Source organism: Sphingopyxis sp. Root1497 (assembly GCF_001427085.1).
In the GTDB taxonomy this organism is placed as follows: Bacteria; Pseudomonadota; Alphaproteobacteria; order Sphingomonadales; family Sphingomonadaceae; genus Sphingopyxis.
The window spans coordinates 452590-510260 of the sequence record NZ_LMGF01000003.1; the positions used below are offsets into that span (position 1 = coordinate 452590).

Below are 57671 nucleotides of genomic sequence, written 5' to 3' on the forward strand. Positions count from 1 at the left end.
CGACGGTCCCCCTCCCCATCGCTGCGCGACGGGGAGGATTATGACCTCACAACCCCAGCACCGCCTTCGCCAATATATTCCGCTGGATTTCGTTCGACCCGGCATAGATCGACCCGGCGCGCTCGTTGAAATAGCGCAGCGGCGCCACCGCCTGCCACGCCGCACCGGTCACATGGCCGTCCCCGGGCACGACATGCGCCGGCACCGCAGCGCCCGGCATGCCCGCGTGCGGCTGGAACGCCAGCCCCGCCGGTCCCGCCGCCTCGCAGGCGAGTTCGGTGATATGCTGCGCCAGCTCGGTCGCCAGGATCTTGAGCATCGACGCCATGACGCCGACGCTTTCGCCCTGCCCCGCCCCCGACAGCAGTTTGAGCTCGATCATCTCCAATATGTCGACCCGGATGCGCGCCCTGGCGAGCTTGTGCGCGAACACCGCATCGCCCTCCATCGTCCCCTGCGCCTGCTTCGCCAGCGCATCGACGCGCATCGCCAGTGCCGGGGCATGCGCCGATCCGCCGCGTTCGAATTCGAGCAGATATTTGGCGACGCTCCAACCGCGATCGACTTCGCCGATGACATTCGCCCGCGCCGAGCGCGCATCGTCGAAAAACACTTCGGCCTGGATCTGCTCGCCCGAAATCATCGTCAGCGGGCGCACCGTCACCCCCGGCTGGTCCATCGGCACGAGCAGGAAGGTGATCCCCTGCTGCGGCCGCTCATGCTTCGATGTGCGCACGAGGCAGAAGATCCAGTTCGCCTCGCCCGCATGCGTCGTCCAGATTTTCGACCCGTTGAGCACGAAATCATCGCCATCCGCCACCGCCCTCATCTGCAGCGAAGCAAGATCGGACCCCGCCCCCGGTTCCGAATAGCCCTGACAGAAAAACACCTCGCCGGTCAGGATGCGCGGCAGGAACCAGTCCTTCTGCTCCGCCGTGCCGAACGCCGCAATAACATGCGCGACCATGTGGATGCCCATCGGCGAAACCGACGGCGCCCCGGCGCGCGCGCGTTCGCGGGCGTAGAGATAAAATTGCGCCGGGGTCCAGTCGCGCCCGCCATGTTCGGGCAGCCAGTGCGGCGCCGCCAGCCCCTCGGCGTGCAACCGCGCCTGCCAGTCCATCGACACATGATGGTCGGGATAGACGCTCGTCGCGCCCTCGGCACCGGCGCGCAGCTCGGGGGTCAGCGCGCGCGCCAGCAGCGCGCGCATCTCGGCCGCGAAAGCCTCTTCGTCGGCGCTCCAGTTCAGGTCCATCGTCTCGTCCGTTGCATATAGTTATCACATCTGATAACAACTTTTCCGACGGGGTCAATCGCGACCGGGGGATAAGCATGAACCGCATGACCAATATGGCGCCCGGCATGGCGATCGACTTCACCAAACCGGCGGGCGAAGCCGCGCTGCTCGCCCCCGATTCGCTGCAATGGCGTATCTTCAAAAACCCCGTCGCGATGGCGGTCGGCGGGGTCGCGGCGGTGCTGCTCGAATTCGCCGACGCGCGCATCCGCTCGGGGGTGTGGGACCATTCGATCTACAAGGTCGATCCGATCGGCCGCTCGCAGCGCACCGGCATGGCGGCGATGGTCGGCGTCTATGGCCCCGCCAGCGCCGCGCGCCGCGTGATCGGCGGGGTCAACCGCATGCATGCCAAGGTGTCGGGCGAGACGCCGAAGGGCGAGGCCTATACCGCGCTCGATCCCGAGCTTTTGAACTGGGTCTATGCCACCGCCCAATATGGCTTCCTCACTGCGTATCACCGCTTCGTCCGACCGCTGTCGGCTGCCGAGCAGGCGCGCTTCTGGGCCGACGGCCAGCCCGTCGCCGAGCTGTACGGCGTGACCTATACGCCGAAGTCCGAAGCCGAATTCCTTACCATGATGAACGAGCTGCTCCCGCGCTTCGAGCCGCACCCGATCAACGGCGAGTTCCTCGACATCATCCGCTCGGGCCGCGCCGCGCCTTCGGTGCCGCGCTTCCTGCACAAGGCGCTTGCGCGCGCCGCGGTGTCGCTGCTCCCGCCCGTGGTACGCGAACGACTAGCCCTCGGCCCCGAACATGACCTCGGCACCCGCGACCGGATCATGGTCAAGGCGATGGGCAAGCTCGCCGACCGGCGCAAGGACCCGTCCTCGCCCGCATGGCAGGCCGCCTTGCGCCTCGGCCTTCCGGGCGATACCGCCTGGCGGTGAACCCAATCGGATAATGGATCGTCATTGCGAGCGAAGCGAAGCAATCCAGAGCGGGTTACGCACGCTCTGGATTACCGCGTCGCTTCGCTCCTCGCAATGACGAAGCCTTTAGGGCAATGATCCACGCGATGAATCAGAGACCGCAGCTTTTCACCGCCCCCGACGGCGTCCGCATCGCCGCCGAGGTCGCGGGCTCCGGACCGCTCGTCCTGTTCGTCCACGGCTTCCCCGAACTGCGCCAGTCGTGGCACCGGCTCGCCCCGGCGGTCGCCGCCGCCGGTTATCGCACCGCCGCGATCGACGTCCGCGGCTATGGCGACAGCGACCGCCCCGAAGCGATCGATGCGTATCGCATGGAGGCGATCGTCGCCGATCTCGTCGCGGTCGCCGATGCCCTCTCGCCCGAGGCGCCGGCGACGCTCGTCGGCCACGACTGGGGCGCCTCGATCGTCTGGAACAGCGTCATGGCGCGCCCCGACCGCTTCGGCGCGGTCGCCGCGCTGTCGATCCCCTGGCTCGGCCGCGCCGCCGCGCCGTTCGACGCGATGTTCAAGCGCCGCTTCACCGACAAGGGCCGCTTTTTCTACCAGGCCTATTTTCAGGAGCCCGGCGTCGCCGAGGCCGAGCTCGAGGCCGATCCGGCGCGTTTCCTCCACGCCTTCTATCACAGCATCTCCGGCGACGCCGCGCCCGGCGACTGGCCGAACGACAAGCCGCATGGCGCGAAACTGCTCGACGGCATACGCTTCCCCGACACGCTCCCGGCATGGCTCGACCCCGGCTATTTCGCGCATGCCTCCGCGACCTTCGCGCGCACCGGCTTCGCGGGAGCGCTGGGTCGCTATCGCAACCATGGCCGCGATTTCGACTGGGCGGGTGGGTTCGACCCCGTGATCCGCCGCCCCGCTTTGTTCATCGGCGGCAGCAGCGATCCCGCGCTGGTGCTCGGCACTGCCGACCCGGTCCCGCTGATGCGCGCGGTCGTGCCCGACCTCGAGGCGCATATGCTCGCGGGTTGCGGCCACTGGACGCAGGCCGAACGCGCCGCCGAGGTCGAGGCCTTGCTCATTCCCTGGCTCCGGCGCACCGTCCCCGCCTGACCTGCCTAAGCTCGTCTAAGCGCTCAGATGCTCCGCCCCGCCGCGGCCCAATAGGGATCGCGCAACAGCCTTTTGCGGATCTTCCCCGTCTCCTCGCGCGGCAGCGCGTCGGTGAGCTCGATATGCCTGGGCACCTTGTACGACGCGATCCGGCTGCGCAGCGCGGCGCCGATGCCTTCCGCCGTCAGCACCGCGCCCGCTACCGGCTCGACCACCGCGAGCAACGCCTCGCCGTTGATTTCGTCGGGAATGCCGAACACCGCGCAGTCGGCGACCCCCTCGACCGTCTGCAGCGCCGCCTCGATCTCGGCGGGATAGATGTTGACGCCTCCCGAGATCACCAGGTCGCGCTTGCGGTCGCACAGGAACAGCCGCCCGTCGGCGTCGAGATAACCAAGATCGCCCGACGCCAGATAGCCGCCGCGGTCAAGCGCGGCGCGGTCGGCCTCGCGCCCCAGATAGGTGAAATCGGGATAGCCGGCGTTGCGCGACTGCACCTCGCCGACCTCACCCGTCGGCACCGGCTCGCCCGCATCGTCGACGATACGGATTTCCACTCCCGGAATCGCCTTGCCGACCGTGCCCGGATAGGCACGCCATTCGCCGCTCGACACATGGGTGATCGGCCCCGCCTCGGTCGATCCATAATATTCCTCGATCACCGGCCCCAGCCAGTCGATCATCCGCGCCTTGACGTCGGGCCCGCACGGCCCGCCCGCGTGCAGCACGAATTGCAGCGACGACAGGTCGTGCGCGCCGCGCTGCTTGTCGGTCAGCGCGAGCAACCGGCTGAACATCGCGGGGACCGCATAAAGATGGGTAATGCCATAAGTCTCAATATCGGCGAGCAGCCGCAGCGGGTCGAAACGCGGCGGCAGCAGGAGCAGGTCGGCGAGCGCGGCGGCGCGGTGCGCGAACAGGTTCGGCGCGGTGTGATAGAGCGGCGCGGGCACCATCACCCGCGCCCCCGGCCCGATGCCATAGATGCGCGACCGCATCGCCTCGCTCGCCGCGACCTGTTCGGGCTTCGGCGGCTGGCGCTTCACGCCCTTGGGATGACCGCTGGTGCCCGAGGTATAGATCAAGGATTCGGCGGCGGGCGGCGACGCCAGTGTCCAGGGCTCGGCCGCCGCGAGCGCCGCGTCCCAATCCGCGCCCACCACGGCGGGAGGGGTCAGCCGATAGGCGGCGGCAATCGCCGGCGGCACCGGCACCACGATCGCCGGGCAGGGCAGGGCATCGGCGACACGCGCGAGCAGGTCGGCATGCGCGACCAGCAGCCGCGCCCCGCAATCCGCGACGACATACAGGATTTCCTCGGCCGAAAAATGCCAGTTCACCGGAACGCAATAAGCCCCGAGGCGCCGGCACGCGAGGCACGCCTCGATGAAGGCGATGTCGTTGCGCAGCAGGATCGCGACGCAATCGCCCGCCCCGACCCCGCGCGCGGCGAGCGCTCCCGCGGCGCGGTCGATGCGCTCGCCCAGCACCGCGCCGTCGATGGCCCGGTCGTCGGTAATGATCTGCAAAGGCCCGCTCCCACAAACAATCGCGCGCCGTATCGGTGATACGGCGCGCGACCATGGAACAAGCGGGTTCAGTCCACAATAGTTCGTATACTAATTATATTCAAAAGCCGAACGCCACCCCGACCCGCCCGCCGGTCGATCCCTTGACCGTCGACCCGGCGATGCCGCCGCTGACATAGACGCGCGGGGCAAGCCGGACCACCGCGGCGCCCGAGAAGCCCTGTTCGCCGCGATAGGTCGCGAGGTTGAACGAGACCGAGACGTCGCTGTCGGGCACGATCATCGTGCCCCCCATCGCCATCGCGGTCGCGATGCCGCCGTTCGCCTGCACCGCATGGCGTTCGAGCACCAGCGTGCGCTGGTCGAGCGCCGCGGTCTGCTGTTCGAGCAGGTTGACCCGGTTCGGCAGCCCGCCGAGCGTCGCGATGTCGAGCGCCGAGGTGCCGAGATTGCCCGCCGCATCGGTGGTCAGCAGCCTGAGCGTGCCGCTCTGCGCCGCATTGCTTGCCGCCGACCCGACGCCCGAGAGGGTGTAAGTGCTCGCCGAATTGCCGAGCGCGACCTGCCCCGCGCGGCTCGCGACCGCGCCATTGCCGATCGCCACCGACCCGTCGCCGGTCGCGCTGCTGGCATTGCCCAGCGCCACCGCCCCGGTGCCGATCGCGCTGTTGTTCGCGCCGAGCGCGACCGCGCCGGTCCCGGTCGCGATGTTCGGATCGCCGATCGCCACCGCGCCATTGCCCGATGCGACATTGCCCGCGCCGATCGCCACCGCCTGGCCGTTGATCGCGCGGGCATTGGCGCCCATCGCGACCGACTGGTTGCCGCTGGCGACCGAACCCGGCCCGACCGCGATCGCGTCGACCCCCGTCGCCTGCGGCCCCGGTCCGGTGCTGTTGGCGCGGAAATAGGCGCCGTTGGCGAGCGCGGTGTTCGCGGTGCTCTGCGCTGCCGCCGCTTCCGAACGCGCCGTCGTCGCGGTCAGCTGCGCCGCCGCGGCTTCGGTGCGCGCGGTGGTGGCGGTCGCCTGCGCTACCCCGGCATTGGCGAAGGCGGCATCGGCGCGGTCCTGCGCCGTCGCGGCATTGGCGCGCGCCGTGTCGGCCTGTGCCTGCGCCGCGGCCGCCTCGGTTCGCGCGGTATCGGCGGTCGCCTGCGCCGCCGCGGCGGCCGCGGCATTGGTCTGGCCCGCCGCGAGCGCCTGATCGGCGGTCGCCTGCGCCGCATCGGCATTGGCGAACGCCGCATCGGCGCGGGTCTGCGCTGCGGCCGCTTCGAGGCGGGCGGTATCGGCCGTCCCCTGCGCCGCCGCCGCTTCGAGCCGTGCCGTATTCGCCGTGCCCTGCGCCGTGGCGGCATTGACCAGCGCCGTGTTGGCGGTGCCCTGCGCCGCGATCGCCGCATTTTGCGCGGTGGCGGCATTGGCGAGCGCGGTGTTCGCGGTGCCTTGCGCGGCGTTCGCGCTCGATTGGGCGGTCGCCGCATTGGCGAGAGCGCTGTTGGCCGTGCCCTGTGCAGCGGCCGCCGCGCCCTGTGCCGTGGCCGCATTCGCCAGCGCCGTATCGGCGGTGCTCTGCGCCGCCGCCGCCGAGGCCGCGTTGGTCGCATTGCCGGCCAGCGCCGCATCGGCCGTCGCCTGCGCGGTCGCCGCATTGGCCAGCGCCGTGTTTGCGCTGCCCTGCGCGGTAGCGGCATTGGCGAGCGCGCTGTTCGCGGTCCCCTGCGCTGTCGCGGCATTGGCGAGTGCCGTGTCGGCGGTCGACTGCGCCGTGCCGATCGCGACCGATTGCGCCGCAATCGCGCCGTTCAGCTGATCGAGATTGACGGCGTCGGTGCCCATCGTGCCGGCGGCGACATTGGTGATGACGCGCTCCGCCCCGGGGTTTCCGATCGACACGCTATTGGCGCGTCCCGCGACGGAACCCCTGCCAAGGGCAACCGAATTTTCGCCGATCGCAACCGCATCGGCGCCCAGCGCGGTGCTGTTGATGCCATTCGCCCACGCCGACTTGCCGACGGCGGTCGCGCGTTGCGCAATGGCCCGGCTGTCTTCACCGGTCGCGGTCGCGAACAGGCCGCTGGCCCGCGCGCCATAGCCGGTCGCGGTCGACTGACCGCCGGTCGCCCGGCTGTCCTGGCCCGTCGCAGTGGAAAATTCGCCCGTGGCGCGGCTGGCCTGCCCGGTCGCCGTCGAGCTGCTCCCTGTTGCCATGCTGTCCTGCCCGGTCGCCGTCGCGGCGTTGCCGGTGGCCATGCTGCCTTGCCCCGTCGCCGTGGAAAAGTCGGCGCTGGCCTGACTGGCTTGGCCGGTCGCAGTGGACTGATCGCCGGTCGCCGCGCTTTCCTGTCCCGTCGCGGTGGACTGGGCGCCGCTCGCTTCGCTGGCCTGTCCGGTTGCGGTGGACCCAGCGGTCGCGCGGGCGCGGGCCCCGGTTGCCGTCGAATATTCGCCCGAGGCCAGGCTGTTCATTCCGATGGCCGTGCCGAGCAGCCCCGTCGCCTCGGCCCCCGCACCGATCGCGATGCTATCGTCCTGCGTTGCTTTCGCCGCTTCGCCGATCGCAATGCTGCCGGTGGCCGATGCGCGCGCCTCGCCACCCAGCGCGATGGCACTTCGTCCGTTGGCCATGCTGAGATTGCCGATCGCGACCGCGCCGTTGCCCGACGCGATATTGCCGGTGCCGACGGCGGTCGACTTGCCGTTATTGGCAAGGGCACCGGCCCCGATGGCGGTCGCGCCATCGGTGATCGCCTGCGCGGCGGGGCCGCTGCTGTTGAACGCCACATAGGGGTTCGCCCCCGCCGCCACGCCGGCCAGCCCGGCGTTCAGCTGGCCGAGGTTCACCGCGTCGGTCGCCGCCGTCCCGGCGCCGACATTGGCGATGATGCGCTCGCCCCCAGCCACGCCCACCGACACCGTATTGGCGCGATCGGCAATCGAGAAGCTGCCCAGCGCCACGCTGTTCAGCGCGATGGCCTGGGCATCGCTGCCCAATGCGGTCGACAAATCGGTGCTCGCCAGGCTGTCGCGGCCCAGTGCCGTGCTTTGGAACCCCTGGGCGCGGGCGAAGGTGCCCGTGGCGGTCGCGCCCTCCGCGCTGGCTTGGGAGATGAAGCCGGTTGCCGTGGCGTCCATCGCCGATGCCGTGCTGCCGGCTCCGGTTGCGGTCGATTGCAGGCCGGTCGCGTGCGCGAAGTCGCCGGTGGCGGTGCTGCGTCCGCCTGCTGCGTCGGTGAAACTGCCCGTTGCCGTCGAAAAGACGCCGCTGGCCAGCGAACCGACGCCGGTGGCGCTGCTGTTGTCGCCATTGGCCTGCGCGCCGACGCCGGTCGCGGTGCTGTTCAGCCCGGTCGCGCGGCTGAGATTGCCCGTCGTCGTCGACCCGATCCCGCTGGCGATGCTGTCGCGGCCCGTCGCGGTGGCACGCTCGGCGGTCGCCTGCGCGAAGGTGCCGGTGGCGGTCGCGCCGACCCCCGACGCGACGCTGACGAAGCCGGTGGCGGTGGCATCCATCATCGTTGCCTGGCTGCCCGCACCGCTCGCGGTCGATTGCAGCGCCGTCGCGTGCGCAAAATCGCCGGTGGCGGTGCTGCGGCCTCCCGAAGCCTCGGTAAAGCTGCCCGTCGCGGTCGAAAATGCTCCGCTGGCCAGCGCGCCCGAACCCGTGGCGCTGCTGCTCTCCGCCGTCGCCTGCGCTCCGATGCCGGTCGCGGTGCTGTTCAGGCCGGTCGCGCGGCTGAGGTTGCCCGTCGTCGTCGACCCCACCCCGCTCGCGATGCTGTCGCGCCCGGTCGCGGTGCTGCGCTCGCCGCTCGCCTCGGCAAAAGTACCCGTCGCGGTCGCGCCGATCCCCGTCGCGCGGGCACCCCAGCCGAGCGCGACCGCATCCATGGCGGCGGCGCGGCTGAAGGCGCCGATCGCGATGGCATGCGCGGCGGTCGCGCGGCTGTCGGGGCCGATCGCGATCGTGTCGGCCGCCGTCGCCTGCGAAAGCCCGCCGATCGCGACATTGCCGTCCGACGAAGCCGCCGCCTGGTCACCCATCGCGATCGCCGAATTGCCGGTCGCGCTGCTCAGATTGCCGAGCGCGATAGCGGCGGTGCCGGTCGCTATGTTGTCCGCGCCGATCGCCACCGCGCCGGTGCCAGTCGCCGTGTTCGGATCGCCGATTGCCACCGCGCCGTCGCCCGAGGCGACATTTTCAAAGCCGATCGAAGTCGCCTTGCCGTCCTTGGCCACCGCGCCCGATCCGATCGCGGTCGACCCGTCGGCCTGCGCCTGCGCGCCGCCGCCGGCGGCGAAGCTGTCGTCGCCCATCGCCTGCGCCGCCGATCCGCCGCCGCCCACACCGACATAGGGATTGCTGCCCGCCACGACACCCGCGATGGCGGCGTCGAGCTGCGCCACATTGACCCCATCGGTCGCGGCGGTCCCGGCAGCAAGATTGGTCAGCTGGCGTTCGCCGCCCGCCGTGCCGATCGACACGCTGTTGGTCCGATCGGCGAGCGACCCGCGGCCAAGCGCGACGCTGTTGGCGCCGGTGGCATTGGCAAAGACGCCCACCGCCGTCGCATCGTCGGCGCTGGCGACCGAATAGGCGCCCAGCGCGCTCGATTCCTCGGCGGTCGCCTGTGCGCCCGTCCCGATGGCGGTCGCGTTGAGATTGCCGGTGGCGCGCGCGCTGGTGCCGAGGGCGGTGCCCTGATTGCCCGCCCCCGCGCCGCTGCCGACTGCCACCGCGTTCAAAAAGGCGAGCGAATCATAGCCCGTCGCCACCGAGTTGAAGCCCGACAGCGCATTGGCGCCGACCGACGTCGATTGCTGCCGCGTCTTGGTGTTGAACCCGATCGCGGTGGCGTTTTCGCCCTCCGCCGACGCGATGGCGCCCAGCGACGTGGCATTTTCCGAGATCGCCTGCGCGCCGGTCCCCACCGCCGTGGCGTTGAGATTGCCGGTAGCGCGCGCGTTGGTGCCGATGGCCGTGCCCTGGTTGCCCGCCCCCGCGCCGCTGCCGACCGCCACCGCGTTCAGGAAGGCCAGCGAATCATAGCCCGTCGCGACCGAGTTGAAGCCCGACAGCGCATTGGCGCCGACCGATGTCGATTGCTGGCGCGTCTTGGTGTTGAACCCGATCGCGGTCGAATTTTCGCCCTCGGCCGATGCGATCCCGCCCAGCGCGGTGGCATTTTCCGACACGGCCTGCGCGCCGGTCCCCACCGCGGTGGCGTTGAGATTGCCGGTGGCGCGCGCGTTGGTGCCGATGGCGGTGCCCTGGTTGCCCGCTCCCGCGCCGGCGCCGATCGCCACGGCATTCAGGAAGGCCAGCGAATTATAGCCCGTCGCGACCGAGTTGAAGCCCGAGAGCGCGCCGCTGCCGATCGAGGTCGATTGCTGGCGGGTCGCGGTATTGGCACCGACTGCGGTCGAATCCTCGCCATCGGCTTCCGCATTGATGCCGCATTCGGTCGCGTTGAGCGCGGACCCGCTGTTGCACTCGGGCGTCGGGTCGGCATGCGCCGGCATCGCCAGCGACAGAGCGAGCGCCGCGGGTGCGGCGGTGAAAAGCAGCTTGGTGGTCTTGCGCATCGGTAATCCCCTAATCCTCGCCGCGCGGGGGCGGCTGCGATGAAAAACGCGACCTGGGGCTTCGCTCGTGCGGCGCAGATGTCCCCGCGTCAGCCGCCGGCGCACCCGCATCGGTCCGCCGCGCATGCTGTCATGGGGTAAGACGGGAAACGCCGGCCGAACCGGACACGGCGCCCGCAGAAAAATTGCCGGCACCTGCCGGCGCCGCCCGATGGGTTCGCAAACGCCGGGCGCAGCGGTTGATAAAAGGACCAAAGCCGGACCGGTTGGCATGGCCACCCGGCGGCGGCATCGCCCCGAAGATTATTCGGGTTGCGGCCGGCCGCCGCCGTGGGGCATGCGCGTTCGATGCGCTTTGGAATGGACGCCGCAATGACCGCCAAGCATCAAATCCTGATCGTCGACGATCACGGCATCACGCGAAGCGGGCTGAAACTGCTGTTTGCGGCGCACGAACGTTATGCGGTGGTCGGCGCGCTCGATCGCGGCGCGCTGGTCAACGCCTTTGTCCAGTCGCAGCCCGTCGACCTCGTCATCCTCGACCTCAACCTGCCCGACGTCCGCGGCGTCAACGTGCTGGCCGAGATCGTCGGATCGCGCGACATGACGGTGATCGTCCTGACCGGCGAAACCCTGCTGGGCGAGATCGATTATGCGCTGAAGCTCGGCGCGCGCGCGGTGGTGAGCAAGGCCGATCCGCCCGACCAGATCGTCGCGGCGTGCGACGCGGCGCTCGCCGGCGACATTTTCATATCGGACCATATGCGCGAAGCGCTCGGCAAGTATCAGCAGCCGCCGGTCGCGCTGTCGTCGCGCCAGATGGCGATCCTCCACTATCTGGGACAGGGCGAGAGCAACAAGGAAATCGCCTACCGCCTGTCGATCGCGCAGCCGACCGTGTCGTTCCATATCGCCGAAGTGCGGCGCAAGCTCGACGTGCCGAACAACCGCAAGATCGTCGAGCGGGCGCTGGAACTAGGCCTGCTCTGACGCCCCGAACGCCGGGTGCGCGAGGAGTTCGCGGCACGGCGGCTTGATGATCGCCAGCCCGACCATGTCGCCAAGGCGGCCGCGGGTCACCGTCGTGTCGTCATAGGTCAGCGCGGCGATCCTGTTGCGCGGCATCGCGGCGGCCGCCAGCCCGGCGTCGAAGGCCTGGCGCTGGTCGAAATCGAGGATGAGCCAATCGCGCAGCCCGGCCTGCAACGTGGCGGTCGAACAGGGGCTGACCTCGGCGAAGGCGCAGGGCAGGACGATGCGAAGCGCGGTCCCGGCCTCCGACGAGGCGACGATTTCGAGCGAGCCGCCCAAGCCGCCGATCAGCCGCTTTGCCGCGCGAAAGCCCGAACCGGTGCCGTGCATGCTCTCGTCGGCGCGCAGCCGGGCGGCGCCGTCGCCGTTCAGCGCCGCGACGATCGCGGCGGGCATTCCCCGGCCGCTGTCGGTGATCGCGATGACCGCGGCCGTATCGCGGCGTTCGACGACGACATGCGCGCCGCCCGTCTCGGTATATTGATACGCGTTGCCCAGGAGGTTGGCGAGCGCGCGCATCAACAGCGGCTTGTCCGAGATCAGCTGGATGTCGCCGACGACGCGCGTTTCGAGCGACAGCCCCTTGTCGGCGAAGGGCGCCTTGAACATCATCTGCAGCGGTTCGACCAGCGCCCGCGCCTCGAAGGCGCCGAGCGCGAGGAATCCCGTGTCGCTGCCGATGATGTTGGCGCCCGACATCGTCGTCGAGACGATCTCGCCCAGATAGGTCGCCGAACTTTCGAGCATGTCGGTGAGTTCGCGATGAACCCCGGCCTCGTCGCCGCGCCGCAGCACCTCGACCGCGCTGTTGAGCGCCAGGATCACCTGCCGGCTGTCGTGCCCCGACGCGTGCAGCAAGGCGTTCTGGCTGTTCACCGTCGCAAGCGCGAAGGCCTTTTCCTCGGCCAGCCGCGCCGCGCGTTCGCTGATTTCGACCCGCTCGGCCAGCGAGCTGGCATAGTTGCGGTCGGCGGCGAGCTTGTCGTTCTGGATCTTCTTGAGATTGAGGCCGAGCGCGAGCGTGACCATGATCGATTCGAACAGCCCGACCGGTCCGGCGAGATGCCAGTTGATCGGCAGCCAGGCGAAGAGCCCCATCGAAGCGACGGCGCCATAGATGATGAAGACCGCGAGGCTGCCCCAGCCGACGAACAGCGGCCAGAGCTGGCGGCCGAGCTGCTGCATCGCGGCAAAGCCGACGAAGGGGAGGAACAGCGCGACCGAAATCGCGACCAGCCAGCCGCCGACGTGCAGCGACTGGCGAAACCCGGGTGGGTAGTACGCCAGCGCGGGCTGCAGCGCCATGATCAGCAGCGCCGCGCCGATCAGGATGCGCAGCGCGATGTCGCGGCGCGGGAAAAGCTGCGGCGTCCGGATAAAGCTGCGGCAGAACTGGGCCATCGCGGCGGCGAAGCCGCATTTGAAGAGATCCTCGATCGCGACCCCGGCCAGCGGACGATCGGCGAGGAAGAAGATGGTGATATAGCCTTCCGAATGCACGGTGTTGAGCGCGAAGAAGCCCTGCGCGACCGCGAGCCAGATGAACTCGCGATGCCCGGTGATCGAGAAGAAGAGGAAGTTCAGCAGGACCAGCGCGACGACACCGGACACCACGCCCGAAACCATCGCAACGTTCGCGCGCCGCTCATCGAAGAAGGTCCCGTAGCTGCTGATCTTGAGCGGAAGATAGGTCGAATTTTCCGACAGGAAATCGATGACGAGAAGCTTTTCCTGCCCCGGATCGAGCACGAATTCGGTGCTGAACGCCTGATAGGTTCGCAGATTTTCGCTCGCCGCCTCGGCATTCGATCCGTCCACGAGGAGCGTGAGCCGGTCGCCCGTCATTTCGTACAGGCGGAAATAGGTGAGCGACCCGCGTCCGGTGCTGAAAATCCAGCTGCCCTGATGGTCGCCGACGTTGCGGACTTTGACCATCACCATCGTCTTGCGGCCGGGCGGTCCGAAATGGATCGTCGATCCGGTGATACGCGCGAGCGGTTCGGCGAGCACGCTCGCCGCATCGATCGTGGCGGGATGCGCGGTCCCGGTCTTGTAGCGAACATAGCGCGCGAGCGCGGGCGCCTCCTCGCCGGTGCGAAGCTCCACCGTCGGCATGGCCCCCGCCGCAGCCGCCGCCCGGGTGGGCGACAGCCAGGCCAACAGCACAAGCGCGATGATCGCGATCCAGTGTTTCGTCGGCATGTCGCAAGACCAGTCGCGCGCTGACCGGGTAAAGTCAATTTTCACGGCGGACGAAGGCCGCGGCCCCGGTGCCGCGCGGCGGGTGAAGGCCCCTCTTGCCGCCGCGCGGTTCGGAAGACCGGCTGGTCGAGCCGAACATATCCTAGGCGCTGACCACCTCGACCAGCGTCGCCCCGTCCTCGCACGAACGGAACCGGAAACCGCGTCCGACAAAGTGCGCGACGAGCGCCGCCGCGGTCAGCGTGTGCTGACTCACTTTCACCGTCGAAAACACGCCGTCCCCCGCCAGCGCGAACGGGAGCAGAAGCTGGTCCTGCAGATAGGGTCCCGCAAAGGCGTCGCAGGCGAGATAGCCGCCCATCCGCCGCGCGGCGGTCTTGGCAAGCCGCTCGGCCGGAACCCCGATCTTTCCGAATGCCGACATCACTTCGGTCACATGCTCGAACGCCGCCTCGAGGATCAGGGCATTCCCCGGCCCCTGCTCGGCGGGAAGCTGCCGGGTGGCGAAGGCGTCCTCCGGCCAGTCGGCCAGCGTCTTGGCCGCGGTCTTGAGTTCGCGGTCGCCGACGTCGAACGGAATGCCCGCCAGGATCGCGGTCGCGCCGACGCGGCGCAGGCCGCCACGCGCCAGGCACGCGATCGGGCGCAGCGGCGCCGGCACGATGTCGACCTCGATCCGCCCCCCGCCGCGCGGGAAAAAGCCATGCCGCACCAGCCGCGCCGACACCGTCGGGCCCATGCGGTTGATGACCGGCAGCAACGTGCGCTCGAGAAATTCGAACGGCGGCGCCGCCATCGCATGCGTTCCGCCCTCGATCACGAGGCGCGACGGCGCATCGGCGAGCATCAGCGGCACCAGGATCGTCTGGAGGACCAGCCCGGTGCTGCCCGCGGTGCCCACCGCGAAATGATAGTCGCCCGGCGTCACCCGGCCGGGACGAAAGGACAGGCTGTTCGATCCCACGGCCAGCCCGGTGCATTCGGCGCCGCCGATCACGCACGCGGCCTCGATCGCGGTCACATGCTGGCGCATCAACCCCGGCTTCTCGCGCCCGCCGCGAATATTCTCGATCGTGAAGGGCGTGCCCGTGAGCAACGCGAGCGCACACGCATAGCGCAGCACCTGCCCCCCGCCTTCGCCTTCCGATCCGTCGATGATGATCATGTGTCTTCTACCAATTCCAGAAACAGGTCGTTCGCCTCCGCCGCGAAGGCTTCGCTTGTCGGGCGCGCCGGCACTTCGTCCGCACGCCCCAGTTCGTCGGCGATCAGCGCGTCGATCTCGGGCAAGCGCGCGATAGGTCCGGCCTCGCGCGTATCCGCCTTCATCGCCACCAGCCGCTCGATCTCGCCCGCCAGCGAAGCGGAAAGGTCGGCCTCGGCCATCAATTGCTGCAATTGCATCGGCGGCCGGCGCGACGGATCGCGCCGCAGCACACGGATCGCCAGCGCCGGGCGCAGCGCATAGAAATAACGCTTCACCGCGACCTCGCTCTCGTCCTGCAGCCAGCGCGCGATCGCCGTACGCCCGAGTTTCGCATAGTGCAGCGCGAAGCCGTTGGGATCGAAATGCCGATCTTTCAGTTCCGCCATGCGCGCGACGAAGGGGTCGGGGTCGCGATATTCGATCGGCGATCCGATCCATTCGGACAGCACCGAATTGTTGCGCAGCATCAACCCCAGCGCCTTGCGGATATCCCAGCCGTTGAGGTCGATCTCGTCGACGATCGGCCGTTCGATCACGTCGCGCACCGGGCTGAGCGCCAGATAGTCGCGGCGCGGCCGGACATAGAGGAAGCGCACGTCATAATCGCTGTCGGGCGACGGGAAACCCCACGCCCGCGACCCCGATTCGATCGCGAGCAGCAGGCGCACGCCATCTTCCGCCTCGACGGCGGACAGGCGGGTTTCGATTTCTTGCCGGATGGCGGGTTCGATACTCATCTTTTTCCAACTATTGTTCATAACGCCCGGCGGACCGAGGCATCCACCAGAACCACCAGCCCTTTTCCTTGCGATCGTCGGACGTCGCTATGCCGAAATCGCCGATCCCGACTTCCACTTCGGCAAAAGCCGCTCGCAGGTCGCAAAGCCGGCTGTTCCCAACGGTTAGGATCAGCCTGTCGCCGTCCTCCTCCATCGCAAGATCGCCAGCATCGGGTTCGAATGCGATCCGCATCGAAGCGAAGCGATCCGCCTTAAGCTCGCCGAAGTTGGGAGCGGAAGAGATCGCATCCGTCACCTGCACGAGCTTCAAAGTCCGATGACAGGCCTCACCGCCAGCCATCCGGTCGATGAGGTCGCAGATCGAACGGCACCCCGCCGGATCGCCGGTGAAATGCCATTCGCCCGCATGCTTGTTGCGTTTCGGATAGCGCCAGACGAAAATCTGGCCGTCCTGTCGCCATTCGGCCACCCGGTCGTGCATCGCAGCCCCCGATGATAGCGGCGTGAAGGGGATCACCCCTTCACGCACACCACCTGCTTCAGCGTATGGACGATCTCGACGAGGTCGGCCTGAGCCGCCATCACCGCCTCGATCGGCTTGTACGCCTTCGGCGTCTCGTCGATGACGCCTTCGTCCTTGCGGCATTCGACCCCCGCGGTGTCGGCGATATGCTCGTCGAGGGTGACGAGCTTCTTCGCCGCGGTGCGGCTCATGACACGACCCGCGCCATGGCTGCAGCTATCGAAGCTTTCCGGGTTGCCCAGCCCGCGCACGATGAACGATTTCGCGCCCATCGATCCCGGGATGATCCCCATCGTGCCTTTCGCCGCGCGCACGGCACCTTTTCTGGTGACGAGGACATTCTCGCCGAAGTGATTCTCGCGCGTCACATAATTGTGATGGCAGTTCACCGCTTCGGCTTCGGCCTCGAAGGGCTTGGCGATCTGGCGCCGCAGCGCCGCGATCACATTCGCCATCATCATCCGCCGGTTCAGCGCCGCAAAGTCCTGCGCCCAGCCCACCGCCTCGACATAATCGTCGAAATGGTCGGTCCCTTCCGGGAAGTACGCCAGATCTTCGTCGGGCAGGTTGATGAACCACTTGCGCATATCCTTCTTCGCCAGTTCGATGAAGTAGGTGCCGATCGCATTGCCGACGCCGCGCGACCCCGAATGGAGCATCACCCACACCCGCGCCTCGGTATCGAGGCACAGCTCGATGAAATGGTTTCCCGTCCCGAGCGTCCCCAGATGCGTGAGGTTGTTGGTGTTCTTCAGCCGCGGATGCTTGGCGACGATATGGCCGAAACGCTCGGCGAGCGTCGCCCAGGCGTCGACGATCGCCGCCGGCGGATCGCCCCACGAACCGGTGTCGCGCTTGCCGCGCCCGACCGACCGGCCGTGCGGCACCGCCGCCTCGATCGCGCTGCGGATGCCCTCGAGCGTGTCGGGCAGGTCGTGCGCCATCAGCGTGGTGCGCGCCGCCATCATGCCGCAGCCGATGTCGACCCCGACCGCCGCCGGAATGACCGCGCCCTTGGTCGGGATCACCGATCCGACGGTCGCGCCGATGCCGACGTGGACGTCGGGCATCGCCGCGACATGCTTGAACACGAACGGCATCTGCGCCGCCTTGCGAAGCTGCGCGCGCGCCATGTCCTCGACGGGCACGCCGCGGGTCCACATCTTGACCGGGCGTCCGCCCTCGACGTTCAGCACTTCATAAGTCGTCTGGGTCATGGCTGACCTCCTTCTTTCATCATCTTCATGGTGCCGGCGACGAGGCGTGGCGAGACATTTTTCCTGAGCTACTCCGGCAAGCCGGGGGCGGACTTGAACCGCCGACCTTCCACCCGGGGGTGGACGCTCTGACCCTGTAGTCCCGCCGGCATTCGCCGACTGTTGTCCGGGTACTGGCAACGAGAGTTGATGAGACATTCAAGCCAGCGCGTAGGCGGAGCCCGCCACTGGCACCTTTGGAATGTAGTCCCACCGGCATTTGCCAGCCTATGTCGGTTCCGGCGACGAAAGATCAGGGACGAGACGGCCCAAAGCCCATCGTGACAGGATGTAGTCCCGTCCCGCATTCGCCGGAGTTTGGGTCGCCGTGGCGACGAGTTTTGGTGAGACGGCGGTCCTTAAGCTACGTTCCAGCGGCGGGATTCGAACCCGCATCTCCCCAGTCCGTTTCCGGGGCTGGGGCGCTTTACTCGTTGGACCTCGTTTGGGATGTAGTCCCACCGGCATTCGCCACGGCAATCCTGAAATTCATTGGCGTCACGGCGACGAGGGATGGAAAAGACATGCCCTAGGGCTGGTGCTCTATCCGCTGAGCTACTGTCCGTTTCCGGACAAGCGGGATTCGAACCCGCGACCCCCACATTCGAAGTGTAGTCCTTTCCGGCATTCGCCGTGACGCTTTTCTTCAAACCTCCGTTTCGTTGACGATCTCGACCCAGTCGCGCGTTTCGCCGGAAGCGAAGCGGGCCATGGCGTCGAAGACCGCGTCGGTGAAGCCACCGACATTCATGATGTCCTTGCGATCTTTCGCCTGCGTGGTGCCATAGGGCTGGATGTCGATGCAGATCAGCTTCGCGCCCGGGTTGCGGGCCTTCAGCTTGTTCCACTCGTTCATCGTCGCCGTGGCGCCGCGCCGGGTCGGGTCGATCCAGCTTTCGTTGTCGGACACGATCACCACCGTATCGACCTTCGCCCGCTCGGCATTCAGCCGGGCAAGCGGGGCCGACACATTGGTGCCGCCGCCGCCGATCGCCGCCAGCCGTGCCGCGTTGACCGCGACCCGCGCCTTGGGATCGAGCGCCACGCCGACGACGTCGACATCGAACGGCATCACCCGCGCCTGGCGGTTGGTACGCAGCACCGCCGCCGCGACCAGCGCCGCGATGTCGATGCAGCGGACGACCGAGGTCGCCCCCTTGCGGTACCCCGTCGCCGCCGAGCTCATCGAGCCCGAGACGTCCGGACAGACCACGACATGGCCCGCCAGCACCGGAACCGTCGCGAGCGACAGTTCGAGCGCCTCTTCGAGCGCCGCCTGGACACGCAGCGGAACCGCCTCGCCGACCTGGCCCATCGCCACCATCAGCTGATACGGCGCCGGGCGAACCCGGGCGATCGTATCGGCATCGGCTAGCCGCGCTGCGACCTTGGCGGTCGCCCACTTCACGTCGAACGCGCCGTTGCGCGCCAGCGTGTTGAGGTTCATGCGCAGCGCCTGCCAGCCCATGCGGCCCGCAAGCTCGGCCCACTGACCGGCAGTCAGCGGAAAGGCGGTGAGCCATTCGAACGGCACCGGCGGCAACGCCCCCTTGGGGTCGCGCTTCCAGGCCTCGAACGCCGCGATCTCCGCCGGCAGCGCCGCGACATCATAGGGCTTGCCGATCAGCCAGCCGTAAAAGGCGCGGCGGTCGGCCGAAGCCGGCGCCGGGTGGACCATGCGGACGATGTCGGCGAGGCTCGGGTCGTTGCCCGTCGCCGCCGCCATCAATTGCGGCATCGAAGCCTTTTCCAGCCATTCGCGGACGAGCCGCTTCGGACGCGACCCGAGCGAACGGCGGCCGACCTGGCCCGAACGCATGATCTGCACGAAGTTGCGCAGCATGCGGCCATTGTCGATGACGCGGCCGACCACCGGGACCGCGAGGTCCGGATCGGCGACGGTCAGGTATGCGGCGAGCAGCGCCGGCATATCCTTCATCGCCCCCGACTTGCGGGCATAGACCGCGGCCTTGGCGACGAAATCGGGCGACACCGCGCGCGCCGCCGACAGGACGTCGGCGAGCTGCGCGTCGGCGCCCGAATAGAAACCGTCCGACAGCGTGCCCGTTGCGGCAAGCTGCGCGAGCTTGGCTTCGGGGCCATAGGCATAGGCGGCCCCGCCGGCCTCGTTCACCGCGTCGGTGCGCGGCAGGAAGCGGGAGAATGCCGCCGAAAAGAGAGTCTTGTTGGCCATCGTCCAACTCCTTCGAAATCTTGTCGGAGCCTGGGGGCGGCCGGCCCATTCCGGCCGCCCCTTGCTCCGCTGCTGCCGGGGACGTGAACCCGACGCCAACAGAGTTGCAGGAGGCGTGCCAAATGCGCGGCAACCGAGAAGTATTCGATCAACTATATGATTTTAGACAATAATAAAAATGAGCGCAGCAAAGGCTCGCATGGCGCACAATCGAAAATTCGATGATCTTGTATCGTCTCTTATAAATTTGTATAAATTCATCCATGAAGCCCGTCACCGTCATCGGATTCCTCGGCTCGACCCTCGACGCCGCCAAGTTCGGCCCCTCGCGCTGGAACAAGTGGCGCCCGACGGTCAGCATCTGCATGCAGGAGGATCTGCGCGTCGACCGCTTCATCCTGCTCCACGGCAGCTACCACCGCCGCCTCGCCGAGTTCGTCATGGACGACATCCGCGACGTCTCGCCCGAAACCGAAGTCGTGCCGCACATCCTCGACTTCGACGACGCCTGGGATTTCGAGGAGGTCTATGGCAAGCTGCTCGACTTCGCGCGCGACTTTCCCTTCGATCCCGACACGCACGACTATCTGGTCCACATCACCACCGGCACGCATGTCGCGCAGATCTGCCTCTTCCTGCTCAGCGAGGCACGCTACCTGCCCGGCCGCCTGCTCCAGACCCAGCCGCAGCGCGGCGCGCCGCAGCCGGTCGGGACATGGAACGCCATCGACCTCGACCTGTCGCGCTATGATTCGATCGCGACGCGCTTCGCCGAGGCGAGCGCCGAGAGCACGAGTTTCCTGAAAAGCGGCATCGAAACGCGCAACCCCGCCTTCAACCGGATGATCGAAGAGATCGAACAGGTCGCGGTGCGCAGCCGCGCGCCGATCCTGCTGATGGGGCCGACCGGCGCCGGCAAGAGCCAGCTCGCGCGCAAGATCTACGAACTCAAGAAGCTGCGCCACCAGGTCAGCGGGCCGTTCGTCGAGGTCAATTGCGCGACGCTCAAGGGCGACAGCGCGATGTCGGCGCTGTTCGGCCACCGCAAGGGCGCCTTCACCGGCGCCGCGCAGGATCGCCCCGGCCTGCTCAGGAGCGCCGACAAGGGGCTGCTCTTCCTCGACGAGATCGGCGAACTCGGCCTCGACGAACAGGCGATGATCCTGCGCGCGATCGAGGAAGGGCGCTTCCTCCCCGTCGGCGCCGACAGCGAGGCGAAAAGCGACTTCCAGCTGATCGCGGGCACCAACCGCGACCTCGTCGGCGAGGTCGCGGCGGGCCGCTTTCGCGACGACTTGTTCGCGCGGCTGAACCTCTGGACCTTCGCGCTGCCCGGCCTCGCCGACCGGCGCGAGGATATCGCCCCCAATCTCGACTATGAACTCGAACGCTTTGCGCAGCGCGAGGGTTCGCGCGTCACTTTCAACAAGGAGGCGCGCGATCGCTATCTCACCTTTGCCGAGAGCGCGGCGGCGAAATGGCAGGGCAATTTCCGCGACCTCGCCGCCAGCGTCACTCGCATGGCGACGCTCAGCGATACCGGACGGATCGACCGCGACGCGGTGGGGTTCGAAATCGCGCGGCTCGGCGCGACCTGGAGCGCCGAAACGCCGCAGGGCGACAGTCTCGCCCGGATCCTGACCCGCGCAGAACTCGCCGCGATCGATCCGTTCGACCGCGTCCAGCTCGCCTTCGTCGTCGAAGCGTGCCGCGGCGCCCGATCGCTGTCCGACGCCGGACGCACCTTGTTCGCGGTTTCGCGGGAACAGCGGACCAGCACCAACGACGCCGACCGGCTGCGCAAATATCTGGCGCGCTTCGATCTGGACTGGGCGGCGGTTCGGTCGCCCACCGCGTAATGAGGCCGGGGACGCCGCATGAGCCGGCAAAGGAAGATGGTCTCAAACAGCTTGCACAATGCGATGGGACTCCTACATTCATCCTATCGTCAACAAGCGAAAGGAGGTGGTCGAATGTCTCATTGTCACACGCCGCATGCGGCAGAATTGAGCGCGACCTTCCCCGCGGGGGTCCAGCTCGGCTAAGCTGTCCGCGACAGGCAAGACAATGGAAGGGCTGCTCCGGACGGAGCAGCCCTTTGTTGTTGGGGCGACTCGTCGAACGCGATAGGCGCAGCTTTGCTACGATGCGCCCGGGACCCGCACCCGGTCGACCAACAGGAAGGATATGGCCTCAGCCGCATGACACCGCCCGATGACACCCCGCCCGAAAAGACGCTGGAAGCGCTCGGCTGGAGGCCCTGGTTCGCCGAGCAGGTCACGCCCGAGGAGGCCGGGCTTTGCCTTCCGGTGCGGGTCATGGCCGTCCACCGCGGCAAGATCGCCGTCGCAGGCGCGGGGTTCCGGTGCTTTGTCTCGCCCTATATTCCCGGCGCCGGCCCAATGGACGATCATCCGACGGTCGGCGACTGGCTGCTGGTCGATCGCGCCACGATGCTCCCCGTCCGTGTCCTTGGCCGGCAGAATCTGTTCAAGCGGCGCGCGCCGGGCGACCCGCGCAAGGAGCAGATGATCGCCGCCAATGTCGACACGCTGTTCATCACCGCCTCGTGCAACCAGGATTTCAGCGTCGCCCGGCTCGAACGCTATCTCGTGCTGGCGCGCGAGGTCGGCGTCGCCCCGGTGGTGGTGCTCACCAAGACCGACCTGACCGACACCCCGGAGACCTTCGCGGCGGCGGCGCGCGCGATCGAACCGGGATTGCGCGTCGAAACCGTCGATGGCCGCGACCCGGCCAGCGTCGCCAGGCTCGCATCCTGGTGCGGCAAGGGCGAAACCGTCGCGCTGCTCGGGTCCTCGGGCGTCGGAAAATCGACGCTCGTCAACACGTTGCGAGGGTCCGACAGCATCGCCACCCAGGCGATCCGCGCCGCCGACGGCACCGGGCGCCACACGACCACGGTGCGCGAAATGCACCGGCTCGACCAGGGCGGCTGGCTGCTCGACACCCCCGGCATGCGCGAACTGCAACTGGCCGACGCGGCGGCCGGGATATCGGAGGTGTTCGACGACTTCATCCTCGCCGCACAGGACTGCCGCTTCTCGAATTGCGCGCATGGCGTCGAACCCGGCTGCGCCGTCCGGGCGGCGATTGCCGAGGGCACGCTGAGCGCCGAGCGTTTCGAGCGCTGGCGCAAGCTGGCGAACGAGGAGCGCGACAATGCCGCGCATCCCGCAAAGCCGCGCCGATAGCGGGCTTCGGTCGGCGCTTCCTCTCGCGAACCGCTACCCCTTTAATCCCGAAATCCGCAGCGCGGCCGGCCTAGCCCTGCTCGAGAGACCCGATCTGCCCATCGAGCGCCGCGATCACCAGCGCGGTGTAGTCGGCCTTTCCCGCCGTGCGGGCGATGACGGGCAGGCCCGAGAGGAAACCCGTCAGGCTCGATATCATCAGCACCGCGCGCACCTGCGCCTCGGTTTCGGTCAGCCGTCCGCCGGTCGCCTGCACGATCAGGTCGGTGGCGAGCTCGATGCCCGGGCGCCACAGTTCGGCATAGAGAATCTCGAAGGCGGGGCCCGGACTCGCAATCTCGCGCTGGACGAACAGCGACGGATTCTGCGCGCCGGGCGTCGAGAGGAGGAAGCGGGCCAGCGCCGCGAACAGCCGCTTGAGCAGGGTGCGGGCCGCATCGGGGGTCAGCGCTTCCTGCAACGCGGCATAGGATGTCAGCGCCACCGCGCCCATGCCTTCGCGATAGCGCGCGACGATTGCGTGGGCGCAGGCGAGATAGAGGCCGCGCTTGTTCCCGAAATAATAGGTCAGCGCCGGCAGGTTGACGCCGGCTTCCTTGGCGATCTGCCGCGTCGTGACGCTGGCGAAGCCGCTGTTTCCAAACGCGGCGAGCGCCACGGCGAGGATGCGCGTCCGCGTCTCCTCGCCCTTGCGATAGCCGTCGGAGGCAGTGCGGAGCGGTGCGACCGGGGTTGCTTGGCGGGTCATCGGCAGGGTGTCGTCCGTTTCGCTTGAATTTATATCAGTTGATATATATGATCCTCGCCATCTCGTCGAGAGGGAGATGGACATTGATGACACGCGCGGCGCTCGACACTCTGTGGGCCAGGGTCGAATCCCAGCGGGACCATGTGCCCGCGATGTATGGCAAGGTCGATTTTCGCGCCGTTCCCGAGCGCTTCACCGCGACGCCGGGCGACCCGACCGCGCTCTCGGGGAAATATGATCGCGACCGCGATGCGCTGCTCGCCGATCCCGACCGGATCGAGTTCATCCGCGCCTATACGATGATCGGCGATGCGACCGCCGACGCCTATGCCGCGCTGATGCGCGAACATGGATTCCGCGCGCTCGTCGACATGCTCACCCGCGCCTGCGACGAGGGTATCGAGCATGTGCCCGATGCGCCGCCCGAACTCGTCGCCTTCATCCGCGACATGGAACGGGTTCCCGACTGGCTCGACATGAAGCTGGTCGAGGAGGGCGCGCGGATCGATCGCAATTCGGCGGCCAATTTCGGCCCGTTCATCATCCGCGGCGCCTTCATTGCGACCTTCATGAACAAATATGCCGCCTTGCCGATGGCGATCACCGGCACGCTGTCGCAACAGACGGCGGCGCGGCGCGTCAAGGATACGGCGACCTTTTTCACCACCTCGCTGTTGCCGGGGGCGCTGGAACGCTTTGGCCCCGGTTTCAAGGCGGCGGCGATGGTGCGGCTGATGCACTCGATGGTGCGCGCCAATGTCCTGCGGCGCCCGAAGGACTGGGACATGGGGGTCTATGGCATTCCGATCCCGCAGGTCGACCAGATGCCGGCGGGTCTGATCTCGGTCTTCCTCCTGTCGTACAAGATGATCGAGGAGGGGCGTCACGAATTCACCCCCGCCGAGCGGGCAACGGTCGAACTGGCGCGGTATCGCTGCTTCCTGCTCGGCCTGCCCGAGGAGTTGCTCGCCGATACGCCGCAGGGAATCGTCGACCTGATGAATGCGCGGAGCGGTACGCTGCGCAGCGGCTATGACGACGATACGTGCGGCGTATTGCTGCGCGCGACGATGGCGGCGGACCTGCGTCCCGACGATTCGCTTGGCGCCCGAATCCACGAAACCTTCGAGCGCGCCTTTGCCAAGCTGTTCTTCGTCAAGAGCTTCATGGGCGGCGACAAGGCGAAGGCGGCCTCGATCGGCGTCGATCTCACCGCCGGGGATGTCGCGCTGGCGGCGATCGCGGGGCTGTTCATCTATGCACGGGTCCGGCTTTACGCTCTCGCGGCGCATATTCCGGGGCTGCGCGGGGTGGCCGACCGGCGACTGATCGCGAAGCTGAAGACGCAGCTCGCCAGCTATGGCCATGCCGATTTCACCACCGACGCGGCGCAATATCGCCCGTCGGCGACGCCGGTCCCTGCCGAATGATTGGGGGCGCCGACTAGGGCGCCCCCCTATTCACACTGCCGGGATGAAGGCGTCCATCGTCCGCACCGCGTCGCTGTCGAGCGGGCGGATGCCGAGGTCGGCGCGAACGCGCTCGATCGGATCGGCGATGCGCTGGTGCCAGGGAACCGCGATCAGTTCTTTCGTCGCGCGGCCGTGGCGCCAGCCGTCGAAGGTCACCGTCAGCAGCATGTCGATCAGCGCCGGCATGTCGACCGCCGCCTTGGTCGCCACCGTTGCGAGGAAGCGCGTCGAATAATTCTGGCCGAACTGTGCCATCTGAAAGCCCGAGATCGCGACCTCACCCGCCGGGGTGAAACCATAGCCGCCGACCAGATGCCAGACGTCGTGGAGTTGCAGGATGCGACGGTTGGTGCGGTTCTGCGCCGGATAGTCGCCCGGCAGGACCACGGTGTCGGCATCGATCACTTCGATATCATAGCCGTTGGCGTTCAGCATCGACAACAGGTCGTGCGCCAGGCTGTCGGTCGCGTGTCGCTCCAGATCGGCGGTGGTGAGGCGCACCTCGGGCTGGGCGATCAGTTCGTGGACGCTGTCGAATTCGAGCAGCGCCGCCTCGCAGGCATCGATCATCCGCTGGTCATAATGATTGCCGAGCGCGACGACCGCGAGCGTCAGGTCGAGTTCGCCGTCGCCGGGGGATCGCGGCCGGGCGATGATGTCCCAGAAACCGTCCCACAGCGGGCGCGGCAATGCGACGCGCGGCTTGCCATCGGTCAGCCAGGGCAGCGCGTCCGATATCCGTTCGGCGCGCGCGGCGGGATCGCTGGTCGCGGCGGTGGCCTCGGCAATGGCATCGAAGATCGGCACCTGCGCGACCGGATCGACGAACGCCGCCGTCGTCATCAGCGCCGCGAGGCCCAGCGCCGGCTCCTCCGCCAGCGGGGGCCGGGCCGTTTCGACCCATCGTTCAAAATCGTTGCGCATCGACATGTCGATCATGGCTGCCAGCCCTCCATTTTCCGTTGAGCCGGAGTTTATCCTATAAACATAGAATAATCAACTTATATAGCTGGCGCTTCGCGCGGCAATGATTATAAGCGGCCCATGGACGAACCATCCAAAGTCAGTTTTCCGCGGCGCACCGCGGCGAAGGCCCGGACGCGCCAGCGCATCGAGGAAGCCGCAAGACGCCTGTTCGTCACGCTCGGTTATGCCGACGCGACGATGGCCGCGATCGCCGAGGCGGCCGATATCCACATCACCACCCTGTTCACCCATTTCGCCTCGAAGCGCGATCTGGCCGCCGCGATCGCGGTCACCGCGGGCACGCGGTTCGAGGCGGTCGTCGCCACGCAGCGGGCGCAGGGCGTCCCGGTGCTGACCTTCTGGCGCAACCAGGTGGTAAGGCTCGCGCACGCCTATGAACGCGACGGCGATGGCCAGATCAACCTCGGCCGCGCGCTCGCCGGCGAACCTGAACTGCTGCCGGTGTGGTACGGGCATCAGCGGCTCCAGATCGACCTGATGACCGACTATATCGCCGACGAACTCGGCATCGATCCGGGGCAGGACCGCCGCGCGCAAATGGCGGCCGCGATGCTTGTCGCGGGCGGCAGGATGGCGTTCGACGCCTGGATCGAAAGCGGCCGCGCCGGCGATCTGGTCGCCGAGAATGAACGGCTGCTCGATGCGGCCGAAGCCTTGCTCGCCGGCGGGCTGCCACTGACCCGGCGCGACGGCGTCTGACGCGACTGTCCGACGACGAACCACGCGGTCATTCGGCGGCGGCTTCGCCCAGCCGCCGGATATTCTCCATGTGGCGCGACCGGCTGATCGGATAATAGGCAAGGCAGATGATCGCGATCGTGGTCGCGACCGACAGCGTGACGATATAGATGGTCGCCAGCCCCGAAAGCGCGTCGGCGTCGACCTGGCCGGGCTGGGCATTGTCGGGGAAACCGACGAAGGCCAGCAGCAGCCCCGCGAGCATGATCCCCATGCCCGATATCGCCTTGTTGACCATGGTGGCGGCGGAAAACAGCAGGCCTTCGGAACGGCGCCCGGTCTCGAGCTGGATCTGGTCGGTCACGTCGGCGACCATCGACACCGCCAATATGCCGCCGGCGATCGTCGTCATCATAGTGAAGGCGAATTGCGCCATCAGCAGCCACAGCAGCAGCGGGTCGCCATTGCCCGGAAACAGGCCGGCGAGGCGCAGCGCCAGCGGCAGTACGCTCGACACCAGCCCTAGCCCGAACATCAGCATCGCCGCGGGCTTCTTGCCGAAGCGCGCCGACAGCGGCAGCACGACGACGAAGGCGAGCAGGATGCCGACAACCGCGGTCGACGCGACGGTGGCGATCTGGCTGGCGCTGAGTTCCCAGAAATAGGTCGAGAAATAGACCGACAGCGACAGGCTGAGCCCCGACGCCACCGCAAAGAACAGGCTGGCGAGCAGGATCGAGATATAGGCCGGATGCACCAGCACCCCCAGCATTTCGCGCAGCATCCGTCCGATCGGAACCTTGACGGCTGGCGGCGGCGGCGGCCGTTTCAGCACCTCCTTCTGCGTCCCCAGCGACGAGATCAGCACCGACAGCATCATGATCGCCGCCGCCACCCAGGCATAGGTGACATAACCGCCGGCGTTGAGGTGACCGACCGGCTGCGCCGCCGTCGGTTGCAGGAAATAGCCGAAGGTCACGACCGTCATCGCGATGCCGCCGCACACGCCGAAGAAAAAGCGCGCCGCGACCAGCTTGGTGCGCTCGTCATAATCGCTGGTGAATTCGGCGAGCAGCGCGGTCGAGGGAATCTCGTAGAGGCTGATCGAAAAGCGCACGAGGATCGCGGTGGCGACGAGCCACGCGAACTGCGCCCCCCGCGCCATCTCGGGCGGCATCCAGAGCAGCAGGTAGAAGAGCGCGATGGGCAGCGCTGCCGCATACATGAAGGGGTGCCGCCGCCCCCAGCGGGTGCGGACATTGTCCGAATATTGTCCCAGCAGCGGATCGAACAGCGCATCGGCGATCATCGCGATCATGATCGCCGATCCGACCCAGGCCGCCGGAAGCCCGACGACCTGGTTGTAGAACAGCATCAACAGCGCGTTGAAACCATGATCCTTGATCCCGAAGGCGATCGTGCCCGACCCATAGAGCAGCCGCGTTTTCAGCGGCAGGGCATCGGTCGGACGTGCGTCGATCTTTCCCACGCGGGCGGCTTACCGGAACCGGAATTCGAGCTGGAGGCCATAGGTTCGCGGCGGCGTGAACGAATAGGATTGCGCGACCGCCAGCGTCGGCGAGGAGGCGAGCAGATTGCCCTGCGCGCTGTCATAGCCCTTGCTGTCGAACAGATTCTTGACGAAGGCGATCACCCGATACCGGTCGCCGCTGCCGGTCCAGATCGCGCGCAGATCGACCTGATCCCACCCGGGCATCCGGTTGTACGAACGGTTGAAGATGTTGCTATAGGCCGAACTGCGCAGCACATAATTGCCCGACAGCGACAAGGTGCCCGGCTCGAAGTCGATGCTGTACATCGCATTGAGCGCCAGCTTGTGCCGCGGCGTGTCGGACAATCGGGCGCCGGCGACGCTTTGCGGCTGCTGGCCATTGACCGCCGGACCCGACGGCTGCGCGCCCGGTTGCAGCGCCAGCGGATCCTGTCCGTCGACGAAGCAGCACCCGCTGTCGATCCGCGAATTTCCATAGCCATAGTTGAACGACAGTTGCAGCGGATCGGCCGGCTGCCAGGCAAGCTCGATCTCGGCGCCATAGCTTTGCGAGCTTTTGAGGTTGAAGAATTGGGTGAGCTGCGCGCCGCCGGGCTGCGACACCGTCAGCGGCACCTGAAGCCCCTGATAGTCATAATAGAAACCGGCGAGATTGACGCGCAGCCGCCGTCCGATCGAATATTTATAGCCCGCCTCGAAGGCGTCGACATGCTCGGCGCCGGTCTGCGGCAGCACCGAAATGCCCCCGGCGTTGAACCCGCCCGACTTGTAGCCGCGGCTGTAGCGGAGGAAGGCGAGCTGGTCGTCGCTGGGCTGCCATTCGACCGCGACGGTTCCGGTCACCGCGTTCCAGCTGTTCGCGAGGCCGCGCCGCGCGATCCCCGTCGCGGGATCGATCGTCACCGCCGACGCGACGCCGGGCGCCGCCAGCGTCGAGATTTGCGACGCCGTAATGTCGAGCGCCGGGGTCACCGAGCCGTACAGATCGGGCGAGAAACCGCCGCAACCGAAACAGAGGAGACGGAAAAATTCGTCGCCGCTCTTCTTGTCATGGGTGTAGCGCAGCCCCGCCGTCACGCGCAGCGCATCGGTGAAGCGATAGTCGACCTGGCCGAAGACCGCCGACGATTTGGTGGTCAGCGTCGAGGCGGCATAGACGAAATCGCCGAGCGGGTTGGCGGGGCCGTTCGCGGGCGCCCGCAGCTGCAGCTGGTTGGGGGCGTTGAAATGCGATTCCTGCGCCAGCGTCTCCTGATAATAATAGACCCCGGCCACCCATTGCAGCGGCCCGTCGGTGTTCGACGTCAGGTTAAGCTCGCCGCTGCCGAAGCTCTTGTCGTTATGCAGGTTGAGCTGCGTCGACGGGAAAGCGGTGAGCGGTCCGCAGCCCGGAATGAAGGCACAGATGCCGCCGCCGGGAGCGAGCGGGAAGGCGTAGGAAATCACGCTTGTCCCGTCGAGCTCGTAGGTGTTGTCGATACGATATTGCTGATAGCCGCCGAGCAGGCGGACGTCGAAGGTCGGCAGCGACCATTTGATGTCGCCGGTCGCCCCGAAATTGCCGCGCATGCGCTCGGTCTGCGTCGTGTCGGCGCTGAACCGCCGGATGTTGGTCGCGCCGGGTGGCACGGGATCGGGATCGAGCGCGACGACGCCCGGGATCAGGTAGCCAAAGGCCGCGCCCGGCGTGATCGCCCCGGTCGGATAGGGCGCGAAATCATAGCCGCCGATACGGTTGAGCGGGCGCGGATTGAGGTCGGTGCGGCCCGAGAAGACCTTCGCCCAAGCGGTGACGTCGGGTCCGAGATCGGCCTCGAGCTGCAGTTCGACATAACGGCGCTCGCCGCGGCCACCCTCGCTGACCCCGCCGGCTTCGTTCTTGAAATAGCCGCGTTCCTGTTTCGAGTATCCGCCCGCCAGCCGCGTGCGCAGCCCCTTGGTCAGCGATCCCGACGCCGACGCTTCGATCGTGTAGAGGCCATAATTGCCCACCGTGCCGCGCAGGTCGGCGCTGAAGTCCTCGGTCGGCCGCTTGGAGATCGCGTTGATCGCGCCGCCGATCGAATTGCGGCCATAGAGCGTGCCCTGCGGGCCGCGCAGCACCTCGATGCGATCGATGAAGAAATCGGAGGCCGCGATCGAGGTGGTCGAGGCGTCGTAAATGCCGTCGGTGTAGGTCGAAACCCCCGGATCGCTGCCGTTGGTGTTGGTCTGGCGTCCGATACCGCGGATGAAGACGCGGTCGTTGCCCGCCGAATAGCTCAGCCCCGGGGTGAAGTTGGCGAAATCCTGCAACGTGTTGATGCCGGCGAGTTGGCGGGCATCGGATGTGTAGGCCGATATGGCGAGCGGCACCTCTTGCAGATTGGCGGTGCGCTTTTCCGCCGTGACGACGATTTCGGCCAGACCGGAGCCATCGTCCGCGGCCGTTGGCGAATTCTCCGCCGCCGCCTGCGTCTGTGCCACGGCCGGCATCGCCACGAATGCGACGCCCGCAAACATCCAGGATATATTTCGCATACCACGCCTCTCCCGCCGCCAGCGATCCTGCTGGTCGATTATTGGCGCGACGGGACCGCTGATGCGGCCCCCCGCTATGTACGGCGAAATGCCGGCTCGGCATCCCCCCGGGCCATTGTTAGAGGTGTTTTATATATTAGTCTATAATCATATATCGAACATATATGGTCTGGCGAGAGAGGTGGTGGGTTCAGCCTGCGCGCGCGGATTTCCGCGCCCTTCCGATAGCACCCTATCCCTTTGGCAAGACGGGACGCGATCGCCCGAGCGATTTCGGGTTTCGCTCACATCGCAAATATGGAATATATTTTTCTACTATCATAGAATCAACTGAGCCGGACCGCCCGCGCGGATCGGCGAACGCCATCGCCGCGAAAAGGCGAGGCAGGTGGGAGAAGCAGGATGGATGGATTTCGCCGAACGGATCGGGGCCTGTCTGGTCGCAAAGGCGCAGGCGTATGCGACGCCCGCGGAGGCCGCCCCTGATGGCCTCGACCGATCATGCGCTGGCCGAACTCAACGCGCGCCCCGTCCCCGACTGGTATCACGACGCGAAGTTCGGGATTTTTATCCACTGGGGCGCCTTCGCCATCCCCGGCTATGCCCCGCGCCTCGGCTCGATCGGCGAAGCCTTTGCCAAGGATTACGACCGGGCGGTCGCGATGGTCCCCTATACCGAATGGTATTGTAACGCGATCAAGGTGCCGGGAACGCCCTCGGCCGAATTCCACCGGACGCATTATGGCGACGCGCCCTATGAGGATTTCAAACGGCCGTTCGAGGCGGGACTCGAGCATTGGGATCCCGCCGCCTGGGCCGAGGCGTTTCGCGACGCCGGCGCGCGCTATGTCGTGCTCGTCACCAAGCATCACGACGGGCTTTGCCTGTGGCCCAGCGGGGTCGCGAACCGGCACCAGGCGGGCTGGACCACCGAACGCGACATCGTCGGCGAACTCGCCGCCGCGGTGCGCGCTGCCGGGCTGCGGTTCGGGGTCTATTATTCGGGCGGGATCGACTGGACCTTCAACCGGCGGCCGCTGCGCACGCTCGGCGATTTCATCGCCTCGACGCCCGGCGGCGACTACCCCGCTTATGCCATGGCGCAGGTGCGCGAACTGATCGACCGTTACGAACCGTCGGTGCTGTGGAACGACATCAGCTGGCCGACGCGGCCCGGGCCGCTGTACCGGCTGTTCGCCGACTATTATCGCGCGGTTCCCGAAGGCGTGGTCAACGATCGCTGGGTGGCGACCAGCCTCCAGCGCGACCTGCTCAAGATTCCGCTGGTGCGGCGCTATCTCGACCGCAAGCTCAAGGCCGCGGTCGGCCGGCAGAGCGGCGAGGAATCCAAGGGCATCATCCCGCCCGAAATTCCGCACAGCGATTTCCGGACCCCCGAATATGCCGCCTTCGCCGAAATCCAGGTCAAGAAGTGGGAAGCGACGCGCGGCATGAGCCACAGCTTCGGCTTCAACCGCAACGACGACGAGGCCGATTACGCCGGCGCCGATACGCTGATCCATGACTTCATCGATGCCGTATCGCGCAACGGCAACCTGCTGCTCAACGTCGGCCCGCGCGCGACCGATGCCGCGATCCCCGACGAACAGCTTCGCCGGTTGAGGCAATTCGGCGCATGGCTGCGCGCGAACGGCGACGCCATCTATGGCACCCGGCCGTGGACACGGTCGGATGGCGAGACCGAATGCGGGCTGGCTGTGCGCTTCACCGCCACGCCGGAGCGCGTGAATCTGATCGTCAAGGGACCGGTGGCGTCGACCCGGCTGGTGATCCGGAACCTGTCCCTGTCGGGCGAGGCTGTTCGTCTGGACGATGGCAGCCCCGTCACGCTCGAGCCGCGCGGCCCCGATCTGCTGCTGACCTTCGCCGGCCCTTGCGTCGACACGGTCGCGACGGCCGTCGCCGTCGCGACATAGTCCCAAGCCATCGACGCGTTGGTCGCCTCCGTCCCCTTGCCGCCTCAAGCGCTGCGGATGACTGCTTCCTGTCACGCGGCGGAGGACATCCGCCAGCCTGTCAGGCTCGCGTCAGCCAGACCATCCTAGACCCGTCGCCGGTCCTTGCAGGGCCTGCATTTTCTTTGGCGCGACGTTCGCGCCGCTGCCCATCCCCGGGCACCGACCTTCATGGCGGACCGACTGGCATGCCCGACGGTCCGCCATCATTTTCATAATATATATAATGACTTAACTGTCATTTTCCTTTCCTCCGACAGCTTGCCGACAGGAAAGGCTGCCAGCGTGATGCCGCTCGCGACCGTGTGACACGGCGCGCTATCGTTGGAAGAGGAGTGATGGAAATGCGGACATTCACGCGGCGCACGGCAATGCTGACCGGTGCGATGATGAGCCTGATGCTGGTGGCGGGCTGTTCGGGCGGCAAGGATGCCGCCGACACCAAGGCCGAGCCGGCCAGCGTCGAAGTCGACAGCGGCCCCGCCTATGCGCTGATCACCCAGCCGGTGGGCAAGACGGCGCCCGCCGACTATGTCGCGCAACTGTCGGCGGCAAAAAAGGCCGGTGCGACGGTGCTGCTGCTCCGCTCGAAGCCGAGCGTCGAGGGGCCGGAGGGCTTCGCCAGCCTCGCGGTCGTCACCTTCCCCGACGGCGGCGCCTATGACGCTTGGTCAAAGGATGCCGCGGCAAAGCTCGGCAAGGATCTGCTACTCCGCCGCGCCGACCTGCTCGTCGATGCGCGCGCTAAAACGGCCGATCCGAAGGCCGCCTATGTCGTCAGCCATTATGAGGCGCTGGTCCCCGCCGACGCCTACACCGGCTATACCAAGGCCTATATCAGCCCGAACATGGACGGGCAGAAGGCCGGCGGCGTGATGACCGGCTACGCCATGTATTATGAGCGCGAGCCCGTTCCCGGCGTCAAAGGCAACCGCACGATCCTGGTGAAGCAATATGTCGACGAAGCCGCCTTCGGAAAGAGCGAGGCGATCAAGGAAAAGAACAAGCTCGAACTGCTCAAGAACCCCGAGTGGAAAAAGATCAACGACACCAAGGAGACGATCCGCAAGGATATCTCCGGCACCCTCGCCCTTCCCGAAACGGTCGACTGACCAGAGGGGATGCGCGCCGTCTGGGGAGGCGGCGCGCATCCCCTCACCCTCCGCCGAGGCCTGTGCGACACCCGTTACTCCGCCCCGGTTGGCGGCTCCCTGCCATCGCAGGCGACATCTCCGGAGCGCGCGGCCGCCCGGCCACCAAAGTCGAGCGGCGCCGAATATGCGGCACGATTGACGGGTTACTGACAGTTTCGCATCCTACCAGCCGGCCATGGTTGCGATTGCAACTATCGGAAAGCGGAAAGCGAGGAACTATGCAGGTCGGCGCGCTCATCGTGATTGCGGCGTTCCTGACCTCCATTCTCTCGGGCATTTTCGGCATGGCGGGCGGCCTGATCTTCATGGGCCTGCTCGCCTGGCTGCTGCCGGTGACGGTCGCGCTGGCGCTCCACGGCCTGATCCAGTTCGCTTCCAACCTGTGGCGCGTCGTGCTGCACCGCCGGCATGTGGTCTGGCCGGTGCTGCTGTGGTTCGGAATCGGCGCGGTCGCGGCGATCGGCGTCTTCTCGCTCGTCATTTTCACGCCGACGAAATTCTATGTCTTCCTGGGGCTCGGCCTGTTGCCGGTCCTCGTCTGGTTGCCCGAACGCTGGATGCCGCTCGACGCGACCCATCGCGTCCATGCCGTCGGCGGGGGCTTCGTCTCGACCGGCCTGTCGCTCGTTTCGGGCGTGTCGGGTCCGGTCACCGACCTCCTCTTCATCAACACCCGGTTGAACCGGCATCAGGTCGTCGCGACCAAGGCGGTGATGCAGGCGATCGGCCATGCGTCGAAGGTCATCGTCTACGGCGGGGTGTTGTGGAGCGCCGCAGCGCGCGCGGTGATCCCCCTTCCCGTCTCCGCGCTCGCGATCCTCGCGTCGATGGCGGGCATCATGGTCGGCGGCGTGATTCTCGACCGGATCAGCGACGCGCATTTCCGGGCCGGCCGGCGCTGGATCGTCACGATCGTCGGCGCGACCTTCCTGATCCAGGCAGCGCAGATCGCCCTCGCCTGACAGCGGGGTGACAGGCCGCCCCGGTAAAATGGACCGAAACCAAAATGGGAGACGGTCTATGAAATTTCGCATATCCATGGCGCTTGCGGGCGTCGCGGCAATCGCTGCACCGGCGTTCGCCGCCGAGCCGATCTACACGCTCGAAAAAGCGGTCACGCTGCCCAGCACCGACAGCGACTGGGACTATATCAAGCTCGAACCGCACAGCCCGCGCCTGTTCATCGCGCGCCGCAAGGACGGGCTGACGGTGTTCGACATCAAAACGCAGAAGGTCGTCGGCCAGGTCGAAAATTCGGTCGGCGCCAACGGCCCGCTGCTGCTGCCGCAGTTCAATCGCGGTTATGTCGCGATGACCGACGGCTCGCTGCTCAGCTTCGAACTCAAATCGCTGAAGGTGCTGGATCGCATCCCGCTCGCCAAGGACGGCGGGCTGAACGGCGTCGTCTATGATGCCGCGACCAAGCGCATCCACGCCGTCGTCGGCTCGCGCCAGACCGAGTCGGCCTGGTTCACGCTCGATGCGGCGACGGGCAAATTGCTGTCGACCAAGGTGTTCCCGTTCAAGAAGATGGACGACCCCTCGCCCGACGGCAAAGGCCATCTCTTCGCGCCGGCGCGCTACGACAAAATCCTGATGCAGCTCGATTCGGCGACGCTTGCCGAACAGGCACGCTGGAACGTCGATTGCGAGCAGGTCGTCGCGGTCGAATATCAGGCGCACACCGACCGCATCCTGATCGGCTGCCGCGGCGACAAGCCGGTATTCCTCGCGCTCGACGCCAGCACCGGTACCGAAGTCGCACGGGTGCCGATCGGCAAGGGCATCGACGGCATGGGGGTCGACGAGGTGCGCCACCGCATCGTCACGACCAATGGCGGCGACAGCTCGATGACCGTGATCGAACAGGCGGGCCCCGACAGTTACAAGCTGCTCGGCAATATCCAGACCCGCCCGCAGGCGCGCGTGATGCAGCTCGACGAGGCGAGCGGCCGGGTGTTCACCGTCACCGCCGACGCGACCTTTGCCGCCCCCGACGCCAAGGGCGTCGCAGCGCCGACCTTTCATCCGAACAGCTTTGTCGTGATGACCTACAAGCCCGAGGGCGCATCAGCCGAGGGCCGCGCGGGCTTCCTGCGCGGCCCCGGCTGACAGCGGCAGATAATCGCTCGCCCGTCCCGCGATCGCCTGCGCCTCGGGCGTCAGCATGAAGCGGAGAAAGGCGAGCGTTTCGGCGTGGACGGGCGTCTTCGCCGGCGCCGCATGATAAGCCTGCACCGTGCGGCCGAGCGGATAGGTGCCCGCGCCGACCGACGCCGCATCGGGCAACAGCGCAATCCCGTTGGCGCCGATCAGCGGCAGCGTCTTGATCTCTTTCCCGGCGATCCCGACCGCGAGGCCGGCGGGGTCGCGCGCCAGCGCGCGGCGCATCGCGATGGCCGCCTCGGCTTCGGCCTTCGCCGGGCGCGGCGGCACCGTATATTCGCGCAGGCGCGGCCATGCCATGCGGTTGCTGCCGCCGAGCACCGCCGCGCGGAAGAAGCGGCCGCTGCCGCTCTCGGCCTCGGGCGCGTAGAGATGGATCGGCCGGTCGCGCCACGCACCGGCAAGGCCCAGGTCGCCCCACGTCCGCACCGGCTGCGCCCCGTCGCCGAATGCCGCGGCGAGCCCGTCGATGCTGATCGAGCCAAGCGGATTGCTCCGATGCACCATCGCCGCCAGTGCGGGCGAGCGCCCCGGCGTCGCGACGCTGCCACCCAGCACCGCGACGCCCTTGGGCCGGAAGCGATAAATCCATTCGAAGGCCTGGATTTCGGGCTTGGTCGCCTCGCGCCCGATCAGCGCGACGTCGCACGTCGCCGCATAGAGATTGGCCATCGCGACATCGCTGCCCGCCATCGCGACGTCGACCCTGATCGCGGGATTGGCGGTCTCGAAGGCTCGCTTCCACGCCGCGACGACCGGCATCATGCCTGCCGTCCCCGCCAGCCGGACACGTCCCGGCAGGCCATGCACCGGCGGCGGCAGCGTCGAAGCCCAGGCGGTCGCAGGGAGCAGCGCCAGCGCGGACAGGAGTTGGCGGCGCTTCATTTCACTTTCCCCAGTTCTTGCGCGAGCGTCTTGGCGCTGAGCGGCAGGTAACCGCTATGGTCGATCAATATGCGTTGGCCCTCGCGGCTCAGCAGGAAGCGCAGGAACTCGCGCTGCGCAGGATCCATCTTCTGGCCCGGGGCGACGTCGACATAGGCCGGGATGATCCGGATCAACGGATAGCTGCGGTCGATCAGCGTCTGCGGCGTCGCATCGACGAACGGCCCTTTGGCGTCCCAGGCGAGCGGCAGCGGGCGGACGTCGGGATGCTTGTAGCGGATGTTCGAGATCGCGATGCCGCCCCGGTCGGTAGCCAGCGCATCGACGATCCGCTGGCCATGATCATATTGGGTGCCGTCGGGACGTTGCTGATGCTCATATTCGCGCATCGCGCCGTTCCAGCGGTGGCTGTCCTCGAGCACGCGTTCACGGAAGAACAACCCGAAATCGACATCGGTCTTCCAGCCATAAGGGATGATCGCGGCATCGCGCCACGCCTCGCCCAGCCCGAGCTGCCCCCAGCGCCGCACCTGCCCGCCGCCGCGCCGCCCTTCCTCGCCGAAAATCGCGTCGAGTTGCTTCAGCGTCAGCCCTTTGATCGGATTGTCGCGGTGGACGAAGATCATATGGGCATAGTCGTAGAAATTGACGTCGACGCTGCCGTTCGCGACCTCGATGCCGGTCGGGTCATAGCCCTTGGCACGGCGGAAGGCGCGGAGCGCCGCGGGGCTGATTTCCTCGCCCAATATGGCGATGTCACCGGTGCCGCTGTAGAGCGATCCGATCGCCGAGGCGGTGCCGTACATGCGGTTTTCGAACTTTACGTCGGGCTGGTGCTTCGCGAATTCGGCGATCCAGTAAGCCAGCAATTGCCCCATGAAGTCGCGCTTGAAACTGCCGTGCCCCCAGATGCGCAGCGTCCCCGTCACGCGCTCGTCGGGCTGATAGGCCGGAAGCTCGTCGACAAAGGCCGGCGCGGGATGATCCGCGCCGAGCAGGTGCGTCGTGCTTTCGGCCTGCGCGGGGCCGGCGAACAGCGTCGCAAAGGCGAGGAACAGGGCAAGCGGGCCCCGCATCAGTCGAGTTTCGCCAATTGCGCCGCCGCGACCTCGGGGGTCAGCGGCAGATATTTGCCGTCGGCCTGGATCGCCGCCTGCCCTTCGCGGCTCAACACATAGCGCAGCCATTCCTTGACCTTCGGATCGACCGGCTTCCCTTTCTCGCGGCGGAAATAATAATAAACGTCGCGGGTCAGCGGAAAGCTGCGGTTCTGGACGGTCTGGAGGGTCAGCGGGATGAAGGTTTTGCCGCCGTCGGTCGACAGCGGGACCGACTTGATGCTGTCGTTCATGAAGGGAATGCCGGTGTAGGCGATGCCATATTTGTCCGCCGCCAACCCGTTGGTGATGAGCTCGCCGCCAGCGGTCAGCGAGCCGTCGGCCTTCAGCCCCGCGACGTTGGAATAGGCGCGCATGTCCTCGTTCCACTTGCCCGAACCCTTGAGCACCTTTTTGTCGATCTCGTCGTTGAAATGATATTTGGCGTTGTAACCGTAGACAGTGATCGGCTTGTTCGCCCATTCGCCCTTGAGTCCGAGCTGGCCCCAGGTGCGGATATTCTTCTCGGGTCCGCGCGCCACGCTGGTGTCCCAGGTCAGCCCGTTCCAGCCGCCGTCGCGGCGACCGCCCAATATACCGTCGACCTGCTCCATCGTCAGGCCGGTCAGCGGATTGTCCTTGTGGACGAAGATGCCGAGCGCATAGGACCAGCCGCGAACATTGTACGATCCCGTCGCCATGATGATCTCGACCACCTCGGTCTGCCCGACACCTTCCTCTCCGCCCTGCGCGCCTTCGCGCTCGAAGCCCTTGAGTTCGTCCCACAACGCCTGCCGCCCCATCGGCGCGACGTCGGCGGCGCCCGAGATCAGGCCGGGGAAGGCAACCGACGAGCTGTAGAGGTTGTCGTTGAAGCTGACGCCCGGTTGCAACTTGCGGAACTCGGCCTGCCACACCTCCATCAGCCCGCTGTCCTTGAGGTAGTTGTTGCCCCATTGGCGGATCGTGCCGGTCACCTGCGCCTGCGGCGCATAGGGTTTGAGTCCTGTCAGGTCGAACTGCGGCTCGTAGAAGATTTTCACCGCGCGCCCGCGATTGCCGATCGCACGCGCCTTCGACAGCGCGTCGGCGTCGGTCGTCGGCGCGCTGGCCTCCTGTGCCGTTGCTGCGGATGTCAGGACCAGCGCCGCCAGCGCGGCCGTCACGATGCGTTTCATTTTTCGCTCTCCAATATTGCGACCTGTGCCGCCGCGATCCGGCGGTCGAGGGGTAGATAGCCATTGTCGGCTTCGAGCAGCTTCTGTCCTTCGGCCGATAACGCGAATTGCAGGAAGGCTTTGACATGCGGGGCCAGCGGCTTGCCCGGTGCACGATCGACAAAGGCATAGGCGCGGCGCGTCAGCGGGTAGGAGCGGTCGGCGACCGTGGCCGCGGTCGGCAGCACCGCCGCGCCGCCATCCGACAGTGCCACGGCCTTGAGCCCGCCCCACGCCTGCGCGGCATTGGCGATGACGAGCGCATAGCGGTCGCCCCGGCCGCCTTCGCCCGCCCGGTCGGCGGCCGCCGCGATCGTGCCGTCGAGCCGGCGCGCATCGTCATATTCGGCGATCCGGTCCCAGCACATGCGCCGGTCCTTCGCCGTCACGCGGTTCTGGAGCCAAAGCCCGGTACGCGTCGCGAAATCATAGCTGTGGATGCGGATCGGCTGCCGCGCCCATTCGCCCGTCAGCCCGAGATCGCCCCAGGTCGCGATCGGCCGCGCCTCATCGCCGCAATCGATGATCCGCGCCAGCTGGTCGAGCGTCAGCGCCGTCAGCGGGTTGTCGTCATGGATGAGCAGCGCGATCGCGTCGGACTTGCCCGGCGCGGCGACCGCGCCGGTCGCGATCTCGATCCGCATCGCATGATATTCCTTCGGCCGCGAAAAGCCGTTGTCGTCGACGATGTCGTTGGCGCGGCCGATCAAGGCGATGTCGGCGACCCCGCCGACCAGCCCGTGGATCGCACTGTCCGATCCCTTCATCGAAAATTCGAAACGGGTGCCGGGGTGCTGTTTCTCATAGGCGTCGGCCCAGCGTTCGGCGACCCCGAGCATCGCGGGCGTGCCCCAGATGCGGATCACCTGTTCCTGCGCCTGCACGGCAACAGGCGCGAACAGCAAGGCGGCGGCGAGCAGCATCCTCATGCCAGTTTCCTCCGCTCTTTCTCGGCTGAGGCTGGCGACAGTGGCAGATAGCGCCCGTCGCGGTTGACCGCCTCCTGCCCCTCGCGGCTCAGCACATAGCGCAGGAATTCGCGCACCTTGGGATCGATGCGGCCGTCGGGCGGCAAGTCGATCACCGCCGGCAGGGTGCGGGCGAGCGGATAGCTCTGGTCGATCAGGCTGGCCTCGCTGACCGCAACGAACGGCCCGGCGGCCGTATGCGCGAGCGCGAGCGGCTTCACCTCGGGCACCGCATAACGGATGTTCGACACCGCGATCCCTGCCGGGTCCTTCGCCAGCGCGTCGAGCACCTGCTGGCCATGGTCGTAGATCGTCCCGTCGGCGTTGTTGATATGCGCGAAGCCCTGCAAGGCGGGATTCCAACGATGGCTGCCCATGAGCACCGCGTTGCGAAGGTAGAAGCCGAAGCTGTCGTCGATCGCCCAGCTATAGGGGGTGATCGCGCGGGTCGCCCAGGCGCCCGTCAGACCGAGTTCGCCCCAACGCCGGATATTGCGTGTCCCGCGCCGGTGCTCGGTCCCGAGGATCGCGTCGAGCTCGACCAGCGAAATCCGCGCCAACGGATTGTCGCGATGGACAAAGACCATCTGCGCATAGTCGAAATTGCGGATATCGACGCTGCCGGTCATCAGCTCGACGCCGGTCGGCGCATAGCCCTTCACCCGCTCGAACGCCTTGGCGGCGTCGGGCAGAATTTCCTCGCCGAGCAGCGCGATGTCGCCAAGGCCGTTATAGAGCGCGGGGATGCCAGACGAGGTGCCGTAAAGATGTGTCTCCAGCCGCGCCTCGGGGTGGAAACGGTGGAAATCCTCCGCCCACTGATCGACCAGATAATGCATCCACGGCAGCTTACGATTGCCATGGCCCCACAGGCGGATGTCGCCGGTGACCTTTTCCGCCGGCGCATAGCGCGGCATCGCCGCCGCCGCCCGCGCCGCGACGCTGCCCGGTGCCTGCGGGCGCGGGTCGATCTTCTGCACCGCAGGGGTCAGCCGCTGCGCCGCCGCGGGCATCGCCCAGAGCGCGAGCGCGCCGCCGATCAGGGAGCGGCGCGCGAGGCTCATCCGCCCTCGCCCGCCGATGCCGATCCGGTCTTTTCGATCTCGACCAGTTGCGCGCGCGCCGCCTCGGCCGTCAGCGGCAGATATTTGCCGTCCTTCATGATCAGCGCCTGTCCCTCGCGGCTGACCACGAAGCGCAGATATTCGGCGATCAGCGGGTCCATTTTCTCGCCCGCCTTGCGGTTGGCATAGAAATAGACCTCGCGCGTCAGCGGATAGGTACGCGCCTGCACACTCTGGATCGTCGGCATGACGAACGGCCCCGCCGCGGTCTGCGCGAGCGGCACCGTCTTGACGTTGGGTTTGTCGGCATAGAGCATCGCCGTATAGGTGATGGCATATTTGTCCTTGCCGAGGTCCTCCATCATCTGGTCGCCGGCGTTCCACAATTTGCCATAGTCGCCGTCGCTCTCGCGCACCTTGTTGCTATATTCCTCCATCTGCTCGTTCCACTTGTACCCGCCGCCGAACACCTTGTCGGCGAAGTCGCGCGGGAAGTGGAAGTTGGTCGTATAGCCAAGGACGCGGATCGGCTTGTCGGCCCATTCGCCCGTGAGCCCGAGCTGGCCCCAGGTGCGGATATTCTTGTCCCGGCCGCGCGCGACGCTGGCGTCCCAGCTGTTGAGCTTCCACCCGCCCTGGCGCTCGGCACCGAAGATGCCGTCGAGCTGTTCGATGGTCAGCGACTTGAGCGGATTGTCCTTGTGGACGAAGGGCACGAGCGCGAAGGACCAGCCCGATACGTCGAACGACCCCGTCGCCATCATCACTTCGGCGGGCAGGCCGCCCATCATCCGCTGATAGGCCTGCAATTCCTCCCAGCTCGGGCGCCGGCCCATCGGCGCGAGATCGGCCTGTCCGGTATAGAGCCCGGCCATGCCGATGAAGGTGCTCGCGAGATTATTCTCGAACGTCACCCCGGGGTGATATTTCCTGAACGCTTCCTCGAAATAGCCCTGCAGCGGGCTGTCGGCGAGATAGTTCGATCCCCATTGCCGGATGACGCCCTTCATCGGCGCCGACGGCTTGTATTCCGGGAGCTGCGACAGATCGAATTCGATCGTATAGGCGCGGCGGAAGCCCTTGGTCTTCAGCGCGTCGGCGCGGGCCTTTTGCAGGTCGAGCGAGTTCATCGAGCCGACGGGTGCCTGCGCCGCGGCCGGGGTCGCCGCGAGCAGGGCGATGGTGAGGATTGCCAGCCGCATCATTGCGCGCCCGGCTCGAGCTTGGCGAGTTGCGCTTTGACCACCGCGGCGGTCAGCGGCGTGTAGCGGCCCTCGCGCTGGATCTGTTCCTGCCCCTGCTGGCTCAGCACGAAGCGCAGGAATTCTTCGACCTTCGGATCCATCGGCTGGCCGGGTGCCTTGTTGGCATAGAAGAAGATCTCGTTGATCAGCGGATAGCTGCGGTCGCGGGTGCTCTCCAGCGTGCGCGCGACGAACGGGCCACCGTCGAATCCCTGCACCGCCAGCTCCTTGAGGTTCGGGCCGAGCGCCAGCGGCGAGGCGATGCAGATCGCCTGCGGATCGCCCTCGGCGAAGTCGAGCACCTGCTTGCTCCACGATGCGATCGTGCCCTCGGGCGTCGCATAATTGGCGAAGGCCTGATAGCCCTCGACCCACTGGTCGCTGCCGCGCAGGACGAGGTTCTGGAACACGACCTGGATGTTGGCGCGCGGGCTTTGGCCGCACGGGTGGATCGGCTTGTTCGCCCATTCGCCGGTCGCGCCAAGCTGGCCCCAGGTGCGGATATTCTCGTCGGCGCCGCGCTTGAACGGATAGTCGTTGCGATAGACGCTGCCGTCATAGCCGCCGTTGCGTGCGGTGCCGAACACGCCGTCGAGCTGCTTCATGCTGATCTGCTCGATCGGGTTGTCCTTGTGGACAAGGATGATGAAACCCGGCGACCAGCCATAGACGTCATACGACCCCGTCGCGGCCGTGATCTCGGTGACCGGATATTTATAGACCTGCTCAAAGGTCAGATGATCCATCAGCGTCGCGGGGCGCCCGACGCCGAGGTCGGCGACCTTGCCCGCGACGCCCGGCACCGCGATCCCCGCCGTCGGCAGGTTGAACTCGAATTCGATGCCGGGGTGGAACTTCCTGAACTCGCTCGACCAATATTCGCCGAGCGGGCCGTCCTTCAGATAATTGCTGCCCCAGATGCGCAGCTTGCCGCTGACCTGCCGCTTCGGCTTATACACCGGCAGGTCCGACAGATCCCATTTCTTGGTATAGCCGCCGAGCGTCGCCTTCTGTTTGCGGAAGCCGGTGACATCGAGGGTCCAGATGCTGCGCTTGGCATTGGTCGGCTCTTCCACCGGTGCGGGCGACGGTGCCGGCTGCGTCTGCGCTGCAGCGGGTGCGGCGAGCATCAGCGCCATCAGGGTCAGGGGGAGCAGCTTCATGGCGTGGTCCTTCATTTCGCGGTTACCCGGGGAAGAGCGAGATCGATTTTCGCGGCCTCGGCGCGCGCGACTTCGGCGGTCAGTGGCAGCCATTTGCCGTCGCGCTGGATGATCGCCTGGCCTTCGCGGCTGAGCACGAAGCGCAGGAACTCGCGCACCGCGGGCGCCATCGGCTGATCGGGCTGCGCATCGGCATAGGCATAGGTTTCGAGGTGCAGCGGATAGCTGCGGTCCTGCACGCTCTTCAGCGTCGGCAGCACGAAGGGACTGGCCTCGTCGCGTGCGACCGGCACCATCACCGCGCCCTTCACCTTCACGCCCGGATCGGCGAAGGCGATGCCGCAGCGGTCGCGCACCGCCGCCGCCACGCGATCTTCGCCCGGATGCGTCCGCTTGCCATTCTTCAGCGCAAGCGGGATTTCGCGCGCATTGTCGTTCCACATATTGCCGCCGACGAGCACCTTGCGCTCGAACACCGACATCAGATGATATTTGAGCGGCGGGACATAAACGTCGATCGGCTTGTCGGCGCAGAAGCCGGTGACGCCGAGGTCGCGCCACCAGCGGATATTCCGGTCCGCCCAGCGCCCGGCCTGCCGCCGCCAGGTCGTCGAGACCCAGCCGCCGCGGCGCGGGCCGCCGAAGATGCCGTCGAGCTGGCGGATGGTCAGACCGTTAAGCTTCACATCCCGGCCGGTGAAGACCGCGATGGCGGGGCTCCAGCCGGCGACGTCGAACGATCCGGTCGCGATCTGAATTTCGCGCGGGCTGCGGTCGCGCTTCAACTGGAAATCATAGACCTCGCCCGCAAAATAGCTGCTCCAGCGGCGCCCGAACGACAGGTCGACGGCGTCGTCGTTGAGGTCGCCGTCGCGGATCTCGAAGCGGATATCGGGCTGGTGCCGGTTGAAGGCCGCGATCAGCGCCTTGCCTGTGGTGCTACCCATCAACTGCCCGCTCGCCGGCATCCGCACCGTACCGGCAACCGGCGCGGCCGGGGCATAGACGGGGAGCCCGGACAGGTCGAACGCGGTCCTGTAATAGGCGCGCGTCGCAACGGTCCGGCCCGTCTCGTCGGGGCTTTCGCCGTCCCATTTCTTCGGCGCCAGCTGGTCGAGTTGCAGCCCCAGTGCATGCGGGTCGACGCGCTCGCCGGTGGTGTCGAGCTTCGCGCGCATCTCGGCGGCGCGCACGGCGGGCAAGGTGATCCATTTGCCGTCGCGCTGCACGCCGTCCTGCCCGTCGCGGCTGAGCATGAAGGTCAGGAATTCCTTGACCAGCGGATCGAGCGGCTGGCCCGGCGCCACGCGCACCTGCGCCCATTGTTCGATGAACAGCGGATAGGAGCGGTCGCGCAGGCTGGTCAGCGAGATCGGCACGAACGGCCCCGCCGCGCTGGCTCCGATCGGCACCGCGCGGATGCCGGGACGGTTCGATCCCATGTCGGAAAAGGAGATGCCGTAGCGGTCGGCGGACATGTCCCTGACCATTTCCACCGACGAGGAATAACGTGTGCCGTCGGGGTTCGCCTCATGGCTATATTCGAGCGTATTTTCGTTCCAGACGTCGCCGCCCTGGAAAATCTTGCGTTCGAAACCAAGCTGGATGTTGTACTTCAGCGGGCGGCCGTAGATCATGATCGGCTTGTCGGCCCATTCGCCGGTTAGGCCGAGGTCGCCCCAGGTGCGGATGTTCTTTTCGGGCCCGCGCGCGACGCCCGCGTCCCAGGTCGTGCCCTTCCACCCGCCGGTGCGCGACCCCGCAAAAATGCCGTCGAGCTGTTCGACCGACAAATGCGCGATCGGGTTGTCCTTGTGGACGAAGATCACGAAGCCGGGGCTCCAGCCGGGCACGTCGTAACTGCCGGTCGCCCAGTCGATCTCGAACAATCGCTCGCCGGTCGCCTGCTCATATTGCGAGGCGGCACGCAGGCGGTCGGAAATGCGCGGACCGGTCTCGATGTCGACCGCACCCGACGCGATCGTGCCCTTGGGCAGGATCACGACCTTCACGCCCGGATGGAAGCGCTGGAAGGACTCGATCCACTGGTCCTTGATCAGCCCGTCGTGGAGATAAAGGCCCGACACGCGGATCGTGCCCGTCAGCTGCTTCGCGGGCCGATAGGGCGGCAGGTCGGCCAGCGGTTGAAGGTCGGTATAGAAACGCTTGTGCTTGCGCGCATCGGTACGCGCGTCATGCTCGCCGCGGATGATGATATTCTCGCGCATTCCGTCGCCGAGGCGCTGGAAAATCTGGTCGTAGGTTTCGCCGGTGGGACGCTTGTCCTCCTGCGCGAAGGCGGCGGTCCCCGCGGCGAGAAGGATCAGCGACAATCCGGTCAAAGGCTTTTTCATCGGCTCCGCTTCTTCGATTAGTGCCGGCACTGCGGGACGCGCATCGCGCAGTGCCGGCCGGCCCAGCCCGCGATGTCACGGCATCGCGGGCTGGGCGATCAGCATATCAGTCGAGCTTCTTCAGCTGCTCGGCCAGATATTCGGGGGTCAGCGGATAATAATAGCCGACCCGGGCGATGATTTCCTGGCCTTCGCGGCTGAGCACGAAGCGCATGAATTCGCGTACCTTGGGATCGAGTTTCTGACCCGGCGCCTTGTTGACGTAGAAATAGCCGTCACGGATCAGCGGATAGGTGCGGCCCGCCACCGAGTCCGGCGTCAGCGCGACCGCGGCACCGCCGCCGCGCGGGATGACCTTCAGCACCTTCACATCGGGATAGTTTTTGACGTGCATCAGAGAGGCGATGCCGATGGCGTTCGGGTTCTTCGACAGGTCTTCGAGCGCCGCGGTGCTCGCGATATCCTTTTCGGTACCCGGGACCGCCTGCTTCGCCTCGACATATTCGCGGAAGTTGGGGTTCATCTTCTGCGACCAGTAAAGGAGGTGGCGCTGGATCGCGATCGCGAAGCCCGGCGCGACATAGCCGAAGGTTTCGACCTCCTTGTTCGCCATTGCGCCCTTGACGCCGAGCTGGCCCCAGGTGCGGATCAGCTTCGAGCGGTCGAGCGCATATTTCGACGTATATTTATAGTCGCCCTTGTACAGTTCCCAGCCGCCGGTGCGTTCCGAGCCGAACAGCCGTTCGAGCTGGTCCATCGAGATTTCGTTGAGCGGGTTGTTCTTGTTGACGACGATCGCCCAGGCGAACAGCGACCCGCGCTTTTCATAACCGCCGGTCGCGACCGAAATCTCGGTCGGCATATAACCGAAGGCGTTGTAGAAGGGCATCATGTCGGTGATCTTGGCATCGTCGCCCATCGGCGCGACGTCCGAGACGCCCATGTAGAGACCGGCGATGCCGCCCTCGCTCGACGGGATATGGCTCGTCGCCATCTTCGCCTCGGGGTGGAATTGCGCGAAGCCGGCGGCGAGCTGCGGCACGGCATTCTTGAGCTCGCTGCCCACGATGCGCAGGCCGCCGACGACCCGGAATTCGGGCTTGTACGACGGCAGGTTCGGCAGCGACGGCGGCGGCAGTTCGCGATAGCTCGACAAGGTTTCCGGACCCGTCGTGCGCAGCGAATCCTTGACCTTGTCGAACGCGGCGTAGGTCGCATTGTCCCGGAGGAGCTGCGGACGCAGCACGCCCTTGAAATCCTCGGACTTGGCGAAGGCGACCGGATCGCGATATTCCATCAAGAGCCAGGTCTTGCCGCCCGCGCCGCGTTCCAGATACATGGTGTAGCGCATCAGCAGCTTGCCGGCGATCTGGCCGTCCATCAGCGGCTTGATATAGCCGGTCGCGAATTCGCGCTGCTTCGCCTCGGGCGCGGTCGGTTCGTACATGTTGATCTTGAAGACCGAATTGTTCGAATCGCGCGGGGTCTTTTCGCCGTGGGTCAGCACGTCGACGCGCTTGACGTCGAGCGCGGCGGCGAGCTTCGGCTGGCCCTCGCGGACCCACGCCTGATAGCTGCCCTCGGTCGGGAATTCGAGCGCGACGAACCGGCTGAAAGCCGCGCCCTTTTCCTCGTCAGCCTCGAGCCAGATGGCATCGGAGACCTGGCCCGACTGGCGCCATGCGGCCAGCGTGGTCGCCAGCCCCTCGGGCGTTTCGGTGCCGACGGGCACCTTGATCAGCACATTGGCGGTCTGCGCCAGTGCCGGTCCGGCGAATGTCGCGGCCAGCAGGAGCATCAAGGCCCCCCAAAGCTGGCGCAGGCTGAAAATTCTGACCTTCATCGCTCTTCCCCTTTGGCCCCGCGTGCATCGCGGGGCATTGTTGCAGTTCAATCGAGTTTGGCGCGCTGTTCGGCGAGCATCTTGGCGGGCAGCGGCAGATAGCCGGCGTCGGCGACCATCTTCTGCCCCTCGTCGCTCAACGCGAAACGCAGGAACTCGCGGAAGCGCGGCTCCATCGCGGTGCCCGGCTTGCGGTCGAAATAGATGTAGATGTTGCGGACCAGCGGATAGCTGCGGTCGCGAAAGCTCGCCTCGCTCGGCAGGACATAGTTGGTCGTGCCGCGCGCCGCGAGCGCGACGGGCTTGAGCCCCTCGATCTCCTTCGCCTGCGACATCACCGACCAGCCGATCGCGCACGGGTCGTTCGCCAGCCGCTCGCCCAGCATATGCTTGGCGCCGAGGCGGCCGTGGTGGCGCTCGTCGGCGGGGATCTGCTTGCTGCCGGTTTCGACATGGCCGCTGTAATTGGGGTTCCACTTGTCGCTGCCGCCGAGCACATGGAGCTGGAAGAAGCGGGTGGTCCCCGACGGGCCGTGGCCATAGGTCTTGATCGGCTTGTTCGCGCAAGGGCCGGTCCTGACGCCGAGCTGGCGCCAGGTGCGGATGTCCTTTTCGGGGCCGCGCGCATCCTTTTCGGTCCATTCGAAGCCGCGCAGGCCGCCCGACCGCTCCGACCCGAAGATACCGTCGAGCTGCTCGACGGTCAGCTGCTTCAGCGGATTGTCCTTGTGGACGAAGACGACCGGGCCGTTCGAGCGGCCCTCGCGGTCATAGGAGCCCGACGCGACCACGACATAGGAGGCGTGATAGCCATGGGTTTCGAAGAAGCTCAAGGCCTCGACGATCGCCGGTTCGCCGCCGTTCGGGCCCAGGTCGGTGACGTTGGTCACCAGCGCCGGAAAGGCGGCGTCGCTGGTCGGCAGGGTGTTTTCGAACACGATCTCCGGATGCAGCTTCCTGAACGCCTCCTGCCACTGGACCAGTACCCCGCCGAGGCCGAAGCCATAGTTGCGGATGGTGCCGCTGACGGGCTCGCCCTTCTGATAGGGTTCGGCGTTCGCCGCCGCGGCCCCGGTCGCGACGAGCGACAGGGCAACGAGCGACCGCAAGGCATGTCGACGCATGATGTTGGCGACCCTTTGCATGATCAGAAGGTGAAGCGCGTGGTCAGCGTCGCGTAGCGCGGCTGGCCGGCCTGGATCTGGACGCGGCCCGACGAACCGGCGCCCGAGCTTTCGAAATAGCGCTTGTCGAAGAGATTGCCGAGCTTGAGGTTCACCGAGAAGCGTTCGGCCTTGTAATAGATCCCCGCGTCGACGAGCAGATAGCCGGGCAGGTCGAGCGGTTTGAGGTCGTCCTTGTTCGTAGGCAAGATGCCCGCACGCGGACCGGTATAGGTTACGCCGAGACCGACGCCGAGACCATTTTCCCAGTCGTAGCGGGTCCACAAATTGGCCGCATCCTTTGCGACATTCGCGAGCGGACGCCCGACCTGGAACGCCTGCGACGGGATCGAGGTCAGCACGCGAGCGTTGATGTGCGTATAGCCGAAGATGAACTGCCAATTGTCGATCGGCTCGTAATTGCCCTCGATCTCGAAGCCCTCGGACCGCGCCTTGCCGATCTGGGCCGAGCAGCTGCCGAGCGGGCACTGGAACTGCGTGATCTGGCCGATCTGGTCGATGCGATAGATCGCGGCGGTCGCGTTCAGGCGACCGTCGAGCAGATCCTCGGTCTTGATGCCGAACTCATATTGCTTACCCTCCAGCGGCGCGAAATTATTCTGGCCGTTGATGTCGTAGATGCCCGGATCGGCCGGCACGAAGGATTCGGCATAGCTGCCGTAGATGGTGATATTGTCCTTCGGCTGGAGCAGGATGCCGAAACTCGGCAGGACATCCCGTTTGGTAATGCGGGTATTGACCACGGTCGGCGTATTGCGTGCGTCGGGCTGCACCACGGCCTTTTCGCGGAATTTGCGAACCGAAGCGCTGACTTTGAGCCAGTCGGTCACGGTAATCAGGTCCGACAGGTAGATGCCCCAGTTGCTGGAATCGATGACACGGTGCGTCAGCAGATTTTCCTGGTCGGTCAACGCCGGATTGAGCGCCGGCAAGGACTCGAAACTCGGAAAGGCGCCGAAGTCGGGATTGTAGAGACCGATATCCAGACAGGTCCCGCCGACGGGGCATACGCCAGCGGCGTTGCGATTGTTCGAGTTGAAGAATTTCAGGCGATTTTCGCTCACCTGATCCTTGCCGGCGTTAACCCCGACCAGCAGCTTGTGTTCGAGCCCGAAGGTCTCGAACTCGCCGTTCAGGTTGATGTCGACATAGTCGTATTTGCGATCGGTCTTGAGTTCGCGGGCGCGGCGGGTGACGCGAAACTCGCCCGCGATGCGCGCGACGTTGACGCTCGAAAATTCCTGCTGGTGGCTGCTGTAATCGACGTGACGGCCGCTGACGTTGAGCGCCCAGTTTCCGAAGTCATGCTTGAAATAGGCGCTCAGCGCCTTGCCTTCCTCGACGCGGAAATCGTCGGGCGACTGATAGGTGGTGGTGATCGGCGCGACCGCGTCGATATCGTAGATCGTGCTGGTCACCGAGGTGAGCCCGTCGAAGGGCGCCGCCAGACCATTGTCGAACTTTTCGCGTGTGCGGCGATATTCGCCCTGAACCGTCAATGTGGTGTCGGGACCGATTTCCCAGGTCAGGCTGGGTGCGACGAAGGTCTGCTTCTGATTGGCGAAATCGCGGAAACCGTCATTGTCGCCATATTGGGCGACGAGGCGGTACATCAGCGCGCCATCGCCGGCGAGCGCGCCGGTCGAATCGATCGACCCGGTCAGGCCGAAATGGTCGAAGGCATGGCGGTTCTTGCTGAGCCATGTGTTGCCGCGCAGCTCGATCGTCGTCGCGGCCTGCGCCTGCGGCTTTTTGGTGATGATATTGACGAAGCCGCCCGGCTGGATCTGGCCGTAAAGCACCGACATCGGACCCTTCACCAGTTCGATGCGCTCGACGCCGATCGTCGGCGGCGAACCATAGCGTCCGGTCAGGCCCGGCAGGCCGTCGACCATGATCGAGTTGCGGTCGTCGCCGCTCGACTTGAACCCGCGCAGCGTGATGTCATAGGCGGTTCCGCCCGACTTCTTGAGGCCGGTCATGTAGTTGTAGAGGTCGGCGACGCTCTGCGTCTCGAGCGACTTCACGAACTCGTTCGAATAGCTCGACACCGAAAAGGGCGTGTCGAGGACGGGGACGTCCATCTTCATCGCGCTCTTAGACCCGTCGTCGAGGAAGGTGCCGGTGACGATGATGGCTTCGTCTTCGGCCGCCTCGTCCTCCTGCGCCCCGGCTGCCGCCTGGTCGTCGTTCGTTTGCGCAAAGCCGGGCGTTGCAGGCACCAGCGCGAACAGGGCGGTGGCGATCATAAATCGTGCGGTCTTCATCTTCTCTTCCCCTTCATTCACCCCGCGGTTGCCCCGCGTGGGTGGAAAATCCAAAACGGTCTTTGGTCTCAGGTCATCGAGACCAGCGGAAATATCCCGGTGGCCATTGCGGTGGCCGTCATCAGCAGACAGATCGCGACGGCCCATTTCAGCGTAAATTTCTGGTGATCCCCGAACTCGACGCCGGCCAGACCGACCAGCAGATAGGTCGACGGCACCAGCGGGCTCAGAAGATGGACGGGCTGCCCCATCAACGACGCGCGCGCCATCTCGAGCTGGCCGATGCCATAGTGGCCGGCAGCCTCCGACACGACGGGCAGCACGCCGTAATAAAAGGCGTCGTTCGAGATGAAGAAGGTGAAAGGCATGCTCGCGATCGCGGTGATCGGCGCCAGATAGGGACCCCATGCATCGGGAATGACCGCAAGGAAGCTTTTCGACATCGCATCGACCATGCCGGTGCCGCCGAGAATGCCGGTGAACACGCCGGCGGCAAAGATCAGCGAAACGACCGCGATGACATTCTTCGCATGTTCGGCGACCCGGCGACGCTGCTCGTCGACTTTCGGATAGTTGATCACCAGCGCCAGCGCGAAACCGATCATGAAGAGGATCGGCAGCGGCAGCACCGCCATGATCAGCCCGGCCATCAGGGCGATCGTCAGCAGCGCGTTGACCCACAGCAGCTTGGGCCGACGCAGCGCCTCGGCCTCGCCATTTTCGGCCGGCAGCAGCGCCGATTCTTCCATCAGCCCGTCATTGGCGAGGCCATCGGGCGAGGCGTCGGAGCGCATCGCTTCCCGCAGCGCAGCGCCGCTTGTCGCCGCCGAACTCAGCGAGCCGAAGGCATAGGCGGGTTGCAACGCAAGGACGCCCAGGCGGCGGCGCTCGGCCAGCCCCAGATGCCAGGCGAGGGCGATCACGCCGATCACGCCGACCACCATGGTGGGGATCATCGGCACGAAAATGGCCGACGGGTCGATCTGAAGCGCGCTGGCCGCACGGGCCAGCGGACCGCCCCAGGGCGTCAGGTTCATCACCCCGCCCGCGAGGATCGCAACGCAGGTCAGGTTCAGCGCGTTCATCCCGAGCCGGCGATAGAGCGGCAGCATCGATGCGCAGACGATCATATAGGTCGTCGAACCGTCGCCATCGAGCGATACGAAGGCGGCAAGAACGGCGGTCCCGATCACGACCTTCAGCGGATCGCCATCGACGACCGCGAGGATGCGGCGAACCACCGGGTCGAAGAGCCCGGCATCGATCATGATTCCGAAATAGAGGATCGCGAACATCAGCATGACGCCGGTCGGTGCGAGCGTCTTCACACCGTCGATCATCATCTCGCCCAGCTTCGGACCGCCGAAACCGCCGACAAGCGCGAAGAGGACCGGAATCAGGATCAGCGCGACCATCGGCGACAGCCGCTTGGTCATGATCAACGCCATGAACGTGATCACCATTCCAAAGCCAAGCAGGGTCAGCACTGGGTTACCCCCGACATCTCTCTCTCCATCCCCGTACCGCTCGTGGCGGTGATTCGATTGCCGCGGCATCATGCCGCGCGGCCGATCAGTCCGGCTCTATGATGGATGTTCTGACAGAGGTTGCTGTCACCGGCCTGTCATGGCCGCGACAGTGTGGATGCCGCCTCTCAGCGTGCGCTGTGCCCGCTCCACAGGTCCAGCAAACGCTGGCGTTTCTGCGCGTCGAGATAGACGAGAAGGCCGGGCCCCAGTGCGATCGGGCGGAGCGGCCCGACGCTTTTTTCGGCGATGCCCAAGCGGCTGTACGGCCCGTCAATCTCGGGCCTCACCGCGCTGAGCCGGCTTCGATTGGTCAGGATACGCTGCCCGCGAATCGACAGCAGATATTCGAGGAACAGATGCGCCGCCGCCGCCTCGGGTGCGCTTTTCGGGACGACGGCCGTGCGCGCGACCGCCAGCGTATAGTCACTGGGGTAGACAAGCTCGAGGTTGCTCGACCGATCGGCCTCGGCGCGGGCATAGGAGCCGAGGACGTTATAGCCGACCGCGAGTTCGCCGCTTTCGATCCGGCGCAACACCTCCGACGTCGTGCCCGCGGTCACCACCCGGCTGTCGCGAAACGCCTCCGCGATCGCCCCGAAATCGCTGCTTTGCCGGGCATCCTGCGATACGACGAGATAGCCGACGCTGCTGGTGGCGGCGTCATAGGTGCCGATCCGGCCGCGCCAGAATTCGGGATCCTCGCGCAGCGCGGCGAGCAGTTCGGGCCGCGACATCGGAATGCGCCGCCCCGCCATCGCCTTGCGGTTGAACACCATGACGACGGGTTCGAAGGTGAAGCCCAGCGCCTCGTCGCGCCACCGCGCCCAGCCGGGCACCATCGCCGCGTTCGGCGACCGGTGCGGCGCGGCAAAGCCGTCGTTCACCAGCCGCACCTGCAAATCCATCGCGGCGCTGAGCAACAGGTCGGCGGGCGATCCCGCGCCGGCGCTTTCCTCGCGAAAGCGCCGGTCGAGTTCGGCGGCTTCCAGATCGACATATTCGATCATGATGTCGGGATGGGTGGTCCGGAAATCGTCGATGACTGGCTGAAAGACCTCAAGGTCCGAAGTGCTGTAGATCGTCAGGGTTCGCGTTTCGGCGGCGGCGCCCCGGTCGGCGGCCTTCTCAGCACAGCCCGCCAGCGAAAGCAGGCAGAATAGCGCGAAAATCATGCCGCGCATCATGACCGTCGCGCCCGGCGTGGCAGCGCGATCTCGACCAGCAACCCGCCGCCCTCGCGGTCGCCGAGCGTGATCACACCCCGATGGCTTTCGACCGCGCGGCGAACGATCGCGAGGCCGAGCCCCGCCCCCGGTTCGTCGTTGTTGCGGCGGGCAAAGCGTTCGAACACCTGTTCGCGGTCGTCCGGCCGGATACCCTTCCCGCGATCGGCGACGCTGAGCAGATAGCCGTCGGGAGTCTCGACCAGCATCAGCGACACCTCGCCATGTTCGGACCGGCCGTGGGTCAACGCATTCTGGATCAGGTTCTTGACCACTTCGCCGATCATCACCCGGTCGCCGACCATCGGCGCCTGCGCCAGCGGGCTGGTGAAGCGGACGTCGCTGTCTTCGGCCATCGGCACCGCCTCGCGGACGCTCTGGCGGACGGTCGCGAGCAGGTCGAATTCGGCGAAGACCCGGACGTCCGAGCGGTGCTGGACCGTCGCGTCGCTGAGCATCTGGTTCACCAGCCGCGTCAGTTTCGCGGCGTTGCGGCGGATCGCGACGAGGCTGCCGCGCATGTCCCCCTGGTCGCCGTCCTCCGCCAGCTGCGCCTGCGCCTGGATCACCGCGAGCGGGGTGCGGAGCTGGTGCGCGGCGTCGCCGATGAAGCTGCGCAGCGTATCGATATTGTCGTGCAGCCGGCTCATGAAACCGTTGATCGAATCCACGACCGGCGCGATTTCGGCGGGAACGGGCGTGACGACCGGATCGAGGTCTTCGGGCTGGCGGCTCGCGAGTTCGCCGCTGAGCCGGCCGAGCGGACGCAAGGCCAGCGTGACCCCGAACCACACGACGCCGAGCGCCACGACCGTCATAAGCAGGATCGGCGCCAGCGAACCGAACACAAGGTCGCGCGTCAGCGCGTCGCGCGCGCGGCGGGTCTGACCGACTTGTACATAGACCCAGCCCGTCGTCCCCGGCTGCGCGATCTCGCGCGCCAGCGACACGAAGCGGACATCCTCGCCCCGATAACGCGCGTCGTAGAATTGTCCCGATGTGTCGCTGTCGCTGCGCACGCTGCGGCGCTGCGGCACGTCGGGCAGGTCCGGATAGCCGGTCACCGTCCGCCGGTCGGGTCCGACGACACGGTAGAAGACCCGGTCGTCGGGCGCCGCTGACAGCATGTCGAGCGACGAATAGGGAATATCGACCTGCACCTTGCCGTCGAGGATCGACAGCGTTTCGGCGATCGAGAGCGCCGACCCGCCGAGCAGCCGGTCATAGGATTTGTCGGCGGCCAGCTTGGCATAGGACATCGCCGCGGCGTAGAGCGCGACCATCCCGATCAGGAAGACGACCCCCAGCGTCCCCGCGAGGCGAAGCCGCAGCGAGGTGGTCCGCGCGGTCACGATGCCGCAGGGGCTTCCGCGACATAGCCGACGCCGCGCACGGTGCGGACGACCAGCGCGCCCTCCAGCTTGCGGCGCAGGCGCCCGATATAGAGCTCGATCGCATTGGGACCGGCATCGTCGTCGAAATCGAAGAGCTGCGAGGCGATCTGGTCCTTGCTCAGCACGCGCCCCATGTTGCCGATCAGGATTTCGAGCAGGCGGAATTCGCGGTTCGGCAAGGTCAGCTGCGTGTCGCCGACCCGCACCAGCTTGGCGTTGCGATCGAAGACCAGGTCACCGATCGCGGTGACGTTCGACGCCATCCCCTGCGAGCGGCGCAGCAGCGCGCGGCACCGCGCGTCGAACTCGCGAAAGTCGAACGGCTTCGACAGATAATCGTCGGCACCGACATCGAGCGCATCGACCCGGTCCTCGATATTCGACCGCGCGGTGAGCATCAGCACCGGGGTCAGCGACCCCCGCCGCCGCATCGCGCGCAGGACTTCGAAGCCATCCATCCCGGGCAGGCCGATGTCGAGCACCACGACCTCATAATCCTGGTAGCACAGCACATCGTCGGCCGCCTCGCCGTCAGACTGCAGATCGACCGCATGCCCCTCGCGGCTGAGCCGCTTGAGCAAGGCGTCGCCCAGATCGGGATCGTCCTCGACGACCAGAATTCGCATCGCAACCCTCTCCCTCGGCCACTCCTCGGGCCGGTCCGTCGTCGCCGTTCATCGACAGCTTCGCGACAGATTAGGGACCTAACTAGGCATGTAAACGAGCGCGAGGCAAGCCCTCCCGACGCCGAAAAGAGCAAATGGAGAGGAAAAAAATGGCAGAAAACCGGACTTTCGGAGGCCGCTTCGCGGCCCGACCGCGCACGCCCCTGCGGGGCGCCGCAATCGCCCTTTCGCTGCTGTTCGCGACCACCTCATCGGGGGCGATGGCGCAGTCGGCATCGGCCGAACAGATCGCCGATCTGCAACGCCAGCTCGACGCGCTGAAGGCCGAACAGGCGCAAACCGCTGCGCGCATCGCGCAGGTCGAAAACACGCTCGGCCGGATCACCGGCGTGCCCGTCGCGCCGCCGCCCGCGACGCCGGTCTCGGGGGCGCCGATCTCAGGGGCGGCCGCGGCACCCGCACCGGTCGCCCTCGCCGCCAAGCCGGCATCAAAGCTCCAGCTCTCGGGCGACGTGCGGGTCCGTTATGAAAGCAATTTCGGCGATACCGACGCGCGCAACCGCGACCGCGGCGTCGTCCGGGCGCGGCTGCGCGCCAATTATGCGGTTTCGGACCATATCATGGCGGGCGCCCAGCTTTCGACCGGCGACGACGACGATCCGAACACCGCCGATGTGACGCTGTCGAACTGGGACGACGACCTGCGCGTCAGCCTCGACCAGATCTATCTTCGCGGGACCTGGGGCAATCTGGTCGTCCACGCCGGCAAGATTCCCCAGCCGTTCCGCCGCACCGACCTGGTGTGGGACGGCGACGTCAGCCCGCAGGGGCTATCGGCGGCCTATAAACAGCCGCTGCCCGGCGGCGCGTCGCTCAAGGCCACCGGCCTCTATTTCCAGATCGACGAAGCGAGCCGCGCCAAGGACAGCAGCATGGTCGGCGGCCAGATCGAATTCGCGACCGCGCCCGGCGTCTTCCACGCCGAACTCGCGGCGGGCTATTACGACTATCGCCTGAACTCGATCACCGGTGCCGATGCCGGCGACTTCCGGTCGAACCTGCTGACCCCGGCGGGCCGCTACCTCTCGGACTTCGATATGCTCGACATCGTCGGATCGGCGACCTTCGCGGGGCTCGGCGAGCGCTGGCCGGTCCAGCTGATCGGCAATTATGTCCATAATTACGGCGCGGCGGTCGACGCCGACACCGGCTATGGCGCCGACCTGTTCGTCGGCCGCGCGTCGAAGCCGCACGACCTGCGCTTCGGCTATGGCTATAGCCGGACCGAGGTCGATGCGGTGCTCGCGGCGTTCAGCCACGACAATATCGACATCGCGACCAACTATCTGCTGCACTCGCTGAGCGTCGATTATGTGCCCCGCGCCAATACTTTGCTCAACCTGACGCTCTACCACTACCGGCCGCTCGACCCGCTCTATGCCGGGGCCAACCAGCCGCGCGACTGGCTGAACCGGGTGCGGCTCAACTTCTCGGTCAATTTTTAGCGAAACGGAGCTTTTCTCCCGAGCTCCCGCATCGGAGCCGCGCGGTCCACGGGTCGCGCGGCTCTCTTTTTGTCCCCCGCGCCCGTCACAGGCGTAAAAAAAAGGCGACCCGATCAAGG

40 protein-coding genes and 1 tRNA gene are annotated in these 57671 nt (G+C 66.6%); 12 read left to right on the top strand and 29 right to left on the bottom strand.

The genetic code is table 11. The annotated features are described in order from the left end of the window. Nucleotides 1-46: 46 nt before the first annotated feature. Nucleotides 47-1258 (bottom strand): acyl-CoA dehydrogenase family protein, encoded by a 1212-nt coding sequence (locus tag ASD67_RS05665; protein ID WP_056344579.1) that lies wholly within the window; start codon nucleotides 1256-1258, stop codon nucleotides 47-49. Between the two features lie 77 nt (nucleotides 1259-1335). On the opposite strand from ASD67_RS05665, the gene ASD67_RS05670 reads away from it, so the two are divergent. Further along, the gene (locus ASD67_RS05670; protein ID WP_235535581.1) at nucleotides 1336-2193 is read left to right on the top strand and encodes an oxygenase MpaB family protein; all 858 of its coding nucleotides are present in this window, start codon (nucleotides 1336-1338) and stop codon (nucleotides 2191-2193) included. A gap of 128 nt (nucleotides 2194-2321) precedes the next feature. Next, nucleotides 2322-3293 carry an alpha/beta fold hydrolase gene (locus tag ASD67_RS05675; RefSeq protein WP_056347057.1) on the top strand — a complete coding sequence of 324 codons (972 nt, stop codon included), beginning with the start codon at nucleotides 2322-2324 and terminating at the stop codon, nucleotides 3291-3293. A 23-nt stretch (nucleotides 3294-3316) separates the two neighbouring features. On the opposite strand, the gene ASD67_RS05680 is transcribed toward ASD67_RS05675, so the two are convergent. Beyond that, the gene (locus ASD67_RS05680; RefSeq protein WP_082544867.1) at nucleotides 3317-4822 is read right to left on the bottom strand and encodes an AMP-binding protein; all 1506 of its coding nucleotides are present in this window, start codon (nucleotides 4820-4822) and stop codon (nucleotides 3317-3319) included. Between the two features lie 100 nt (nucleotides 4823-4922). After that, nucleotides 4923-10409 (bottom strand): beta strand repeat-containing protein, encoded by a 5487-nt coding sequence (locus tag ASD67_RS05685; RefSeq protein ID WP_056344585.1) that lies wholly within the window; start codon nucleotides 10407-10409, stop codon nucleotides 4923-4925. Nucleotides 10410-10781: 372 nt separating this feature from the next. Between ASD67_RS05685 and ASD67_RS05690 the strand changes: the two genes are divergently transcribed. Next, nucleotides 10782-11399 carry a response regulator gene (locus ASD67_RS05690; RefSeq protein WP_056344588.1) on the top strand — a complete coding sequence of 206 codons (618 nt, stop codon included), beginning with the start codon at nucleotides 10782-10784 and terminating at the stop codon, nucleotides 11397-11399. On the opposite strand, the gene ASD67_RS05695 is transcribed toward ASD67_RS05690, so the two are convergent. The 7 genes from ASD67_RS05695 to ASD67_RS05725 form a co-directional block, all read right to left on the bottom strand. Further along, on the bottom strand, nucleotides 11385-13643 hold the full coding sequence (locus ASD67_RS05695; protein ID WP_056344590.1) for a sensor histidine kinase: 2259 nt from the start codon (nucleotides 13641-13643) through the stop codon (nucleotides 11385-11387). The two genes, ASD67_RS05690 and ASD67_RS05695, sit on opposite strands and share 15 nt — an antisense overlap. A 142-nt stretch (nucleotides 13644-13785) precedes the next feature. Beyond that, nucleotides 13786-14808: an RNA 3'-terminal phosphate cyclase gene (gene rtcA / locus ASD67_RS05700; RefSeq protein WP_056344593.1), complete on the bottom strand. Its 1023-nt coding sequence runs from the start codon at nucleotides 14806-14808 to the stop codon at nucleotides 13786-13788. Further along, nucleotides 14805-15587 (bottom strand): nucleotidyltransferase domain-containing protein, encoded by a 783-nt coding sequence (locus ASD67_RS05705; protein ID WP_056344594.1) that lies wholly within the window; start codon nucleotides 15585-15587, stop codon nucleotides 14805-14807. The genes rtcA and ASD67_RS05705 overlap by 4 nt, the downstream gene beginning before the upstream one ends. Nucleotides 15588-15597: 10 nt before the next feature. After that, entirely contained in the window at nucleotides 15598-16071 is a 474-nt protein-coding gene (locus ASD67_RS05710; protein ID WP_056344596.1) for a hypothetical protein, read from the bottom strand. Between the two features lie 32 nt (nucleotides 16072-16103). After that, complete coding sequence (locus tag ASD67_RS05715) at nucleotides 16104-17330, bottom strand: RtcB family protein (RefSeq protein WP_056344598.1); 1227 nt, start codon at nucleotides 17328-17330, stop codon at nucleotides 16104-16106. A gap of 606 nt (nucleotides 17331-17936) precedes the next feature. Continuing rightward, nucleotides 17937-18001: transfer RNA gene (locus tag ASD67_RS05720), tRNA-Arg, on the bottom strand. 14 nt (nucleotides 18002-18015) lie between these two features. Next, nucleotides 18016-19563: a vWA domain-containing protein gene (locus ASD67_RS05725; protein WP_056344600.1), complete on the bottom strand. Its 1548-nt coding sequence runs from the start codon at nucleotides 19561-19563 to the stop codon at nucleotides 18016-18018. A 263-nt stretch (nucleotides 19564-19826) separates the two neighbouring features. Here ASD67_RS05725 and rtcR point away from each other — a divergent pair, with 263 nt between their 5' ends. Beyond that, the gene (rtcR, locus tag ASD67_RS05730; RefSeq protein ID WP_056344602.1) at nucleotides 19827-21422 is read left to right on the top strand and encodes an RNA repair transcriptional activator RtcR; all 1596 of its coding nucleotides are present in this window, start codon (nucleotides 19827-19829) and stop codon (nucleotides 21420-21422) included. Nucleotides 21423-21764: 342 nt separating this feature from the next. After that, on the top strand, nucleotides 21765-22775 hold the full coding sequence (rsgA, locus tag ASD67_RS05735; RefSeq protein ID WP_200937986.1) for a ribosome small subunit-dependent GTPase A: 1011 nt from the start codon (nucleotides 21765-21767) through the stop codon (nucleotides 22773-22775). A 70-nt stretch (nucleotides 22776-22845) separates the two neighbouring features. Here the strand turns inward: rsgA and ASD67_RS05740 are convergent, their stop codons facing one another. Next, a complete protein-coding gene (locus tag ASD67_RS05740; RefSeq protein ID WP_056344605.1) occupies nucleotides 22846-23523 on the bottom strand; it encodes a CerR family C-terminal domain-containing protein in 678 nt (225 codons plus the stop codon). 86 nt (nucleotides 23524-23609) lie between these two features. On the opposite strand from ASD67_RS05740, the gene ASD67_RS05745 reads away from it, so the two are divergent. Further along, on the top strand, nucleotides 23610-24953 hold the full coding sequence (locus ASD67_RS05745) for an oxygenase MpaB family protein (RefSeq protein WP_056344607.1): 1344 nt from the start codon (nucleotides 23610-23612) through the stop codon (nucleotides 24951-24953). A 30-nt stretch (nucleotides 24954-24983) separates the two neighbouring features. Here the strand turns inward: ASD67_RS05745 and ASD67_RS05750 are convergent, their stop codons facing one another. Next, a complete protein-coding gene (locus ASD67_RS05750) occupies nucleotides 24984-25934 on the bottom strand; it encodes a Coq4 family protein (protein WP_056344610.1) in 951 nt (316 codons plus the stop codon). Nucleotides 25935-26039: 105 nt separating this feature from the next. Between ASD67_RS05750 and ASD67_RS05755 the strand changes: the two genes are divergently transcribed. Beyond that, nucleotides 26040-26681: a TetR/AcrR family transcriptional regulator gene (locus ASD67_RS05755; protein WP_056344613.1), complete on the top strand. Its 642-nt coding sequence runs from the start codon at nucleotides 26040-26042 to the stop codon at nucleotides 26679-26681. Nucleotides 26682-26709: 28 nt separating this feature from the next. On the opposite strand, the gene ASD67_RS05760 is transcribed toward ASD67_RS05755, so the two are convergent. Both ASD67_RS05760 and ASD67_RS05765 read right to left on the bottom strand, forming a co-directional pair. Continuing rightward, a complete protein-coding gene (locus ASD67_RS05760) occupies nucleotides 26710-28149 on the bottom strand; it encodes an MFS transporter (RefSeq protein ID WP_056344616.1) in 1440 nt (479 codons plus the stop codon). Between the two features lie 9 nt (nucleotides 28150-28158). Then, nucleotides 28159-30648, bottom strand: coding sequence for a TonB-dependent receptor (locus ASD67_RS05765; RefSeq protein WP_235535648.1), 2490 nt, complete (start codon nucleotides 30646-30648; stop codon nucleotides 28159-28161). A 530-nt stretch (nucleotides 30649-31178) separates the two neighbouring features. Here ASD67_RS05765 and ASD67_RS05770 point away from each other — a divergent pair. From ASD67_RS05770 to ASD67_RS05785, 4 genes are all read left to right on the top strand, one after another. After that, entirely contained in the window at nucleotides 31179-32630 is a 1452-nt protein-coding gene (locus ASD67_RS05770; RefSeq protein ID WP_082544872.1) for an alpha-L-fucosidase, read from the top strand. A gap of 383 nt (nucleotides 32631-33013) precedes the next feature. After that, a complete protein-coding gene (locus ASD67_RS05775) occupies nucleotides 33014-33781 on the top strand; it encodes a hypothetical protein (protein WP_156377586.1) in 768 nt (255 codons plus the stop codon). Between the two features lie 260 nt (nucleotides 33782-34041). Beyond that, nucleotides 34042-34785 carry a sulfite exporter TauE/SafE family protein gene (locus ASD67_RS05780; RefSeq protein ID WP_056344625.1) on the top strand — a complete coding sequence of 248 codons (744 nt, stop codon included), beginning with the start codon at nucleotides 34042-34044 and terminating at the stop codon, nucleotides 34783-34785. 58 nt (nucleotides 34786-34843) lie between these two features. Then, nucleotides 34844-35935 carry a YncE family protein gene (locus ASD67_RS05785; protein WP_056344628.1) on the top strand — a complete coding sequence of 364 codons (1092 nt, stop codon included), beginning with the start codon at nucleotides 34844-34846 and terminating at the stop codon, nucleotides 35933-35935. On the opposite strand, the gene ASD67_RS05790 is transcribed toward ASD67_RS05785, so the two are convergent. From ASD67_RS05790 to ASD67_RS05860, 15 genes are all read right to left on the bottom strand, one after another. After that, entirely contained in the window at nucleotides 35894-36874 is a 981-nt protein-coding gene (locus tag ASD67_RS05790) for a PstS family phosphate ABC transporter substrate-binding protein (RefSeq protein ID WP_056344629.1), read from the bottom strand. The genes ASD67_RS05785 and ASD67_RS05790 overlap by 42 nt on opposite strands. Beyond that, a complete protein-coding gene (locus tag ASD67_RS05795; RefSeq protein WP_056344632.1) occupies nucleotides 36871-37950 on the bottom strand; it encodes a PstS family phosphate ABC transporter substrate-binding protein in 1080 nt (359 codons plus the stop codon). The genes ASD67_RS05790 and ASD67_RS05795 overlap by 4 nt, the downstream gene beginning before the upstream one ends. Further along, nucleotides 37950-39149, bottom strand: coding sequence for a PstS family phosphate ABC transporter substrate-binding protein (locus ASD67_RS05800; protein ID WP_056344633.1), 1200 nt, complete (start codon nucleotides 39147-39149; stop codon nucleotides 37950-37952). Before ASD67_RS05800 ends, ASD67_RS05795 begins: the two co-directional genes overlap by 1 nt. Next, complete coding sequence (locus ASD67_RS05805) at nucleotides 39146-40117, bottom strand: PstS family phosphate ABC transporter substrate-binding protein (protein WP_082544873.1); 972 nt, start codon at nucleotides 40115-40117, stop codon at nucleotides 39146-39148. The genes ASD67_RS05800 and ASD67_RS05805 overlap by 4 nt, the downstream gene beginning before the upstream one ends. After that, nucleotides 40114-41220: a PstS family phosphate ABC transporter substrate-binding protein gene (locus tag ASD67_RS05810; protein ID WP_056344638.1), complete on the bottom strand. Its 1107-nt coding sequence runs from the start codon at nucleotides 41218-41220 to the stop codon at nucleotides 40114-40116. The genes ASD67_RS05805 and ASD67_RS05810 overlap by 4 nt, the downstream gene beginning before the upstream one ends. Further along, on the bottom strand, nucleotides 41217-42425 hold the full coding sequence (locus ASD67_RS05815) for a PstS family phosphate ABC transporter substrate-binding protein (protein ID WP_162248543.1): 1209 nt from the start codon (nucleotides 42423-42425) through the stop codon (nucleotides 41217-41219). Before ASD67_RS05815 ends, ASD67_RS05810 begins: the two co-directional genes overlap by 4 nt. After that, nucleotides 42422-43627 (bottom strand): PstS family phosphate ABC transporter substrate-binding protein, encoded by a 1206-nt coding sequence (locus ASD67_RS23315; RefSeq protein ID WP_056344641.1) that lies wholly within the window; start codon nucleotides 43625-43627, stop codon nucleotides 42422-42424. Before ASD67_RS23315 ends, ASD67_RS05815 begins: the two co-directional genes overlap by 4 nt. Nucleotides 43628-43638: 11 nt before the next feature. Continuing rightward, a complete protein-coding gene (locus tag ASD67_RS05825; RefSeq protein ID WP_056344644.1) occupies nucleotides 43639-45981 on the bottom strand; it encodes a PstS family phosphate ABC transporter substrate-binding protein in 2343 nt (780 codons plus the stop codon). A 106-nt stretch (nucleotides 45982-46087) separates the two neighbouring features. Beyond that, nucleotides 46088-47824: a PstS family phosphate ABC transporter substrate-binding protein gene (locus ASD67_RS05830; RefSeq protein ID WP_056344647.1), complete on the bottom strand. Its 1737-nt coding sequence runs from the start codon at nucleotides 47822-47824 to the stop codon at nucleotides 46088-46090. A gap of 47 nt (nucleotides 47825-47871) precedes the next feature. After that, a complete protein-coding gene (locus tag ASD67_RS05835; RefSeq protein ID WP_162248544.1) occupies nucleotides 47872-48948 on the bottom strand; it encodes a PstS family phosphate ABC transporter substrate-binding protein in 1077 nt (358 codons plus the stop codon). A gap of 23 nt (nucleotides 48949-48971) precedes the next feature. After that, a complete protein-coding gene (locus ASD67_RS05840) occupies nucleotides 48972-51257 on the bottom strand; it encodes a TonB-dependent siderophore receptor (RefSeq protein WP_162248545.1) in 2286 nt (761 codons plus the stop codon). 86 nt (nucleotides 51258-51343) lie between these two features. After that, nucleotides 51344-52762, bottom strand: a complete 1419-nt coding sequence (locus ASD67_RS05845) for a CitMHS family transporter (protein ID WP_056344658.1) — start codon at nucleotides 52760-52762, stop codon at nucleotides 51344-51346. A 167-nt stretch (nucleotides 52763-52929) separates the two neighbouring features. Continuing rightward, nucleotides 52930-53976 carry an ABC transporter substrate-binding protein gene (locus tag ASD67_RS05850; RefSeq protein ID WP_162248546.1) on the bottom strand — a complete coding sequence of 349 codons (1047 nt, stop codon included), beginning with the start codon at nucleotides 53974-53976 and terminating at the stop codon, nucleotides 52930-52932. An 8-nt stretch (nucleotides 53977-53984) separates the two neighbouring features. Further along, on the bottom strand, nucleotides 53985-55379 hold the full coding sequence (locus ASD67_RS05855; protein WP_056344664.1) for a sensor histidine kinase: 1395 nt from the start codon (nucleotides 55377-55379) through the stop codon (nucleotides 53985-53987). After that, nucleotides 55376-56047: a response regulator transcription factor gene (locus ASD67_RS05860; RefSeq protein WP_056344667.1), complete on the bottom strand. Its 672-nt coding sequence runs from the start codon at nucleotides 56045-56047 to the stop codon at nucleotides 55376-55378. Before ASD67_RS05860 ends, ASD67_RS05855 begins: the two co-directional genes overlap by 4 nt. Nucleotides 56048-56307: 260 nt before the next feature. On the opposite strand from ASD67_RS05860, the gene ASD67_RS05865 reads away from it, so the two are divergent. Further along, nucleotides 56308-57552 (top strand): putative porin, encoded by a 1245-nt coding sequence (locus tag ASD67_RS05865; RefSeq protein ID WP_162248547.1) that lies wholly within the window; start codon nucleotides 56308-56310, stop codon nucleotides 57550-57552. Nucleotides 57553-57671 lie beyond the last annotated feature (119 nt).

Coding starts and splice junctions, on each gene's coding strand:
- ASD67_RS05800 (WP_056344633.1), bottom strand. CDS start 39,149: ATGAAACGCATCGTGACGGCCGCGCTGGCGGCGCTGGTCCTGACATCC.
- ASD67_RS05675 (WP_056347057.1), top strand. CDS start 2,322: ATGAATCAGAGACCGCAGCTTTTCACCGCCCCCGACGGCGTCCGCATC.
- ASD67_RS05665 (WP_056344579.1), bottom strand. CDS start 1,258: ATGGACCTGAACTGGAGCGCCGACGAAGAGGCTTTCGCGGCCGAGATG.
- rtcR (WP_056344602.1), top strand. CDS start 19,827: ATGAAGCCCGTCACCGTCATCGGATTCCTCGGCTCGACCCTCGACGCC.
- ASD67_RS05710 (WP_056344596.1), bottom strand. CDS start 16,071: ATGCACGACCGGGTGGCCGAATGGCGACAGGACGGCCAGATTTTCGTC.
- ASD67_RS05750 (WP_056344610.1), bottom strand. CDS start 25,934: ATGATCGACATGTCGATGCGCAACGATTTTGAACGATGGGTCGAAACG.
- ASD67_RS05835 (WP_162248544.1), bottom strand. CDS start 48,948: ATGCGTCGACATGCCTTGCGGTCGCTCGTTGCCCTGTCGCTCGTCGCG.
- ASD67_RS05790 (WP_056344629.1), bottom strand. CDS start 36,874: ATGAAGCGCCGCCAACTCCTGTCCGCGCTGGCGCTGCTCCCTGCGACC.
- ASD67_RS23315 (WP_056344641.1), bottom strand. CDS start 43,627: ATGAAGCTGCTCCCCCTGACCCTGATGGCGCTGATGCTCGCCGCACCC.
- ASD67_RS05805 (WP_082544873.1), bottom strand. CDS start 40,117: ATGAGGATGCTGCTCGCCGCCGCCTTGCTGTTCGCGCCTGTTGCCGTG.
- ASD67_RS05705 (WP_056344594.1), bottom strand. CDS start 15,587: ATGAGTATCGAACCCGCCATCCGGCAAGAAATCGAAACCCGCCTGTCC.
- ASD67_RS05815 (WP_162248543.1), bottom strand. CDS start 42,425: ATGATGCGGCTGGCAATCCTCACCATCGCCCTGCTCGCGGCGACCCCG.
- ASD67_RS05865 (WP_162248547.1), top strand. CDS start 56,308: ATGGCGCAGTCGGCATCGGCCGAACAGATCGCCGATCTGCAACGCCAG.
- ASD67_RS05780 (WP_056344625.1), top strand. CDS start 34,042: ATGCAGGTCGGCGCGCTCATCGTGATTGCGGCGTTCCTGACCTCCATT.
- ASD67_RS05745 (WP_056344607.1), top strand. CDS start 23,610: ATGACACGCGCGGCGCTCGACACTCTGTGGGCCAGGGTCGAATCCCAG.
- rtcA (WP_056344593.1), bottom strand. CDS start 14,808: ATGATCATCATCGACGGATCGGAAGGCGAAGGCGGGGGGCAGGTGCTG.
- ASD67_RS05775 (WP_156377586.1), top strand. CDS start 33,014: ATGCGGACATTCACGCGGCGCACGGCAATGCTGACCGGTGCGATGATG.
- ASD67_RS05840 (WP_162248545.1), bottom strand. CDS start 51,257: ATGATCGCCACCGCCCTGTTCGCGCTGGTGCCTGCAACGCCCGGCTTT.
- ASD67_RS05785 (WP_056344628.1), top strand. CDS start 34,844: ATGAAATTTCGCATATCCATGGCGCTTGCGGGCGTCGCGGCAATCGCT.
- ASD67_RS05690 (WP_056344588.1), top strand. CDS start 10,782: ATGACCGCCAAGCATCAAATCCTGATCGTCGACGATCACGGCATCACG.
- ASD67_RS05755 (WP_056344613.1), top strand. CDS start 26,040: ATGGACGAACCATCCAAAGTCAGTTTTCCGCGGCGCACCGCGGCGAAG.
- ASD67_RS05825 (WP_056344644.1), bottom strand. CDS start 45,981: ATGAAAAAGCCTTTGACCGGATTGTCGCTGATCCTTCTCGCCGCGGGG.
- ASD67_RS05795 (WP_056344632.1), bottom strand. CDS start 37,950: ATGCGGGGCCCGCTTGCCCTGTTCCTCGCCTTTGCGACGCTGTTCGCC.
- ASD67_RS05830 (WP_056344647.1), bottom strand. CDS start 47,824: ATGAAGGTCAGAATTTTCAGCCTGCGCCAGCTTTGGGGGGCCTTGATG.
- ASD67_RS05695 (WP_056344590.1), bottom strand. CDS start 13,643: ATGCCGACGAAACACTGGATCGCGATCATCGCGCTTGTGCTGTTGGCC.
- ASD67_RS05770 (WP_082544872.1), top strand. CDS start 31,179: ATGGCCTCGACCGATCATGCGCTGGCCGAACTCAACGCGCGCCCCGTC.
- ASD67_RS05670 (WP_235535581.1), top strand. CDS start 1,336: ATGAACCGCATGACCAATATGGCGCCCGGCATGGCGATCGACTTCACC.
- ASD67_RS05725 (WP_056344600.1), bottom strand. CDS start 19,563: ATGGCCAACAAGACTCTCTTTTCGGCGGCATTCTCCCGCTTCCTGCCG.
- ASD67_RS05685 (WP_056344585.1), bottom strand. CDS start 10,409: ATGCGCAAGACCACCAAGCTGCTTTTCACCGCCGCACCCGCGGCGCTC.
- ASD67_RS05860 (WP_056344667.1), bottom strand. CDS start 56,047: ATGCGAATTCTGGTCGTCGAGGACGATCCCGATCTGGGCGACGCCTTG.
- rsgA (WP_200937986.1), top strand. CDS start 21,765: ATGACACCGCCCGATGACACCCCGCCCGAAAAGACGCTGGAAGCGCTC.
- ASD67_RS05765 (WP_235535648.1), bottom strand. CDS start 30,648: ATGCCGGCCGTGGCACAGACGCAGGCGGCGGCGGAGAATTCGCCAACG.
- ASD67_RS05850 (WP_162248546.1), bottom strand. CDS start 53,976: ATGATTTTCGCGCTATTCTGCCTGCTTTCGCTGGCGGGCTGTGCTGAG.
- ASD67_RS05715 (WP_056344598.1), bottom strand. CDS start 17,330: ATGACCCAGACGACTTATGAAGTGCTGAACGTCGAGGGCGGACGCCCG.
- ASD67_RS05740 (WP_056344605.1), bottom strand. CDS start 23,523: ATGACCCGCCAAGCAACCCCGGTCGCACCGCTCCGCACTGCCTCCGAC.
- ASD67_RS05810 (WP_056344638.1), bottom strand. CDS start 41,220: ATGAGCCTCGCGCGCCGCTCCCTGATCGGCGGCGCGCTCGCGCTCTGG.